Source organism: Pseudarthrobacter sp. KH_020_B (assembly GCF_057840185.1).
In genome coordinates, this window is record NZ_CM174506.1 from 3261362 (window position 1) to 3319032 (window position 57671).

Sequence of the window (57671 nt, forward strand, 5' to 3'; positions counted from 1 at the left end):
TGACCGGCCGCCGTCGTAATTTCTAGCGGACCGGGTAGTCGCGCTCAGGCTCGCCGATGTACAGCTGGCGCGGGCGGCCGATCTTGGTGTTCGGGTCGCTGATCATTTCACGCCACTGGGCTATCCAGCCCGGCAGGCGGCCGATCGCGAACAGCACGGTGAACATCTTCTCCGGGAAGCCCATGGCCTTGTAGATCAGGCCGGTGTAGAAGTCCACGTTCGGGTAGAGCTTGCGCTGGATGAAGTAGTCATCGTTCAGCGCCTTCTCTTCCAGGCGCATGGCAATGTCCAGCAGTTCGTCGTTGCCGCCGAGCTTGCTGAGGATCTCGTGGGCCGTGGCCTTGACGATCTTGGCGCGCGGATCGTAGTTCTTGTAGACGCGGTGTCCGAAGCCCATCAGGCGGACGCCGTCTTCCTTGTTCTTGACCTTCTCCATGTAGTCCTCGGGCTTGGTGCCGTCGGCCTGGATCTGGCGGAGCATCTTGAGCACTGCCTCGTTGGCGCCGCCGTGGGCGGGGCCGAACAGGGCGTTGATGCCGGCCGACACCGAGGCGAAGAGGTTGGCGTTCGAAGAACCAACCAGGCGCACGGTGGAAGTGGAACAGTTCTGCTCGTGGTCCGCGTGCAGGATCAGGAGGAGATCCAGCGCCTTGGCGATGACCGGGTCCACTTCGTACTGCTCGGCCGGAAGGCCGAAGCTCAGGCGCATGAAGTTTTCCACGAGGTTGTGGGAGTTGTCCGGGTACAGCATGGGCTGGCCAATGGACTTCTTGTGCGCGTAAGCGGCGATGACCGGCATCTTGGCCATAAGGCGGATGGTGGAGACCTCCACCTGCTCGGCGTTGAACGGGTCCAGGGAGTCCTGGTAGAAGGTGGACAGTGCCGACACAGCCGAGGACAGCACGGGCATCGGGTGCGCGTCGCGCGGGAAGCCACTGAAGAAGCCCTTGAGCTCTTCGTGCAGGAGGGTGTGGCGGCGGATCTTCTGGTCGAACTCTTCCAGTTCCGTGGGGCTGGGCAGGTTGCCGTAGATCAGCAGGTAGGAAACCTCGAGGAAGCTGGAGTGCTGCGCCAGCTGCTCGATGGGGTACCCGCGGTAACGCAGGATGCCGGCATCGCCATCGATGTAGGTGATGGCGGAGGTGGTTGCTGCGGTGTTCATGAAGCCGGGGTCAAAGGTGACTGCGCCCGTCTGCTTGAGCAGCTTGGAAACGTCGTAACCTTCGTTTCCTTCAACAACCTGGATGCGCGGGAGCTTGAGCTCGCCTCCTGCATGGTGCAGGGTTGCGCTGTTGGTCTCAGTCATGGAGTCCCCTTCATGAGGCGCTTGGGCCTCTGTCGAAAGCTTGATCCAACCGGTGAGCCGTGGCACCGTCCCTGTTCATCCAGGAATACAACGCCCGGGCTGCCTTCTTGTAGAAAGCCACCATTGATAGTTACTTAAAAAGTACCTGCCCCATGGCGGGTGTCACTAATCGGAGGCGTGGGAAACCCCCGTAAAATGCCGCGTTTGTGGTGCGAGTCACATGATTGTTACGGCGTCGTGGCCAGTCTGGCCACTGCAGCGTCAATCCGTTCATCCGTGCCCGTCAACGCGACACGCACAAACCCGTTGCCAGCTTCGCCGTAGAAGACGCCGGGGCCCACCACGATGCCCCGCTCGGCCAGCCGCGCCACGGTGTCCCAGGTACTCTCGCCGGCGGTGGACCAAAGGTACAGGCCGGCGTCGGAATCCTTGATCTCCAGCCCGAAGCCCTGCAGCGCCGGCACCAGGCGTTCCCGGCGTCCGCGGTAGAGGTCCTTCTGGGCCTGGACATGGGTGTCATCGCCAAGTGCAACCCGCATTGCTTCCTGCACCGGGTAGGGGACGATCATGCCTGCATGCTTGCGGCTGTTGACGAGGTTGGCCATGATGGCCAGGTCACCCGCCACAAACGCTGCGCGGTAACCTGCCACATTGGACTGCTTGCTCAGCGAGTACACGGCCAGGAGGCCCTCGTGGGACCCGCCGGAAACGCGCGGATCCAGGATGCTGGGCACGGGCTCGCCGCCGCGCTGCGCGTCCCAGGCGCCCCAGCCGAGTTCGGCGTAGCACTCGTCCGAGGCCACCACGGCGCCCAGTTCGCGAGCCTGCGCCACGATAGTTTTGAGGGAATCAACATCCCTAACACTTCCGGTGGGGTTGCCCGGGGAGTTCACCCAGATCAGCCGCACGCGGGAGCGGGTGGCCTCGTCCAGCTCGTCAAGGTGGTCGGTCGCAACAGAGGTGACGCCGGCGAAAGTAGCCCCGATGTCATAGGTGGGGTAGGCAACCTTGGGACGGACGACGACGTCGCCCGGCTTCAGCCCGAGCAGCAGGGGCAGCCACGCCACCAGTTCCTTGGAACCCACGGTGGGCATAACGTTCCTAGGGTCCAGACCGGGGACGCCGCGGCGGCGCTCAAACCACGCCGCAATGGCTTCCCGCAGCTGAACCGTGCCGTGGACCGTTGGGTACCCGGGGGCATCCGCGGCGGCCCTGAGGGCATCCTGGATCAGTACGGGAGTGGGGTCGACCGGTGTGCCGATCGAAAGGTTCACGGCCCCGCCAGGGTGTTCGGAGGCTTTGGCCAGGTATGGTGCCATAGCCTCCCACGGATAGTCGGGCAGGCTCAGGCCAAAGCTGTTCACGGCTGCGGTCAAGGCGATGTCCGGCTCAGTGGTCTTGGTTCTGCGGCGGCAGGGCGGCGATCATCGGGTGGTCCTTGCCCGTGTTGCCCACCTTGGCGGCGCCACCGGGCGAGCCCAGGTCATCGAAGAATTCGACGTTGGCCTTGTAGTAGTCTGCCCACTCTTCGGGGGTGTCGTCCTCGTAGTAGATGGCCTCCACCGGGCAGACCGGCTCGCAGGCACCACAGTCGACACACTCATCCGGGTGGATGTACAAGGAACGCTCACCCTCATAGATGCAGTCAACGGGGCATTCCTCAATACATGCCTTGTCCTTGACATCTACACACGGCTGCGCGATTACGTACGTCACGTCCCTTGCCTCTCCATGATATTTCCCGGCGGTGGCCGGCACTTGAATCCGGCACCGGCCGGACTGTTGACTTCTGAGCCTATTATCTCCCAGCCCGTCCACGCGAACCTAGCGGGCCGCCTTAGTATGAACTGGTGAGTCCCGCCCAGCCTACGCCCCGAGAATTTCTGTCCACCGCGCCGCCCGGAACACGGGTTGTGGTCCGTTACAGGATCGACGGCGGCCTGACCGACGCCCTGGGGCATCTGGTGGCCACTGACGACGGCGGCTGCACAGTCCGCACGCGGCAGGCCGACGTCGTGATCCCCTTGGACCTGGTGGTGGCTGCCAAGGAAGTGCCACCGGCGCCGGAGCGGCGCCCCGCCCGCGTCCGCAACTGACCCTTTCCTGGCACACAAAGAAACTGCCGGTACGGCGGCGGGAATCCCGCCTGCCGTACCGGCAGCTTCAGTTACGTGCTGGTTCGCCTAGGACTTGGCGCGTGCGCGGTTGGCCTTGGCGCGTTCGTTCGTGTCCAGGATGAGCTTGCGGATGCGGATGGACTCCGGGGTCACCTCGACACACTCGTCCTCGCGGGCGAATTCGAGGGACTCTTCGAGGGTCAGGTCGCGCGGCGGCGTGAGGTTCTCGAAGGTGTCCGAGGAAGCCGCACGCATGTTGGTGAGCTTCTTTTCCTTGGTGATGTTGACGTCCATGTCGTCTGCGCGGGAGTTCTCGCCGACGATCATGCCCTCGTAAACCTCAGAGGTGGGCCGGACGAAGAACGAGCCACGCTCCTGCAGGTTGATCATGGCGAACGGCGTCACAACACCGGCGCGGTCCGCGATCATCGAACCGTTGGTGCGGTACTCGATCGGGCCGGCCCACGGCTCGTAGCCCTCGGAGATGGAGGCCGCGATGCCGGCGCCACGCGTGTCCGTGAGGAACTTGGTGCGGAAGCCGATCAGGCCACGGGCCGGAACGATGAACTCCATGCGGCACCAGCCGGTGCCGTGGTTGGCCATGTTGGTCATGCGGCCCTTGCGGGCGGCCATCAGCTGGGTAACGGAGCCCAGGTACTCTTCCGGCACGTCGATGGTCATGTGTTCCATCGGCTCGTGGATCTTGCCGTCGACGGTCTTGGTGACAACCTGCGGCTTGCCCACGGTCAGTTCGAAGCCTTCACGGCGCATCTGCTCAACCAGGATGGCCAGCGCGAGCTCGCCACGGCCCTGGACTTCCCAGGCGTCGGGACGCTCGGTGGGCAGAACCTTGATGGAGACGTTACCGATCAGTTCCTTATCCAGGCGGTCCTTCACCTGGCGGGCGGTGACCTTGGCGCCCTTGACCTTGCCGGCCAGCGGCGAGGTGTTGATACCGATGGTCATGGAGATTGCGGGATCGTCCACGGTGATCAGAGGCAGCGGCTGCGGGTTCTCGACATCGGTCAGGGTCTCACCAATGGTGATTTCCTCGATGCCGGCGACGGCGACGATTTCGCCTGGTCCGGCAGACTCGGCCGGAACGCGGTCCAGTGCCTTGGTGGCCAGCAGTTCGGTGATCTTGACGTTCTTGAGCTCGCCATTGGCGCGGGCCCAGGCAACAGTCTGGCCCTTGCGCAGGGTGCCGTTGTAGATGCGCAGCAGGGCAAGACGGCCCAGGAACGGGGAGGCGTCCAGGTTGGTCACATGCGCCTGCAGAACGCCGTTCGGGTTGTACGTCGGGGCCGGGATGTGCTCGATGATGGTCTTGAACAGCGGCTCAAGGTCCTCGTTGTCCGGAGCGGATCCGTCGGCGGGCTGGTCCAGGGAAGCGCGGCCTACCTTCGCAGCTGCGTAGACAACCGGAACTTCGAGGATCTTGTCCAGGTCCAGGTCCGGAACTTCGTCGGCGAGGTCCGAAGCGAGGCCCAGGAGGAGGTCCATGGACTCGTGGACAACTTCATCGATGCGGGCGTCGGGGCGGTCCGTCTTGTTGACGAGGAGGATGACCGGCAGGTGCGCGGCCAGGGCCTTGCGCAGCACGAAGCGGGTCTGGGGCAGAGGGCCCTCAGAGGCATCAACGAGGAGGACAACGCCGTCCACCATGGACAGGCCGCGCTCTACCTCGCCACCGAAGTCGGCGTGGCCGGGGGTGTCGATGACGTTGATGGTGATGGTTTCACCGTTGGAGGACGGTCCGTTGTAGGCCACGGTGGTGTTCTTGGCCAGGATGGTGATGCCCTTTTCGCGTTCCAGGTCACCGGAGTCCATGACGCGGTCTTCGAGGTGGTTGTGTTCGGCAAAGGAGTTGGTCTGCTTGAGCATGGCGTCGACCAGAGTGGTCTTGCCGTGGTCAACGTGGGCCACGATCGCGACGTTGCGGAGGTCACTGCGTGATGCAGTGGCTACCGCAGTGTTGGTGGTGGTTTCAGACATGCGTGATTGCTCGATTCAGTGGGTCAGCTGTTAGTATCGCAACATTTCCAACCGGAACGCACGACGGATTCGCCCAATAACACAGGGCTCCTTCCTTCAGTCTAAACGCTGAGCCTATTGTTGGCCTAAAAATCTCGGATCGGCCCAGTCCGGGCGGTGGGTAATTCCGGCGCGCCACGGCCCATAGAGTGACCAAGCTCACTGGATTTTTGTGACTTGATGCCCCATCATTGCTGTGATAACCACAGCAAGCCCGGAGAATCCCTGATGCGAAAAGCCTCGGTTCTGACCCGCTTTGTCGCATTTGGAATCGCCTTCGGCGCTATCCTGACCGGCTGCGGACAGACCCCAGAAGCAACATCGCTTTCCGGTGTGCCCTCCCCGGGACAGGCGGCCGCGGCCGGCGCATACCAGGCCCGGGGCGGGGATCCGCTCACCCTGCCTGCCGGTTCCGTGTACCGCAACCCGGCCAGCGGGCGTGACGAGGTAGTGGTGCCGGACATGCGCCACACTGCCCTCCTGATCGGCGATTCCCAATCCGAGCCCACAGACGGCTGGCCGCGACTTGGCCTTGCCGCCGTTGGCTACAAGGTCCACTTCTGCGGGCTCGGCGGAACGGGATTCGTGGCGTCCAACGGCACGACGGGCAACTACATCGACGCCTTGCAGCGCGGCGACTGGAAACTGCCGTACGGGACGCCCGCGCTGATCGTCATCCAGGGCGGCGGCAACGACGCCGCGCGCGGTGCCACCGATGCCCAGATCGTGGCCAACGCCGACCGGCTGATCGGCGCACTCCAGGACCGCTACCCCGGCGCCAGGATGGCCATGATCGGCACCCTGGCCCGCGGCGCCAACTACGGCGGCGGGCGCAGGACGCAGGTGGACGCGCTCCTCGGGACCGTAGCGGAAAGGCACGGCATACCTTTTGTGGGCGTGGGCGACTGGCTGTCGAAACATAATCTCGCGAAGAACCTGGCAGATGCCGTCCATATGGATGCCGCAGGCCACCGGTCACTGGGCGGGCTGCTCGGAGCCCGGCTTCGTTTGTTGGGGCTCGAAGGCCCACCGCTGGACGGCACAGATCCGGTTGCAGGTGCCACAGCCGCCCCGGCGGATTGAACAGACTCTTAGCTGACGACAGACCTTTGGCGCGCTGTACAGACCCTAAAAATATGATGGAGCCGGTGCCCTGAAGGCACCGGCTCCATCCTTAACCCGGGTAACTGCGGCCGGATCAGGCCACTTCGGGCGGAAGCATCAGGTTCGCGCCGGGAATGGCGTTGAGAAGTGCCTTCGTGTATTCCTGCTGGGGCGACTCGAAGACATCGTCCGTTGAACCGGTCTCCACCAGCTTCCCCTTTTCCATCACACAGACATGGTCGGCGATCTGCCGCACCACCGCCAGGTCATGCGTGATAAAGAGATAAGTCAGACCGAGATTTGCCTGCAGGTCCGCGAGCAGGTTGAGCACCTGGGCCTGTACCAGCACGTCCAGCGCGGACACGGCTTCGTCGCAGATGATCACCTCGGGATCCAGTGCCAGGGCACGTGCGATGGCGACGCGTTGGCGCTGGCCGCCGGAGAGCTCGTTCGGGAACCGCTGCATGGCGGACTGCGGCAGGGCTACCTGGTCCAGCAATTCCCGGACCTTCTTCTCGCGGCTGGCCGCATCCCCAATCTTGTGGACGCGCAACGGCTCCTCGATAGTGCGGAAGATGTTGTACATCGGGTCCAAGGAGCCGTAAGGATCCTGGAAGATGGGCTGCACCCGCCGCCTGAATTTGAAGAGTTCCGACGATTTCAGCAGCGAGGTGTCGACGCCGTCGAAAAGGATCTTCCCATCGGTGGGAGTTTCGAGCTGCAGCACCATCTTGGCCACGGTGGACTTGCCCGAGCCGGACTCCCCCACAATGGCTGTGGTGGTACCCCGCTTGACGTCGAAGCTCACCCCGTCAACAGCCGCGAAGTCCGTCGTTTTCCCCAGGCCCTGGCGGAGCTTGTAGACCTTGCGCAGGTCCTGGATCTGCAGGACGTTGTCCGCGGCTGCTGCCTCCGCCGCAGGAGCCAGCAGGTCTGACGCTTCGAGACCCTGCTCTTTCGCGACCTGGATCCGTCGGCTCGCCAGTGACGGCGCGGACTCAACCAACCGCTTGGTGTACGGGTGCTGCGGATTCTGGAGCAAAGCCAGCGAAGGACCAGCCTCCACCACCTGCCCGCGGTACATCACCACAACCTTGTCCGCCCGTTCTGCCGCCAGCCCCAGGTCATGGGTGATCAGCAGGACGGCTGTACCCAGGTCCGTGGTCATGGTGTCCAGGTGATCCAGGATCTGGCGCTGGACCGTGACGTCCAGTGCCGACGTCGGCTCATCCGCGATCAGCAGGCGCGGCTGGCAGGACAGTCCGATGGCAATGAGGGCGCGCTGGCGCATACCGCCGGAGAACTCATGCGGATACTGCTTGGCCCGCCGGTGGGCATCCGGCAGTCCCGCCTCGGACAGTACCTGGGCGATGTCATCCGGGCCGCTGGGCTGGCCGTTGGCGCGGAGGGTTTCCTTGACCTGGTAGCCGATCTTCCAGACCGGGTTCAGGTTGGACATGGGGTCCTGCGGGACCATGCCGATGGTATTGCCCCGCAGTTCGATCATCCGCTGCTCCGTGGCGTGGGCGATGTCCTCGCCGTCGAGCAGGATCTGTCCGGCGGAAACGCGGCCGTTGTTGGGGAGGAGGCCGATGGCAGCGAGTGCCGTCGTCGACTTGCCCGAACCCGATTCCCCCACGATTGCCACGGTTTCGCCCGGCATGATGGTGAGGTGCGCGTTGCGGACTGCCTGGACTTCACCGCTGCCGGTGGTGAACGTGATGGCCAGGTCGCGGATTTCCAGCAGTGGCTTCAATCCCGCAGACCCGGCCTCATCGATGTGGATTTCTGGAGTAGTCATCACTTTCTCTCTCATCGCTGCCGGCTCTTGGGATCGAGGGCGTCACGGACCGCGTCGCCGAGCATAATGAAGCTCAGCACGGTAATGGACAGCGCCGCCGCCGGATAGAGCATGATTTCCGGCCTGGTTCGAATGGAAGCCTGCGCACCGGCGATGTCGTTGCCCCAGGACATGATGCTCTGCGGCAGGCCGATGCCCAGGAAGGACAAGGTGGCTTCCGCCACGATGAAGACGCCAAGTTCCAGGGTGGCCAGGACGATAATCGGTGCCAGGGCGTTTGGGAGGACGTGGCGGACCAGGGCGCCAAACTTTGAAACACCCAGTGAGCGGGCGGCCGTCACAAAGTCGGCATTGCGCACTTCAATGACCGCGCCGCGGGTGATGCGTGCCATCTGCGGCCATGCCAGGAGCGAGATGACAAACACGACGCTCCAAACGCCCTTGTTTTCACGGAAAAAGGGCAGCTGGGTGATCACGAGTGCGCCGAGGATCAACGGCAGGGCGAAGAAGATGTCGCCCAGGCGTGCAAGGACGGAATCGATCCAGCCGCCGTAGTAGCCCGCAAGGGCGCCGACGGTCACACCGATAATCAGGACACAGAGGACGGAAAGCAGACCCACTGAGAGCGAAGCCTGGGTTCCGTGGACGACGCGGGAATAGATGTCGCAGCCCTGGAAGGTGAAGCCGAAGGGATGCCCGTCTGTGGGGCCGCCTTCCGAATTAGCCAGTACGCAGCCGTCGTTCGGAGCGACGGACGCAAAAAGGCCCGGGAACAGCGCCACGACAGCCAGTGCCAGGATCAGCAGCGCCGAAATAATGAACAGCGGACGACGGCGAAGCTTGCGCCAGGCGTCCGACCACAGACTCAGCGGTGCCTGGTCGGTCTTGACGGTGTCGGTTGCCAGCAACGGAGTTTCGTCGATGGGCGCCACAAAGTGGCTGTTATTACTGGTCATAACGGATCCTCGGGTCAAGCCAGGCATACAGGAGATCAACGAGCAGGTTGGCCACCACGAAGACCAGCACCAGGACGCTGACGATGGAGACGATGGTGGGGCCTTCGCTGCGCAGGACGGCCTGGTAGAGCTTGTTGCCGACGCCGGGGACGTTGAAGATGCCCTCCGTGACGATCGCACCGCCCATCAGCCCGCCAAGGTTGGCGCCCAGGTACGTCACCACCGGGATCAACGAGTTACGCAGGATGTGCGCGACGACCACCCGCGGCCGTGACAGGCCCTTGGCGGTGGCAGTTCGCACGTAGTCGGCATTCATGTTTTCGCTGACAGAGGCGCGGGTCAGGCGGAGTACATAGGCGAAGGACACCAGGCCCAGGACCACTGCCGGAAGAAGCAGGCTGCCCCAATCGGCGTTGGCGCCGACAGTGGGTTTTGCCCAGCCGAGTTGCACGCCAAAGACGAGTTGGAAAACGAAACCCAGAACAAATGTGGGGACCGCGATGACAACCAGCGAAACCACCAGGACGGTGGAGTCAAACCAGCCGCCGCGGCGGAGGCCAGCGAAGACGCCGAAGGCTACGCCGAAGATTGCCTGGATTGCCAGTGCTTCTAAGGCGAGCATTGCCGTTACGGGGAAGACCCGCGCCAGGCTTGCCGCGATGGGCTGGCCGGTGAAGTCGTTACCGAGGTTGAAGGTGAAGAGGTTCTGCAGGAAGAGCCCGTACTGGACCCAGAAAGGTTCGTCAAGGTGGTACTGGCTGCGCAGGGTATCAATGACTGCCTGCGGGGGCTGGCGGTCTCCGAAGAGCGCCGCAATGGGATCGCCGGGAAGGGCGAAGACCATGTAGTAAACCAAAAGCGTGGTGCCGATGAAGACGGGGATCACTTGGAGGAGTCGTCGCAGAATAAAGCTGACCACCGGATCACCAGCCTTCCGGATGCGAAGAGAGGTGTTTCATTTGTGCCTTCCTGCCGAGCAGGACAATGGGGGCCCGGCTTTTGACCGGACCCCCATACGCCTGGCGGCAAGTTAGATCCTGGAGACTACTTGGCCGTGATGTTGTAGTAGAGGATTCCGCCGTTCCAGCCGGTCTCGGCCTTCACAACGTTTTCGCTCCAAACAATCGGCTTTGCCTGGTCCCAGAGCGGCAGTCCGGGCAGGTCCTCAAAGAGGATCTCCTGGGCCTGGTTGAACTTGCCGTTCGCCTCATCAGTGGTCTTGGCGGCAAGGCCCTCCTGGAGCAGCTTGTCGAACTCAGGGTTCGAGTACTTCTCGTAGTTGGAGGATGCGCCCGTTGCCCAGACCGGTCCGAGGAAGTTGTAGAGCGACGGGTAGTCACCCTGCCAGCCGGCGCGGCTCAGGCCCGGGAGGGACTGGGACTTGCGAAGGTTCAGCACTTCAGCGAACTTGGCGAACGGCTGGATTTCGGCCTGGATGCCGAGGTTGTTCTTGAAGCCGTTGGCCACGGCGTCGATCCATTCCTTGTTGCCACCATCGGTGTTGGAGGCAATCTGCAGCGGCTTGGAGTTGTCGTACGGCTGGATCTTCTCAGCCTGGGCCCACAGGTCCTTGGCCTTTGCGGCATCAAACTTCAGGACTTCGCTGCCCTTGAGGCCTTCCTTGAATCCGTCGATCACCGGCGGCGCGTACGCCTTGGCCGGGGTGCGGGTTCCGTTGAAGACCACCTTGGCGATCTCTTCGCGGTTGATGGCGTGGGACAGTGCCTGGCGGCGCAGCTTTCCGGCTTCACCCTGGAAGTTCGGGTTGTAACCCGGGATGTTCAGGGTGGAGTTGGTGGCCACCGGCTTGGTGGCGTTCCTGTCCTGGAAGTCTGAGACGTAGGTCTTCAGTGCGTTGGACGGCAGTACATCCGAGATGTCCAGGTTGTTGGCCTGAAGATCGGTGTATGCGGGGCCCGGATCGGTGTAGAACTTGAAGGTCACGCCGCCGTTCTTCGATTCGCGCGGACCGCTGTAGTCCGCGTTCTTCACGAGGGAGATCGACTGGTCATGTACCCAGGAGCCGGTCTTCTCGAACTTGTACGGACCGTTGCCTACCGGGTTTTCGCCATACGTCTTGGGATCTGCGAGGGCAGCGGACGGCAGCGGGAAGAACGCCGAGTAACCGAGGCGCAGCGACCAGTCAGCTTCCGGCTGAGCCAGCTTTACCGTGAGTGTCGAATCGTCTGTTGCCGTCAGACCTGACATCGTCTCGGCGGTGGGCGCCGGAGTGGTGGTGGTCTTTCCGTCGGCCGACTTTTCCGTGGTCACGGCAGAGACATCTGCATAGCCGTCGATGGACTCGAAGAAGAATCCGTTGTTCTGGAGGTTCTTGGAGTTCGCTGCGAAGTTCCAGGAATCAACGAACGTCTTGGCGGTGATCGCTTCGCCATTGGTGAACTTCTGGCCCTGCTTGACCTTGATGGTCCAGTTCTGGGCGTCAGAGGACTCAATGGACTCGGCAAGGGCGTTGACCGGCTTGCCGTCGGCGTCGTAACTGCGAAGACCTTCGAAGAGCAGCTCGACAACGCGGCCGCCGTAAACTTCGTTAGTGTTGGCCGGCAGCAGGGGATTCTGGGGTTCGTTGCTGTAAGCGGTGATGACCTTGTTGGGATCACCGGCGGCCTGGGTGGTGGCACCGTCAGTGCTGCCGCCTCCAGCGCCGCAGCCGGTCAGGGCAAGAGCGGCGATGGCCACGATGCCGAGTGCTTTGGAAGTGCGCGTGAAACGCATTCCGCCTCCTATGAGTTGTGGGAGATGTTCAGGGGAAATCTATTGCTCCCCGGCAGGCCAGTCACAGGTTCTCACTGTGACGTGGCCTACATATACGAGTAGCCTAACCGCACAAAGTCCGAATACTGGTACTCCGTTGCCAAACCGTAACCAGTTAACCGCCAATAACTAGCCGGTACCTGGAAGTTGCGCAAGTCACATGCTACTCGCTGGTAGGGGATGCTGCGAATCGAGGACGGGGGCGGGCTCCGCCAACGGCGACAAGCCCCCGGGATGGCCTATTTCAGGCGCCACTCCCACACATTCCACCAGACGCCCAAAGGGCCTGAGCTGGGCTTGATACCCGTCACGCGGCTGCTGAAAGCGACGGTTCCCGTGGTCTGGTACAGCGGCAGGCCGTAGGCACTTTCCCACACGCGTTTGTCGATGTCGGCCAACAGGTCGTCCTGCTTTGCCAGGTCCGTAGTGCCGGCCAGTTGCTCCATGGCTTTGTCCGCGTCGCCGTCGGAAAATCCGTTGAAGTTGCTGCCGCCACCGGTTTTGAAGATCTGCGGGACGCGGCTGACGCCGACCCCGGGTCCGATGGAGCCGAGGATGGCGGCGTCGTAGCTGCCGCCGCCGAGCGCTTTCGCCCAGTCCGAGCTGCCGAGGCCCGCGTCTTCAACGGTGAATCCGGCGAGGCGGGCGGAGTCTCGGATCAGGGAAAAGGCCCGCACGCGGTTGGGGTTGTCCTTGTTGTACAGGATGCGGACCCTAGGAGCAGCATCCCGCAACTGCGACTTCGCGCCTTGGATGTCCAGGTTGGAGTATTCGGCCGAACCGTTGTTCTTCACTGTGTCCGGATACTTCGGATGGGGTGGCAGGAAGACGTGCGAGTCCAGGGGTTTCGCGTCGGAGACGAATCCGCCCACCACGTCATCCACAATCTCCTGCCGCGGAACGGTCTTCAGGAACGCTTCCCGGACGTCCTTGTTGGCGAACGGTCCCGAAAAGTTGAGATCGAGGTGGTCGTAGCCGGACTGGCTGTAGCGCTGGACGGTGTTGCCCTGCTCCACCAGTCCGTCGAAGAGGCTTTCGGTACCGGCAGAGGGCTGCGGGGCGATGATGTCCGCCTGGCCGTTCCTGAGCGCGGCGATGGCGGTAGAGGCGGCACCGGTGAACCGCACGGTGATGTCATCCAGGTAGGGCTCCGGCCCCCAGACATAGTCCCTGTTCCGGACCAGCCGGATCGAGGCGTCCGGAACGATGTCCCTGACGATGTAGGGGCCACTCGAAAGATACATGGCCGGGTCATCAGGAAGCGTCTTGGTGTCGAAGCCTGAGTTCCAGAAATCGCTGACCCGCTTCAGCGGGGCGTTGACCGCAGGCTGTTCCGTGTCGCCGCGGGGCGAGTCCCGGATCAGATCAACAAGATCGCCTTCGTCATTGAAGCCGCTTTTGGCGGCGACAACATGGGCTGGGAGACCGACATCGAACGCTACTTCCCAATCAGCGTACGGCGAGGCGTATTCCAGGGTGATGGAACGCCCGTCACTGCCGATCTCGGGGAGCGCGGTGGCTGCCAGGCCGCTCTTGTCAGCTGCAGCCGAAAAGTAGGTGGTGCCGGTCCCCGCCTGGGGTTCAGCGTCGTCGAAGTAGCCCGAGCCGGCGGCCCAGGACAGGAGGAGGTCGCCGGCGTCGATGGCTTCGCCGTCGGACCATTTCACACCCTCATTGACGGTGTACTTCACCTTCAGCGGCTTGTCGGAGATCTTCTCGTACCGGCCGAATTTCTCGTTCCGGACCACCTTTTCGGTGTCATCCACGTAGTAGAACCCGGAATGGGTGATGTGGCCGATCTTGGTGTTGATGTCCGTGTTTCCGTCGGCGCTGAACGGGTTGAAGGACGTAAAGGCATTCACCTCGGCCACGGTGGCGCTGCCGCCGCGGGTCGTCTCACCAACCACCACCGGAGGCGTTCCCCCCGAAGCGGAGCATCCCGAGACAACCAGCGCCGCAGCGACGGCCCCGGTGATGACCTGAATCAGACGCCTCAGGGGCATGCCGTCTCCTTTGTTTTCCTTGAATTCTAGCGGTTCAGGGTGTGATCCAATGTCGGCATACCATGATGATCAGCCGTACACCGATCCCTGGAGGAAGCCCACGCCCCACTCTTCACGACCGTTACGCAAGCTTGGATTCCTCACTATTGGCCTGTTCGATCCGGCGGATCCAGCCGCAGGGCACGAATCGACGTTGCAGGTCATCGAACTGGGCGAGCGGCTTGGATTCGACAGCGCCTGGCTGCGCCACCGCCATCTGCAGTTCGGAATCTCCTCCCCCATTGCCATCATGGCCGCGGACAGCCAACGCACCTCCCGGATCGAGCTTGGAACCGCCGTGACCCCGATGGGCTGGGAAAACCCATTGCGCCTGGCCGAGGACCTGGCCACCGTGGATCTGCTCGCCGGCGGACGCATCAATCCGGGCCTGAGCGTGGGTGAACCAATGCACTACGACACGGTGAAACAAGATTTGTACCCGGATTCCGCCGAGCTGGAGGACTTCAGCTACGCCCGCGTGGATCGGCTTGCCCGTTTGATCGCAGGGGAACCGGTCCGGGAATTTTCCGGCAAGCAGGGTGTCGTCGAGGAATTCTCCAACCGCGTCGAGCCGCACTCTTCCCGGCTGCGTGAACGACTTTGGTATGGAGCGGCAAGCAGGAAATCGGCCATCTGGGCAGGCGCAAACGGATTCAACCTGCTCTCCAGCAGTGTGATTTTCCCCGAGGCTGAGCAAGAACCGTCATTCGCCGACATCCAGCAATCACAGATCCGTGCCTACCGTGAAGCAGCCGCGACATCGTCCCAAGCGCGCGGACCAGCCCGGGTCTCGCAAGGACTGGTGGTGATTCCGACCGATTCGGCTTCAGCGAAACAGCGGGAAAAGTACCAACGTTACGTCGACGAACGCACTCCCCGCACCCGCGCGCCGCAAGGGCCAAAGCGGATGCTGTTCGCCCAGGATCTCATCGGCACCAGCGATCAGACTGCCGAACAGCTCTACGCACACGCGGGCTTCCAGGAGGTCGACGAAGTGGCATTCGCGCTGCCCTTCAGCTTCGATCACGAGGACTACATCCAGATCCTCACCGACATCGCCACCAAATTGGGTCCCGCCCTGGGGTGGGCCCCGGCGGGGTAAGGGTTGCCCGTCTGCCCGCGGCCGCTGCTGGCTGTTGAACGCAGGCTGAGACAAAGTACCCCACCGGGAACCTGCACAGGTCCCTGGTGGGGTTCTTTGGAATCACGCTGTTCTTCACGCTGAAGCGGAACTCCACCACGCCGCCGTCTACCATGACGTAGACGAGCACCTTTGATGCGCTGAACAATGACGCCGCGGTCTGGGTTCCTATGTGCAGTCTCAGCGCGTTCTATGCCACGGACCAGGAAACGGAACTGCTCCGGACAGGACTGATCAGCTGATCATTGCCGGGGTGTCTGCATTGTCTTGCGGATCTGGTGTGGTCATTGCGGGCATCATCCGATCATGTAGACCATGCCGCGTCCCTCAGCAGCGAGGTTCGCCGTAAAGGTCCGCGCCTGCCGAAGGTAGCTCACGACATAGTCGAACTCACCATCAAAGTCCCGACCGAAGCAATGCGATTCCCGCAGCCGCAACTCCACGTCCTCGTCGGACACATCTTCCAGGTCCCTTGCGACAGCCAAAACCTCCGGTGGGATCAATGTCCGCACCCAAGGCTCCCAACCCATGTCATTCATGACCACTGCGCCCTCGAATATCCGATGGGCACAACGGGCGATCAGGTCTGGTTCCGCTGGTGCAGTGAGGCACTGCAAATGCCGCCATGCTTTGTCGAGGTACAGCATGTCCCGATTAGGCACCGCTTGCACAAACGTCGGGGTGCTGATCGTGGCACCCTGTTCGAATCCCCATGCATCGGCGAGCGGATCATCGGCGAGAACGCTGAGAGGATCGGCAAGCGCTTGATCGGTCAGGTTGCCGTCGAATGCGTACGCGTAGTATCTGATTCCCATTCGCCAAGCATCGCCGGACTGCGGGCTGCACGTAACCGCCACATTCGGGTATGTGGATAACTCGCCCGCCTTGATGCTGAAATACTTCATCAAGTATTTAATGGGATCAGCGCTTGAATTGCGGACGACTTGCAGCGAGCAACTGTGCACATTCGGCGCCAAGTAGTCCGCCATGTTTCGGTCTCGGCGGTAGTTTTGGCGGCTCGTGTTCTCGAATGTCGCCAGGGTGCGACTGGGCACCCGTGGATCGAGACCCCCAGCCGGAACGCCCCCACGTTCGCGAATCTTCGCCGTGTACTCGGCGACTTCGTTGTGATCAGCGACGACGGAGGGCGACCTCCGCCTTGTGCGCCAAGAACTCTTCGCTCGCAAAGTAGCGCTTCTTACGGATGTGCCGAATCGATCCAGGCAGCTTTATGGCCACCAAAACGACTAACGCGATCGGCAGCACTATGTACCAGTACGCCACCGTGAGTGCCAAGTCACACGTTGAAGCGGAACTCCACCACATCGCCGTCAGCCATCACGTACTCTTTGCCTTCTATGCGTACCTTGCCACGGGACTTGGCTTCAGCCATGGATCCGGCATCGATGAGGTCATGGAAGGAAACCACTTCTGCCTTGATAAAGCCGCGCTGGAAGTCGCTGTGGATGACGCCAGCTGCCTGCGGCGCGGTGTCGCCCTGGTGGATGGTCCAGGCTCGTGTTTCCTTCGGGCCGGCCGTGAGGTAGGTCTGGAGGCCCAGGGTGTGGAAGCCGACGCGTGCCAGCTGGTCGAGGCCGGACTCGTCCTGGCCGTTCATTTCCAGCATTTCGCGCGCTTCCTCCTCGTCCAGCTCAACGAGGTCGGATTCGAGCTTCGCATCCAGGAAGATGGCGTCCGCCGGGGCCACCATGGCCCGCAGCTCGTCCTGCTTCTCCGGGCTGCCCAGGATGCCTTCGTCGGCGTTGAAGACGTAGATGAACGGCTTCGCGGTCAGGAGGCTGAGCTCCTTGAGGTGCTCCATCTCCAGCTTGTCGCTCTTGATCGAGGAGAAGATCGTGTCGCCGCGTTCCAGGACCGCCTGCGCGGCCTTGATGGCTGCCAGCTCGGCGGCTTCCCGCTTCTTGATCTTGACTTCTTTTTCGATCCGGGGAATGGCATTTTCGATGGTCTGAAGGTCAGCCAGGATCAGCTCGGTGTTGATGGTTTCCATATCCGAGCTGGGATCCACTTTGCCGTCGACGTGGATGACGTCGGGATCATCAAACACCCGGACAACCTGGGCGATGGCCTCGGCTTCACGGATGTTGGCAAGGAACTTGTTGCCCAGGCCTTCGCCTTCCGATGCGCCCTTCACGATGCCTGCGATGTCCACGAAGGACACCGGGGCGGGAAGTAGGCGCTGCGAGCCAAAGATGTCAGCCAGCTGCTGGAGCCGGGGATCCGGCAGGTTCACGACGCCGACATTGGGTTCGATGGTAGCGAACGGATAGTTCGCAGCCAGCACCTGGTTCCGGGTCAGTGCGTTGAAAAGAGTTGATTTGCCGACGTTGGGCAGTCCGACGATGCCAATAGTAAGAGCCACGAGCATTGATTCTACCGGTTGCCGGACACGTGTGCCCCAAGCGGTCCCCGCGGTGTCGACACCGTGGTGGACGGGTGGTCGAATATGTCGCTTCCGTAAATTGTCACAGGGTCATGCCACAGTGAGGATATGGATGTTTTAGCCCTGATTCTTGCCCTGTTGATGCTGCTGGTGGGTGCCGTCGCGGGCGCCGCCACCACCTACTTTTCCTTGCGCCGGCACAGTCGTGCCCTGGAGGAAGACTTCGACGCCGTCTCGTCGCGCCTTTCCGAGGTCAGCGCCCAGTTCGCCGCCGCGGACGCGGAACGCCGCCTCCTCTCCCTGCAGAACCGGGAGCTCGGCGAGTCCCGCAGCCAGGACGGGAGCGTCCTCCGGGCACTCGCCCCGGTGGCGGAAAAGCTGACCGCGGTGCAGCAGCAGGTGGCCTTGCTGGAACGCGACCGCCTGGAACAATATGGCCAGCTCGCGCAACAACTGCAGGAGGCCAGGCTGTCTGACGCGCAGCTGATCCGCTCCACGCATGCCCTCGAGTCGGCCCTGCGCTCCAATAGTGCGCGTGGACAGTGGGGAGAAGTTCAACTGCGCCGTGTGGTTGAAGCATCGGGCATGCTCAAGCACGTGGATTTCCTGGAGCAGGTGCACAGTGCCGGGACCGATTCAGCGGTCCGTCCCGACCTCGTGGTCCAGCTTCCGGGCCAGAAGCAGCTGGTAGTGGACGCCAAGGTGCCGTTGTCCTCCTACCTGGAGGCCCAGGAGCTGGGTGCGCGCCAGGATTCGGGCACAAGTGGAAACCCCGGCAGTCAGCAATCCCTGCTGGCCGCCCACGCCAAGGCGCTGCGGGCCCACGTGGACGCACTCAGCAACAAGAAGTATTGGGACATCCCCGGGAACTCCCCCGAGCTGGTTATCTGCTTCCTGCCGGCCGAATCCATCCTGGCCGCCGCTTTGACGGCCGATGCGACGCTGCTGGACCACGCGCTCTCGAGGAATGTGGTGCTCGCCTCGCCCAGCACGCTGCTCGCAGTGCTGAAATCAGTGGCCTTTACGTGGCGCCAGGACGTGCTGACGGACAGTGCGCGCGAACTGTTCGACCTCGCACGACAGCTGTATGAACGCATGGGAACGCTTGGCGACAATGTGGGCAAGCTGGGTTCGTCTCTGAAGTCTTCGGTGGACCGCTATAACGCCCTGATCGGCACACTGGAAGCGCGGATCCTGCCCACCGCACGGAAGCTCAATGCCATGGATGAATCCGGGCTGCTCACGCCGCCGGCACTCGAGGCCACGCCGCGTTCGCTGGCGGCCCCGGAGTTTCAGCAGGACGAGGCCGCCGCCTGACGCGAGGCCAGGCGGCGGGAGGTGTCAGTTGCGGGACCGGCGTCCGCCGAGCGCCCGGCTGACGTCTCCGGCTTCCTTCAAGGTTGCGCGGAGCTCCTTGGGCAACGAGAACAGCAGGTCTTCTTCGGCCGTGACCACTTCCTCCACGGAGCCGTAACCGTAGTCGGCCAGCAGGCGCAGGACGTCCGTGACCAGGATCTCCGGAACGGAAGCCCCTGACGTGACGCCGACAGTTGCCACGCCTTCAAACCAGGCTTCGTCCACTTCGTTGGCGAAGTCCACGCGGTAGGAGGCTTTGGCACCGTACTCCAGGGCGACTTCCACGAGCCGGACCGAGTTCGAGGAGTTTGCTGATCCCACGACAATGACCAGGTCAGCCTGGGGCGAAATCTTCTTGATGGCCACCTGCCGGTTGGTGGTGGCGTAGCAGATGTCGTCGCTGGGCGGATCCTGCAGCGTGGGGAACCGGTCCTTCAGGAGGCGGACCGTTTCCATGGTCTCGTCCACGCTGAGGGTGGTCTGGGACAGCCAGATGACCTTTTCCGGATCCCTGACGGTTACCTTGTCCACTTCATGGGGACCGTTAATGATCTGGATGTGTTCCGGGGCTTCGCCGGCGGTGCCCTCAACTTCCTCGTGGCCGTCGTGGCCGATCAGCAGGATGTCGAAGTCGTCCTTGGCGAACCTCACGGCTTCTTTATGAACCTTCGTCACCAACGGGCAGGTGGCGTCAATCGTTCGCAGCCCGCGGTCTTCGGCTGACTGGACGACGGCCGGGGATACCCCATGGGCCGAAAAGATCACCAGGGCCCCTTCCGGGACCTCGTCCGTCTCATCCACGAAGATGGCGCCCTGTGCCTCCAGCGAGCTCACCACGTGGACGTTGTGCACGATCTGCTTCCGGACGTAGACCGGCGGACCGTAGTGCTCCAGGGCCTTCTCGACGGCGATCACGGCCCGGTCAACACCGGCGCAATAGCCGCGCGGCGCGGCCAGGAGCACCTTCTTGCGGCCGGCAACCGGAGCCGCGGCGGCTACCTCCTCCGGCGAACGCCGCCTGCGCGGGACAGTTGGCATCGAGAGGGGCACAGCTGAGGAAGTCATCTCTCCATGCTACCGGGTTGGGGACCGCCGCCCCCGCGAGGCGATCCGGATCACAACGGCCGCAGCGACAAGCACACCGCCGGTGATCGCGGCACCACCGACCCAGGATTGGAAGCTGCTGGAAGCGGCAGCCACAAACGCATCCTTGAACATGTCCGCAAGCCCGTTGCCGCTCGCCGTCCCCGCGACGGCCTCCCTCGCGAGTTGCGAGCCGGCAGCCCACAGGCCCGCCAGTGCCAGCGCCCCTAGTCCCACCGCGAAGACCACTGTCCAGCGACGGCGGGCGGAAACCAGGGCAAGCGCAAAGGCGATACCCGCTCCGATGGCAAGGGAGTAGCCAAGAGGCGCGTAGGCGGACACCCTCTCGACCAGCTGGCGCTGCTCCGGCTCTCCAACGTTGACCAGCGTCTGCTCGGGCGCGGTCAGCGGCTGTCCAATGGTGCGGGCGAGATCCTCCGTCGCCAGCGCCACCAGGGGTGCCACATCCAACGTGAGCGACGACGGGGCGTCCGGTTCGGCAGGAACCGACGGGGGTGCGGCGAAGCTGAGCCGGTGGCTCTTCCGCAGTGTCTCCTCCCAGGCCGCCGGGTAGCCCGGCAGCGCGGTGAGGGAACCGGCGGCCGCCTCAAGCACCGGCCTGACCAGATCGGCCAGGGCATCCGGGATGGCCCCCGTATCGATGGTGCCCACAGCGGCGGCGGCGAGCCGCTGCTGGAATTCTGCGTCCTGCCCCAGCGGAGCAGCCAGCGCTACAAAGCCATCCTCCTGGACCACATTGCGGTCAAGCCAGATGGCGGGGACGGCGAGGGCGGACAGCAAAAAGCCCAGGACGACGGCGACGGCTGAAACAAAGGTGCGCAAAAACAGGTCCTCACGGGTTGGCGGCGGCAAAGCCATCATAGGGCCGGTGGCTGGACAAAAAATGTCAGTCTCGGGTGATACAGCTTATGGATAAGGTTGAATGGCATCCGCCAGCCCACTGACAGCAGCCAGTTGACTGACGGCCGCCATTCAAACACGAACCGACATCTGCCGAACAAAGGACCGCCATGCCGCCACCCACAGCTTCCCGGGGCAGCGGTTATGTCTGAACAGGCCGCCCTGCCAGGCACAGCTGCCACCACGCTGCCTGCCACGGCCGCTGAGACCAGCCCGGACAATCCATGGCCGCTGCAGTTGCTGTCCCAGAAACTCAAAGCCCACATCGACCGCACACCGTCGGCGTGGGTGGAGGGCCAGGTCATCGAGATGAACCGCCGCGGGGGCAACGCGTACCTCACCCTCCGGGACGTGGATGCGGAGATTTCCCTGCCAGCGTCGGTCTGGACCAAGATTCTGGACCGCCAGAACATGCCCCTGGAGCGAGGCTCCCGGGTGGTGGCCCTGCTCAAGCCGGAGTTCTGGCTGAAGACCGGCCGGCTCAACATGCAGGTCCGTGACATCAGGCCTGTGGGCCTTGGCGATCTGCTGGCGCGGATCGAACGGCTGCGCCAAGCCCTCGCCGCCGAGGGGCTGTTTGCCGGTTCACGGAAGAAGCCGCTGCCACTGCTCCCCCACCGCATCGGCCTGATCACCGGACGGGACTCCGACGCTAAGAAAGACGTCGTCCAGAACGCGGCACTGCGCTGGCCCGCCGTCGAATTCGAGATCCGCGAGGTGGCGGTCCAGGGCAACACCGCAGTCTCGCAGATCATCCGCGCCCTGCAGGAGTTGGACGACCGCCCTGACGTGGATGTCATTGTCATCGCCCGGGGCGGCGGAGCCTTGGAGGACCTGCTGCCGTTCAACAGCGAGGAACTGATCCGTGCCGTCGCGGCCACGGTCACCCCGGTGGTCAGCGCCATCGGACATGAGGCAGACCGCCCCCTTCTCGACGACGTGGCGGACCTCCGCGCGTCCACACCCACTGATGCTGCCAAGCGGATCGTGCCTGACGTTGCCGAGGAACTGGCCGGCGTGCGCCAGGCACGCGAGCACCTGCGCAGGAGCATCGGCAGGCTCGTGGACAGGGAGTCGGACCGGTTGTCCGCACTCCATTCCCGGCCGGTTCTGGCCACCCCCGAAGCAATGGTCACCGGACGCGCGGAGGAAATCGAACGCCTCCTGAGGAGATCATCGGCCGCCGTCAGTTCAACGGTGGTGCGGGCGGCCGACCAACTGGTTCACCTGCAGGCCCAGGTCCGTGCCCTGTCACCGCAGAAGACGCTGGACCGCGGCTACGCCGTCGTCGAACTGGCCAACGGCCGGCCGGCCCGTGCCACTGAAGCTGCCGGCCACGCTGTGGTCCGCGACCCATCGGAGGCGCCGTCGGGAACCGCGTTGTCCGTACGCGTGGCCCACGGCCTGTTCGGCGCCACATCCACTGGGGAACTTCAACAAGGAGACGCACATGCCCGAGACAAAGCCTGACCCTGAAATCGAAGCACTGAGCTATGAGGAAGCCCGCGAACAGCTGGTGCAGGTGGTGGGGAAGCTCGAGGCCGGCGGCGCAAGCCTCGAGGAGTCCCTGGCGCTCTGGGAACGCGGCGAAGCACTGGCAAAGCGCTGCGAGGAGTGGCTGGAGGGCGCCCGCAAGCGGCTCGCTGCCGCCCGCGACCAGCCGCTCTGACCAGCCAATGACCAAAGGCTCCCATGTAGGTAGCAGTAAGTGTCGTTTTGAATGCTCAAAACGACACTTACTGCTACTCAGTTGTTGAACAGCGGCGCAGACCAGCCCTGCAAGGCGGCCGCCTAGGACCGTTCGACGAGCTGGCTTTCCACGCCGAGGTCGAACTCCACCTTTGGCCACTCCAGCCGCAGGTCAGTCAGGGCGCCGAGCACCAGCTGCTGGACGGCGATCCTGGCGAACCACTTCTTGTTGGCCGGTACCACGTGCCACGGAGCAACCTCGCTGTTGGTGTTCTCGAAGGATGCCTGGTACGCCGCCATGTAGTCGTCCCAAAAGGCCCGTTCGGTAAGATCGCCGCGGCTGTACTTCCAGCACTTAACCGGGTCATCCAGGCGCGCCAGAAGCCGGGCTTTCTGCTCATCCTTGCTGATGTTGAGCATCACCTTGACGATCTTGGTCCCGGAGTCCGCGAGCCTGGCCTCGAATTCGTTGATGGCCACGTACCGGCGTTTCAGTTCCTCAGGAGATGCCCACCCGTGGACCCGGTGGATGAGGACGTCCTCGTAGTGGGAGCGGTCAAAAACGCCCACCATGCCGGCGGCCGGGACTTCCTTCTCGATGCGCCAGAGGAAGTCGTAGGACTTTTCCTCCTCCGTGGGGGCCTTGAACGCCTTGAGTTGGACACCTTGGGGATCCATGGCGCCCATAACGTGCTTGACGATCCCGCCTTTGCCGGCCGTATCCATCGCCTGCAGGATCAGGAGAATCCGCTTGGACCCGCCAAACCGGGATTCGGCAAACAACTGCTCCTGCAGGCCAGTCAGCTTCCCGTCCAGGTCCGCCAAAAGTGCCTCGCCGTCGGCCTTCTTTCCGGGGTAGCCGGGGGTGGAATCCGGATCCACATCCGCAAGGGCAAAGCCCTCCCCCACTTTCAGCGCTTGAGACGGGTGCTGCTCGAACTCAACCAAACCGGCCATGGCGTTCCTTTGTCCGCAGTTACCGCCCCAAAAGGCGCGTCACCACAGGCTAGTTCCCTTGGTACCGGCTAAGGAAGTCCCCCATTCGTCCGATCGCTTCTTCAATGTCCTTGACGTTCGGCAGCGTGACCATGCGGAAGTGGTCGGGCCGGACCCAGTTGAACGCCCGGCCGTGTGACACCAGGATCTTCTGCTCCTTCAGCAGGTCCAGGACAAATTTCTCGTCGTCACGGATGTGGAAGACTTCCGGATCCAGGCGCGGGAACAGGTACAGCGCGCCACGGGCCTGCTGTGTGCTTACACCGGGGATGGCGTTGAGCATGTCGTAGGCCTTGTTCCGCTGTTCCAGCAGCCTGCCGCCGGGCAGGATGAGGTCGTTGATGCTCTGGTAGCCGCCGAGGGCGGTCTGGATGGCATGCTGGGCGGGTACATTGGCACAGAGGCGCATGTTGGCCAGGAGGCTGATGCCCTCCAGGTAGTCCGAGGCATCCTTCTTCGGGCCGGAGATGGCCATCCAGCCGGCACGGTAGCCGCAGACGCGGTAGGCCTTGGACAGCCCACTGAACGTGAGGCAAAGGACGTCGTCGCCCGTCAGCGCGGCCATGTTGATGTGCACGGCGTCTTCGTACAGGATCTTTTCGTAGATTTCATCGGCGAAAAGGATCAGTCCGTGCTTTTCAGCCAGGGCCACGATCTTCTTCAGCGTCTCTTCCGGATAGACAGCGCCCGTGGGGTTGTTGGGGTTGATCACCACAATGCCCTTGGTGCGGGGCGTGATCTTGGCTTCAAGATCCTCAAGGTCCGGCTGCCAGCCTGATTCCTCATCGCAGAGGTAGTGCACGGGCTTCCCGCTCGCCAGGGCAACGGAAGCGGTCCACAGCGGGTAGTCCGGTGTGGGAATCAGCACCTCGTCGCCGTCGTCAAGCAGCGCCATGAGGGACATGGTGATCAGTTCGCTGACGCCGTTGCCCAGGTAGATGTCATCCACATGGATGTTCTGGATTCCGCGGGTCTGGTAGTACTGGGAGACGGCGGTCCGGGCGGAGAAGATGCCCCGGGAGTCGCTGTAACCCTGGGCATGGGGCAGGTGGCGGATCATGTCCACGAGGATCGCGTCCGGGGCTTCAAATCCAAACGGCGCCGGGTTTCCGATGTTCAGTTTGAGGATCCGGTGACCCTCCGCCTCCATCTGCTGGGCGGCCTGAAGAATCGGTCCACGGATGTCGTAAAGGACGTTGTGAAGCTTGGTGGACTGCTTGAATTCTGCCATCCATCAAATATGCCATATGGCGGATGTACTTCCGTTGAGACCTCGCACACACGGACGACGGCGGCTGCCGGCCCGTGCGGGTCCGGCAGCCGCCGTCGTGATTTCCGTTGTGGAGACAGGCGTTACTTGACGATGCCCTTGTCCTTGAGCCAGGTAGCCGCTGCGTCTTTGGCATTTTGCTTCTGGCTGCCGCTGACTGCGCGGTTGAGGTTGACCAGGTCCTCAGTGGTCAGGATCTTCGATACGGCATTCAGTGCGTCCTTGGCCTTGTCGGTCATTTTTGCCTTGTTGTAGAGCGGCAGGACCTGCTGGGCCTTGAAGTTGTTCTTGGGATCCTCCAGCACCACCAGGTCGTTGTCCGCGATGGACGGTGTGGTGGTGTAGATGTCAGCCACCTGGACGTCGTCGGTCAGCAGTGCCTGCAGGGTCAGGTTGCCGCCGCCGTCGCTGAAGGGCTTCAGTGCCTTGAGTTCGCAGCCGTAGTTCTTTTTGAGTCCCGGGAAGCCATAGGCTCGGGTTTCGAACGTTGCCGGCGCCGCCATGGTCAGGTCCTTGCAGACCTTGGCGAGGTCCTCAATGGACTTCAGCTGGTACTTCTCGGCGGTGGCCTTGGTGACCACCATGGCGTCCTTGGACTCGGCCTTGGATGCCTCCAGGACTGCCAGTCCTTCGGGGAGCTTCCCCGGCAGGGCTTTGTAGATGTCGTCGGCCGAGACCTCCGCAGCTTCAGGATCCACATGCGAGAGCAGGTTGCCGGAGTAGTCCGGGACAAGGTCGACAGAGCCGTCCTGGACCGCTTTGAAGTAGATTTCGCGGGCGCCGATGTTGGGCTTGGTGGTTGCCGTGACCCCTGCAGCAGTCAGTGCGCCGGCATAGATCTCAGCCACGATCTGGCTCTCCGGGAAGTCAGCCGAGCCGACGATCAGCGACCCGCCCGCGCCACCGGTTCCCGGGCTGGTGGTGGGGGTAGCCAGCGGATCGCTGCCGCCGCAGGCCGTCAGCGCGACGGCCAGGCCGACGCCGGCAGCCATGCCAGCCAGTCCCCGTCGGGTAAGGATTGTCCTGGTGTTGTCTTTCATGGGGTACCTCCTTGAAGAGCAGCTGGCGCAGGCGCGGCAGCTGGGAGATCAGCGGTGGCCTGCTGGCCACCGTGCAGATCGGTTTTGAGGCCGGGCGAAAGAAGGACTCTTTGCACCGCGGCCAGGATGAGGTCAACAACGATGGCCAGCCCTGCGATGAGCAGCGAACCGGCAAGCATCCGCGGGAAGTCCTGCAGGACCAGGCCATCAAAAAGGTAGCGGCCCAGCCCACCCAACGGCAGGTACGCAACCACGGAAACCGTGGCAATGACCTGCAGGACGGCAGTTCGGACGCCGCCGAACATAACCTGCAGCCCGTTGGGCAGCTCAACCCGGAACAGGATCTGAAGCTCCGTCATGCCCATGGCCCGGGCAGCATCCACCACGGTCCTGTCCACACTTGAAATACCGGCGTATGTTCCCGCGAGCAGCGGCGGCACCGTCAGGATGACCAGTGCCCACACCGGGGGCATCAGGCTGCTCCCCGCCAGGAGGGCGAAGAGGACCAGCAGGCCCAGCGTAGGCAGGGCCCGCAGCGCCCCCGCCACAGCTACGGCCACCACGCGCCCGCGGCCCGTGTGCCCGATGTAGAGCCCTGCGGGCACCGCGATGGCTGCCGCAATCACCAGGACCAGCCCGCTGTATTGGAGGTGCTCCAGGAGCCGGACGGGGATGCCGGAACTGCCGGTCCAGTGCAGGGGATCGGCAATCCAGGCCAGGGTGTCCACAAAAATGTTGCTCATGGCGCGGCCCCCGTGTGGATGTTGGCATCGGCCAGATAGCCTGCGGCGGAAGCCGCCGAGGGGCCGGACGCTTTGGCGGCGCGGGTCCACGGCGTCAGCATCCGTTCAAGGAACACCAGCACGGCATCCATCAGCAGTGCGAGCACCAGGATGGCAATGATCCCCACTACCACTTCCGTGACGAAGTTCCGTTGCAGTCCGTCGGTGAACAGCATGCCCAGATTCCCCACGCCCAGGAGTGCTGCGACGCTCACCAGGGAGATGTTGCTGACGGAGACCACCCGCAGCCCGGCAAACATCACCGGAAGGGACAGCGGCAGGTCGATCTGGACAAAGCGGAGCCATGGCTTGTACCCCATGGCGATCGCAGCCTGCCGGAGATCCTCCTCCACTGAGTCAAAGGCATCCAGGGCGGCCCGGACCAGCAGCGCCACCGCGTAGATGGTCAGGGCAACAATGACATTGAGCGGGTCCAGGATCCGGGTTCCGAGAATCGAGGGCAGGATGATAAAAAGCGCCAGCGACGGGACGGTGTACAGCAAAGAACTGGCGGTCACCACAAACGACCTGAGCGCCGGGTGGGTCCGCGCCAACTGCGCCAGCGGAATGGAAATAACCAGTCCCAGGACCATCGGAACGAGGGCAAGGACCAGATGCTGGCCAGCCAGTCCCATGACCATGCCGCTGTTTGCCAGGAACCACTCCATCAGAGTGCAGCCTGCCGTTCCTGGCGGGCGTCCTCAATAACGCCGAGGACTTCCTGTGCCCTGACGGTCCCCAGGACCTTGCCGTCACCGTCCACCGCCACACCTTGGCCGGACGGGGACGAAAGTGCCGAGTCCAGGGCCCGCCGCAGGGACTCGCCGGGGCGGAAGAGTGACCCGCCGGGGATGAGCTCTGAGTCCGTCCCGGGCCTCGCCCAGCCCAGCGGGCGCCGGTCCGGATCCACGACGAGCTGCCAGTCGGTCACCGCAGCGGGATCGCCGGCGAACCGGCCGGCACTCATCACGAGCGTGGGCACCTGGTGGATGGTCACGGCGTCGGACGTGGTGAACCCGAGGTGGCGGAAGCCACGGTCCCGACCCACGAAGGACGCCACAAAATCATTGGCCGGTGCCCGGAGGATTTCCTCAGGAGTGGCGTACTGGGCCAGCCGGCCGCCGACGGCGAAGACGGCCACCTTGTCGCCGAGAATTGTTGCCTCGTCGATATCGTGCGTGACGAAAACGATGGTCTTTGCGAGGTCTTTCTGCAGCCTCAGGAGTTCCTGCTGCAGTTCCTCACGCACCACGGGGTCAACGGCACTGAACGGTTCATCCATTAGCAGGACGGGCGGATCGGCGGCGAGCGCCCGGGCCACACCGACGCGCTGTTGCTGGCCGCCGGAGAGCTGGGACGGGTACCGCTTCCCGAGAGCGGACGCCAGCCCGACGACGTCGAGCAGTTCCGTGGCGCGCTTGCGGGCCTCTGCCTTGGAAACGCCGTTGAGCCGGGGCACGGTGGCGATGTTGTCCAGCACGGAACGGTGCGGCATGAGTCCGGAGGACTGCATGACGTAGCCCATGGACCTTCTCAGCTCCGCGGCAGGAACCGAGGTCACGTCCCGCCCGTCCACGGTGATCACGCCGGACGTCGGTTCCACCATGCGGTTGATCATCCGCAGCGAGGTGGTCTTGCCGCAGCCGGACGGCCCTACAAAAACGGTGATGGAGCCCCTGTCGATGGACATGGTGAGCTGGTCCACAGCGGGCTGCCCGCCCTGATACTGCTTGGTGACGCTCTGGAACTCAATCATGGCTTGGTCCATTCTGCGGACTTACCTGTTCTGTTGGACGGCATCGGACAGTGTTCGGTCATAAGCTCACTGATATTTACGGTAACGCAATCCGTTGCCAGCGTAACCGGATCCGGAGGCAATCCGGGCAAGAGAATCCCTACTGTAACCATTCGCTGGGCCGCACGAGGATGGGTCTTTCGATCACAACGTGCGCGTGCTGCGCTTACGCCTGCCTCCGCCCACGCCTAGAGTTGGACTGTGACCAACTTGGAAGTGGCTCCGCAACAGGAACTTTGTCCGCCCGCAGGCCCTGAGGGGACGTCCGGCCCCTGCCTGCAGCTCTGGCCGGAACGGGAGGTTCCGCTGGGCGGTGTGCGCGCCATGAACGTCCGGCGCACCCTCCCGCAGCGCGGCCTGCCCACCATCGGCGCCTGGTGCTTCCTGGACAGTTTCGGCCCGGACCGCACCGCCATGTCAGTTCTCCCCCATCCACACACCGGGCTGCAGACGGTCACGTGGCCGCTTGCGGGGAACGTCCGGCACAGGGACAGCGTGGGCAGCGATGTTGTGGTCAGGCCGGGTGAGCTGAACATCATGACCGCCGGGCCCGGGGTGTCCCACTCCGAGTTCGCCGTCCTGCCGGATCCCGACGCCGGCGCGCCGCTGCCGGTGCAGCGCGGCCTGCAGCTCTGGGTAGCGTTGCCGGACGCGGAACGCCACCGCGAACCCGCGTTCGAGCAGCACCGCGAACTGCCCTCCGTGACGGGGCCGGGTTTCACTGCGACGGTGATGGTGGGCGAATTCGCGGGGGCGGTATCGCCGGCCACGATGTACTCCCCCATCGTCGGCGCAGACATCTCCTGCGAGGGCCTGGCCGTCCTGCCGCTGAACGCCCACTTTGAGCATGCCGTCCTGGTGCTCGACGGCGGGCTGACGCTGGACGGGCAGGAGGTCCCGCCCGGGCCGCTGGGCTACCTGGGCACGGGACGCCCATCGCTGGAATTCCAGGCCCTGCCCGGAACGCGGTTCCTCCTGATCGGCGGGGAGCCTTTCCAGGAGGAACTGCTGATGTGGTGGAACTTCGTGGGCCGCACGCACGACGAAGTGGAGCAGGCCCGTGAGGACTGGGAAGCCCAGGCCGCCCTGCCTGACGCTGCCGCCCGCGGGGCCCGCTACGGGCTGGTTGAGGGGCACGGCCCGGATGCTGGCGCCGAAGCCGGCCGCATCCCCGCTCCCATCATGCCGGCCGTCAGGCTGACACCGCGGAAGCGGTCAGTCGGTCCCTGACGCTTCCGCTACCAGCTTCGGGACGCCAAACACAGGGTCCTGGTCCAGGACACGGACATCGGTGACGCCGTCGGCCGCCAGATGGCTCCGGAAAGAGTCCTGCAGCGGGACCACATTCATGCCCAGTCCACTGCCGAGAATGACCGGGCCGTCGATTCCAAGCTTCCGCAGTGCCTGCGCGGCCAGCCCCGCAAGATCCTGACCGGCCTGGTCCAGGAGCTCCTGGCTAGCCACGTGGCCAGCCGCTGCCGCGTCCACCACCAGGCGCGCCTGCTGGGCCCAGAACCGGCGGCCGGTATCCGGGGAATGGAAAAGCGCAATAAGCATGTTGGGGTGGCCCACTCCGCAGGCGGCAAGCAGCGCCTCGGTCAGCTGGTCCGCCGGGAGTCCCTGGTTCATCCGGCGCAGGCTGTACCGGACCGCCTCACGGCCCAGCCAGTAGCCGCTGCCTTCATCCCCCAGCAGGTAGCCCCAGCCGCCGGCGCGGGCCTCGTCGCCGGCGGCGTTCCTTCCCCAGGCTGCGGAGCCGGTTCCTGCGATCACGGCAACACCGGTACTGGCACCGCCCGCGGCGAGCAGCAGGCGTGAATCGTGGACCACCGTGACTTTGGCTCCCGGCACATGGGGTTCGATCAGCGCAGCAAGGGCCGCGGCGTCGTCGTCGGTATCTATGCCCCCGGCCCCGGCATACACCCGGGCCACCTGGCCACCGCCGATCCGGGCGAAGAGATCCGCGAGGTTCAGTGCCGCCTGTTCGCGGCTGACGTTCTGGACGTTGGAGCTGCCTGCGGACTCGTCGGCCACGGCAACTCCGTCCTCAAACCTGACGCCGCGGGTCTTTGTACCGCCGATATCCAGGCCGATGATGACCCCCGCGAGGGGACCCGGCGCGGCCGGGGTGCCGCCCAACGGGTGGTTTCCGGAAATTGCGGTCTGGTGGTGTTCGGTGTCAGTCACGTCCCCCAGCCTACTGAAACACCGCCGGCGAATCGCTGCCGGGCCGCGGGCCGCCGTCGTGTCTCAACACCCCGTGCCCTATCCCCTCCTGGAACGGGCGGCCACCAGCCCCGCCAGCAACCGGGGACCTTCCTGCAGGACCATCTCCCGGAAGAAGCGGACAGTATCCGGCTCGGCGTCGGGGCCGGGTTTCCGCCTGCGCCAGCCCAGCCCGATTTCGCGGTACGCCAGGCCTGATTCCAAGGCAAGTTCAACCCAGCCCAGGTTGCCCGTTTCCGGGCTGACGTGGCGCCCCGGCGCACTTCCCCCCGGCGGCAGGATGCTGATACCAAGTCCCGCGGCGACCAACCCGCGCGCGGTGTGCGTGTCCTGGCTTTCGAAGGCGATCCGCGGCCGGAAGCCGGCCTCGCGGAACAGCGCATCCGTCAGTGACCGCATGCCGTAGCCCGGCTCCAGCGCCACAAAGGGGTCGCGGCGGATGTCCTGCATCCTGACGCTGTCCCGTCCGGCCAGCGGGTGGCCGTGGTGAACCACCAGGCGGAGCGGCTCGCGGTAGAGCGACGCCGAGGAGATGGTGCTGCTTGCCGCCGGAACGGGGGCGGTCAGGGCCAGGTCCGCCTGGCCCGAGGCGAGCCCCGCGAGGCAAGTGTCCCGCGCCCCCTGGCGGAGGATGAAGCCGGCCTCCGGGTGGCGGCTGCGGAAGGCACTGATGAGCAGGGGCAGGGTGGCCTCGCCGAACGTGTGCTGAAAGGACAGGGACACTTTCCCCCGCACCACGTCCGACTCGTGCCGGACCAGGTCCAGTCCGGCCTGGAATTCCGTCAGGGCCGATTCGATGTACGGCAACAGCGTGCGGGCGGCCGCTGTGAGGCGGATGCCACGTCCGTCACGGATCAGCAGTTCGGTCCCGACGACGGCGCTGGCCCGGGACAGTGCCCGGCTCACCGTGGACTGGGGTACTCCAAGGAGCTCGGCCGTTTCCGTGACGTGCTGGGTCCTGCCCAGTTCAGCGAGGATGGGGAGCAGCGGCAGGAGCTTCACCAGCTGTTTGTGGTCCCCGTGCATGGCCGCACCCCTTCAAACGTTGCATTTCTGATATCAATCGTAGTCAAAAGATGCATTGGAAGCATACATTCCCGAAGCCTACCCTTGAGCTATGCCCCAGAATGCCGCAGCGCCAGGAACCTTCAGTCCCCCGCAGGGTAGCTGGCCGGGACATCCCAAAGGATCCGCTGCCTACAACAAAATCCTGGCCGGCCTGGCCTTCGCGGGCGTGGCAACGTTCGCCCAGCTCTACTCCACCCAGGCGGTCTTGCCGCTCCTGGCAGCAGACCTGAAGGTGACCGCGGCAGAGGCCGCGCTGACCATTTCGCTGGCCACTGTTGGCCTGGCCATCACGGTCATTCCCTGGTCCTTCCTGGCGGACAGGATCGGCCGGGTCAAGGCCATGGCATGGGGCATCTCCGCCGCTACCATCCTGGGCCTGCTGGTGCCGCTCGCCCCCACTTTCGGCGCACTGCTTGCCCTGCGGCTGCTCGAGGGCATGGCACTGGGCGGGATCCCGGCCATCGCCATCGCCTACCTGAACGAGGAAGTGAACAGGGCCCACGCGGCCATGGCCGCAGGCAGCTACGTGGCCGGCACAACGCTGGGCGGGCTGGCCGGCCGGCTGGTGGCAGGCCCGGCAGGTGAGTTGTGGGGCTGGCGCACCGCCGCCCTGGCTGTGTCCCTGCTGGCAACAGTGGCCGCCGTGCTCTTCCTGGTCCTGGTCCCGAAGGCCAAGGGGTTCACCGCTGCCAAGGCTACCGGGCTGCGCGGTGCCGTGGCGACGCTCGGCGGGCATGTGCGCAATCCCCGGCTGCTGGCGCTCTACATCCAGGCCTTCCTGATGATGGGCGGGTTTGTGGCCGTCTACAACTACCTCGGCTTCCGGCTGTCCGCTGTGCCTTTCACGCTGCCTGCCACCCTCATTAGCCTGATCTTCCTGGCCTATCTTTCCGGAACGTTCTCCTCGCGCTGGGCCGGCGGGTTGACGGCCAGGTTCGGCCGGCGGAATGTGCTGCTCGCGGGCATCGTCCTGATGGTGGCCGGACTGGCGCTGACGCTGACACAGGTGCTGGCCCTGATCCTCGCCGGCCTGGTGATCTTCACCGGCGGCTTCTTCGCGGCCCACAGCATCGGTGCGGGCTGGACCGGAAGCATCGCCACCACCGGCCGCGCCCAGGCGTCGTCGCTCTACAACCTGGCCTATTACCTGGGCTCAAGCGTTATCGGCTGGGCCGGCGGACTGGTGTTCCAGTCCCTGGGCTGGACGGCTCTTGCCGTGGCAATCATGGTCCTGGCCTGCATCACGGCGGTGACAGTCGCCGTCGTACATCCCCGGGGGATCGGCGAAACCGCACGGCCCGGCACACCAGGGCAGGCCGAAGCCGCGGGGCCGTAGAACTATCCGCCGTCAAATGACGGGTCTGTCAGGCGATTGTTCGGAGCCAAGGATGCGTTCCGGGGTGATCAGCAGGAATCCGGCGTCTAGGATGAACTGACGGACATTCAAGGAGATTCCATGAGCAGCAACCCAAAAAACATCCGGCCGGCCAGCCACTTTGAGCCGCTGGATGCCATTGATGAACGGCTTCTTGCCGCTTTGGTGGACGATGCACGGATCTCCAACAAGCAGTTGGCTGAACTCGTGGGCATTGCCCCGTCCACCGCGCTCATGCGGACCCGCGCATTATCCGAACGCGGCATCGTCCAGGGATTTGAGGCGAAGCTCAGCCTCTCGGCCATCGGCAGGTCCGTCCAGGCACTCGTGGCCGTCCGGTTGCGGGCCCACGACAGGGACCAGATCGACCGCTTTACAGCCCGCGTTCCGCACCTGCCCGCGGTCCTCTCCACGTTCCACACGTCAGGCTCCGTGGACTACCTGCTGCACATCGCCGTCGCCAGCACCGAGGACCTGCGGGACTGGGTCCTGGACAATCTCGCCACCGACCCCGTGGTGGGCCACACCGAGACCACCCTCGTCTTTGAGCACATCCAGGGGAACCACGGCCCGCTGCCGGACTAGGCTGTCCGCTGCAGCGCTGTCCGCAGCGTGCCGGCGGACAGCGCCATAGCCGCGGCGCTGCACAGCGCCACAAAGCCCGCGACCGCCGTCGGCAGCCCGAACGCCGCTGTGGCCCAGCCCAGCCCAATGACGGGCACGGCGCTGCCCAGGTACGTGATGACATAAACGGTGCTGATGACCTGGGCGTGCTGTGACGCTTCCACCTTGGCGGCCACATCATTGAAGACCGTGCGGAACGCGACGCCCTGGCCCAGCCCCGCGGAGACGCTGGCTGCGGCCAGAAGCAGCGGACTGCTCCAGGCGGCCGCCGCGGCGAGGAGCAGCACCGAGGCGCCCAGGACCGCCAGCCCCGCGGGCACCACAAAGCGGCCCCGCACGGACAGCACCTGGCTCAGCGCTGAGGCGGCGAGCGTCATCCCGGCCAGGGCGCCGATCAACGGCCGTGAATCGGCCTGAATGATCGGGGCGAAATAGGCCGGTGCCAGCGACAGGCAAAATCCAAAGACGGAGAAACTGAGGAACCCGACGGCGGCCGCAAGCCAGAAAGCGCCCCTCGCCCCGGCGGCCACCGCGGGCCGGCGGGGAGCCAGGACCAGGACGGGCCGCCGGCCGACCGGAGGCTTGATGGCCGGCCGGGCCCGAAGCAGGTAGAGCGGCACCAGCATTCCCGCCAGGACGAGCGAGTGAACGTAGTAGGGGGCGGTGGTGGGCCCGGGCAGCAGCGAGAGCAGGCCGCCGATGACCGGACCGGCCGCCACGCCCCCCGCCGTGGCCAGCAGGGTGAAACGGGTGGCCCACTCCGGGCGGGACGGGAGCAGTTCCCGCAGCGCGGCGGCACTGGCACCCGTGGCCAGGGCAACGGCCACACCCTGAAGGGCGCGTCCGGCAGAGAGCGCCACCAGGTTTTCGGCCTGCGAGAAGACCCAGCTGCCCGCCAGGCCGGCGAGTACAGCCAGGATAAGCGCCGCCCGCCGGCCGATGTGGTCCGACCAATGGCCGGCCAGCATCAGCGTTGCCACCAGGGCAAGGACATAGCTGGCAAAGGCCGCCGTGACCCCGAGCGCCGAGAGGCCAAGGTTTGCCTGGAGCAGCGGGTACAGGGGCGTGGCCAGGTTCGCACCGACGAGCAAGGTGAAGATGACCGCACCGGCCATCACCAGCCGTGCGGTGGTGGATGCATCCCAGCCCCGGCGCCCGGCGGTGGCCGGACGCATGCGGAGTTCATTGAAGACTGTCATTGGCGCTGCCTTGGCGTCGACCGGGGCGGGAAGTCCTTGTGGGAAGCCGCCCCGAGTGGAAACTGATACCTAAAGAATGCTTCAGTGGTGACTGTTTGGGCGTTTGTTCGTGGAAAAATTGATCAAAATACGCAATTCCTTGTAGCTCCAATAAGTGAAAGTGATAGTTTGCCTAGCCTTGATCCCACTGATCTGAAGATCCTGCTGGAACTCATCCGCGATCCCCGCATCCAGATCGGCGAGTTGGCCGAGGCGCTGGGGATTGCGCGCAACACCGCACAGTCGCGTGTCCGGCGCCTGCTCCGCGCCGGGGTGCTGCACGACGGCGGCCGCGAGATTGACCTAGAGGCCGTGGGGTACGACGTCGTCGCCTTCGTCACGATCGAAGTGACGCACCGGGAACTGGACGGAGTTGTGGGCGCCCTCCGGCTGCTCCCCCAGGTCCTGGAGGTCCATGAGATCTCCGGGCGGGGCGATGTCTGGTGCCGCGTGGTGGCCACTGATACGCACAACCTGCAGACGGCCCTCCGCCAGATCCTCCGCATCAAGGGCGTCATCCGGACCGAAACCGTCCTGGCTCTCCACACCCACATTCCGTACCGGACCGAACCCCTCATCAGCCGCCTCGCGCAGGCCGTGCCCGGCAATCCAACACGGCCCAGGCAATTGTCCGGGCGCGGCGGCGGGTCCCCTGCAGACAGTTAGGATTCGAGCATGGATTGGCTTTCACATGTTTCACAGATCAACTGGCTGGCCGTGGCACTGGCCTTCATCTCGAGCATGGCTATCGGCTTTGTCTGGTACCTGCCGGCCGTGCTGGGAAAGCGGTGGATGGCCGCCATCGGAAAGACTGAAGAGGACCTCAAGAACATCGGCGGCGGCGCGGGGATCTGGGTTCCCATGATGGTGGCGGCCGCCCTGACCGCCGTCCTGCTGGCCGTCCTGATCAGCAAACTGGGCCTTGACAACGCAGCGGCGGGCGGCGGGTTCGCCCTGGTGCTCGCCCTGGTGTTCCGCGCCGGCGGGCACGTCATCCATAACGGGTTCGCTGGCCGGCCGTGGGCCGTCACGCTGATCGATTCCGGCCACGATCTGCTCGCCATGACGGTGGCCGGGGCGATCATCGGGGCCATGGCCTGACGTGACCATCATCGACAATGCCGTCTACGTGGACGGTGTCCGGACTGCGGAACCGGTGAGCCTGGAACAGACATTCGAGACCCTCGCCGACCACGGGGGCATGGCCTGGATCGGGCTGTACCGGCCCACCGCAGCAGAAATGGCCGCCGTCGCCAGCGAGTTCGGGCTTCATGCCCTGGCGGTGGAGGACGCCATCTCGGCGCACCAGCGGCCCAAGTTGGAGCGCTATGAAGAGCACCTCTTTACCGTGCTCCGCCCGGCGCGGTATCTGGACGCCACCGAGACCGTGGAGTTCGGCGAGCTGCACATCTTCACGGGCCGGAACTTCGTTGTCACCATCCGCCATGCCGAGATGGCCGGCGTTGCCCGGGTCAGGCGCCGCCTGGAGGGCCGCCCGGATCTGCTCCGGCACGGCCCGGAAGCCGTCCTCTACGCCCTGCTGGACCTGGTGGTGGACGACTATGCGCCGGTGGTGGCCGGTTTGGAAAACGACATCGACGAGATCGAGGACCAGCTCTTCAGCGGAGACACCACTGTTTCCCGCCGCATCTACGAACTCGCCCGCGAAGTCATCCAGTTCCAGCGCGCCATCCATCCGCTGCCGGACATGATGCAGCAGCTCAAAAGGGGCTTTGAAAAGTACGGCGTGGATTCTGAACTGCAGCACAGCCTGCGGGATGTGGAGGACCACGTGGAGCGGGTGATCTCCCGTGCGGATTCGTTCCGTGACCTGCTGCAGAACGCCCTCACACTGGACGGGACCCTGACCGCCAACCGGCAGAACGAGGCCAGCGCCCAACAGAACGAACAGGTTAAAAAAATCTCCTCGTGGGCGGCGATCTTCTTTGCGCCCTCGATCGTGGCAGGGGTCTACGGAATGAACTTCGACCACATGCCCGAGCTCCACTGGGTCATTGGCTACCCGATGGCCATCGCGCTGATGGCCGGCACTGCAGGCCTGATGTACGCCATCTTCAAGCGGAAAGGCTGGCTGTAGGGCTTCAGGCGACGTGGAGTTCTACACTCCCGTGGCCTGAGTCCGCGGCGCCGAACACCAGCCGGCGGTTGGCGATCTTGTCCGTGAAGAAGCGGTCGTGGCTGACCACCACCACCGCGCCCGGGAAATGCAGCAGGGCGCGCTCCATGACCTGCGTGCTGGAGAGGTCCAGGTGGTTGGTGGGCTCATCCAGCAGCAGGACCGAAGCACCCGAGAGCAGGCATTGGGCCATGGCCACCCGGGCACGCTGGCCGCCTGAAAGGTTGCCGATCTTTTGCTTGAGGTCAGCTTCGGAGAACTGGAACATCGACAAGAACCTGTTCACCGACTTCTTCGTCGCTGTCAGGGCCAGGCTGTCAGGCATCGCGTTGACCGCATGGGTGACCGTGTCGTCGTCGTCCAGTTCTTCCAGCACCTGGTTGTAGGAGACCATCCCGGCACCCTTGGCCCAGGCCACGCTGCCGGAATCGGCAGGCTCTTCGCCCGTGAGGGCCCGGAGCAACGTGGTCTTTCCGCTGCCGTTGGACCCGATGACGGCGATCCGGTTGCCGCGCCCGATCTCGAAACTGAGGCCGCTGAACAGTGTCCTGCCGCCGTAGGCCTTACTTAGGGAATCCACCCGGCACAGGACATCCTTGACGTACAGGCCGCCGTAGATCTCCGTGATGATCTGGTCCACGGGCCGGGGCGCCCGGGACTTCTTGATCCTGGCCAGCTGGTTTGCCAGCCCCTTACCGGCCGCCTTGGCCGCTTCCCGCCGGTCGGAGATGCCTTCGGCCTCGAAGGCCAGCAGCTCGGACTCATGGACGAACTGGCTCTCCAGGCTCTTGAGCTTGAACTGCTTGGCCACCACGTATTCGGCGAAGTTGCCCGGGTATTCGTGGAGGTGGAAGTTCTCCACTTCGATGATCCGGGTGACCACGGAGTCCAGGAACTTCCGGTCGTGCGAGACGATGATCGCGGCGCCTTTGAAGGTCCGGAACCAGCCTTCCAGCCATTCGACGCCGGCCACATCAAGGTAGTTGGTGGGTTCATCAAGCAGGAGGACGTCCGGTGCTTCCAGCAGGATCTTTGCCAGGGCGGCCCGGTTCCGCCAGCCGCCGGAGAGCTCGTCGATGGCGCACGTGCGGTGGTGGTCGCTGAAGCCGAGGGTGGTGAGTACCTTGTCGATGCTGCGCTGGTAGTCCCAGCCATCGAGCCGGTCCATCGCCTCAAAGAGTTCGGACTGGCGGCGGATCAATTCATCCAGCCGCGCTGCGTCCGAGGAGTCGGCGGCGATGGCCGCATCGATGCCGGCGAGCTCGGCTTCGATCTCTTTCACGTGGGCGAACAGCCCGTCCAGGACCTCTGCGATAGTGGATTCGCCGTTCAACTCCGAGAACTGGGAGAAGTAGGCGGCCTTGGTTCCGAGCTCGACGGCGACGGTCCCTGTATCGGGAGCCACCTGGCCTTGGATCAGTTTCAGGATGGTGGACTTGCCCGAGCCGTTCTTGCCGATCAGGCCGACCCGGTCCCCTGCTTCAAGCTTGAAAAAGGCTTCGCGGAGAACCTGGGTTTTCTCAAAGCTCACGTTGACGTCGTTCAGCCGGATCAAACTCATTGATGGTGTCCAATCCAGTGTTCGTAACGCTTGGAAGCGGTGGGGGGGTCCTGCAAGTCTATTCGAAACAAGCTGGTAGGCCGGGACAGGGGCCAACACCGGCTACACAGCCCGGAGTTGGCCAGCCTCTTCCCGACGGCCCCCTAGGCTTGACCTATGCCGCCGACTCCGACACCGATGCCGCTCGATGTTTTCGTCCACACCGCCCCTGCCGAGTGGTGGCAGATCGTGGCCGCACTGGGCCCGCTGGCGGTGCTGCTCGGTGCGATCATCGCCTGGTTTACTCTGCGGCAGCGTTCGACATCCGACAGGATGCTGCTGCAACAGAAGACTGACGCCGACAGTAGAGCCGAATGGTGGAGGCGGACGCAGTGGGCTTTGGATCAGGCACTTTCCCCCGATAAGAACACGAAGGCGCTCGGGCTGGCGACCCTGGCGGTTCTGACCCGCAGTGAGCTTGCCAGGAAAGAGGAGCTCGAGTTGCTCGACATCGCGTGGCAGGCTGTCAACGGGACCTCCGACAGTGACAACGATGAGGAGCCCGCCGACGACCCAGGCATCATGGACTCAGCTGACAACGTCGGCGACAATGGAACCACCAGCGACGACAGCGAGGAGGGTAGACAATGAGCAGCACACCGGAACAGAAGAAGGCCCGTGCTGTCCGCCCCGTTCCCGCTAAGAACTCTGCCGCAGCGGACCACCGGGTCCAGGTGGCCGCCGCCAAACTGCGGGTAGCCCTCGATGAGCGTCTGGGCCGTCCGACGCCGCAGAAGACCAAGGCCCTCGCGAAAGAGAACTTCTAAGGCACGGCAACCAGGCAACGCCGGGAGTCGATCCTGGAGAAGCCGTCGTTCCGCTCGGCTGCCGTGAAGCGACGCGCGATCATCCCGTTGTCACATCAGCCCCAAAGTGTTACCAAAGTCTTTTACTCGAGCATCTCCGTGCAGCACAAAAACCCTGAAATCTGTGGAGCTAAGGAGATTCGAACTCCTGACCTCTTCGATGCGAACGAAGCGCTCTACCAACTGAGCTATAGCCCCGGAACAGTCCGCGTCCCCGGGAGGAACGGCAGTACCGGTGACCTTAGGCTACAAATTTTCGTCCCGCATTGCGAATTGACACTCCGCTCCCGGGCTGCTGCGCGGCTCGAGCGGCGGCGACCGCCGTGGTGAGGTGTCAGGCGCGGCGGCGCTGCAGGACGTCGTCGAGGTTGCTCAGGGCGCTCTGCGCCTTGGTGAGGGGCTTGGCGGCAGGCGCAGCAGGCGTGGCTGCCGGGACGCCCTGTTTCAGGGAAGGCTTACCGACGGCTTTGGGCGCCTCCGGCAGATCAAGCGGCTGGGGAGCCGGACGCTCGGCTTTTGCGGCCTCAACGTACACCGGTTTGGGTACATCCACCGGTTCCCAAGTGGTGTCGGCCGGCTTCAGCGACGCGGCAGCACTGGCATCTCCGGCGGCTACGGCGACGGCCAGCGCGGCTTCCCGGAGCTCCATAGCGGTCAGGGGCTTCGGCTTGGGTTTGGGCTGGTGGGCCTCGGCGTCAAAGAGCCGGCTTTCCGGCTGGGCTGCGGGACGCGCTGCGGTGTCCGGAGCGGCAGATCCCTGTCGCCGCACCGGGGCACTCATTGCGGAGCGGAACGCGGCGTTCACTTTGGCTTTGCGGTCACGCACAGCAAGGAAGCGCAGCACGAACACGGCTGCAATGGTGGTGCCAAGGCCGGCGACCGGCAGCAGCGCGCTTCCGATTCCGAACGGCAGAAGAGCGCCTGAGACAAACGCGGTCAGCAGCGCCAGAACACCCACGAGGGCGAGCCCTGTCCGGCCATAGCGGATCCGGAAGGCGCCGCCCGTCGTCGCACGTCCGGACGTTTCCGTTGCGGTTTCGGGGCTCTTCCTGATCTCCATGGCTTTCTCCTGCTGGGCGGTGATGTTCAGTACCATCCCGGCTCTCGGTTCCGATGATTCAATGGCTGGTACTTCCGCCAGGAAGTCGCCGGCGGCCTGGGCCTGGTGCCGGCGGTTCCGCAGAACGTAGGGCGCCACCCACACGATCCAGAGCACAACGGCAACCACAAGGATCACTGAGCTGCTTAGGGGGAAGTCCACAATCAAAACCGTATGAGCATTAGGGCAGCCGCCCCCGCATTAGCCACGGTGTGTCGCCGGCAACGTGGCAATTCATTGGATTTATGACCTTGGAAGTACGCAAGCCAGGTTCATGCGCGGAGCGTCAGGTCCGGGAGGCAAGCCACGGCGTGAGCAGCCCCTCCGGAACCTCATCAGCGGTCAGCGCGAAGGACCGGTGGTCCGCCCACTCCCCGTTGATGTGCAGAAAGCGTGGACGGTAGCCTTCGTCGCGGAATCCCAGCTTCTCAACCACGCGCAGGCTGGGGCCATTCTCGGGCCGGATGTTGATCTCCATCCGGTGCAGGCCGAGGGCCTGGAAACAATGGTCCGTGGCCATGGCCACTGCCGTGGGTGCGATGCCATGACCGGCGCGCGCCTGGTCAACCCAGTACCCCAGCGTGGCCATCATGGCCGAACCCCACACAATCGAGGACACAGTCAGCTGGCCAACGATGACCGGGGCAGCCAACATGGGCGTCCGCTCAGTGATCAGGAACGGCAGGGCCGTCCCTTGGGCGGCCTGTATTTTCAGGGACCGCACCATCTGCCGGTAGTCGGGCAGCGCACCGCCGGGTGCCGGGTTGGATGCTTCCCAAGGCGCAAGCCACTCGCTGTTGCGCCCCCGGACCTGGGTCCACTCCTTCTTGTCCCGGTAACGGATGGGGCGCAGGATCAGGTCGCCGCATTCGAGGGTCACGGGCCAGATGGGTCCGGGGCGCACGGCAGCTATTTAGCGAGGCCGGCTGTGAAGCCCGGCAGCCACTCCCTCAGGCCGGGACCGAGGTCGTCGCTGTCGATGGCGAGCTGGACGCAGGCCTTGAGGTAGCTCAGCTTGTCACCGGTGTCGTAGCGGCGGCCGCGGAAGACCACTCCGTAAACTCCGTAGCCGTCACCTTCGCCGGCCGCCAGCTCCTGCAGGGCGTCGGTCAGCTGGATTTCCCCGCCCCGGCCCGGGCCGGTGTGCTCGAGCACGTCAAAAACCGTGGGGTGGAGGACGTAGCGGCCGATGACGGCCAGGTTTGAGGGTGCCTCGTCCACGCTGGGCTTTTCGACGAGCTTGTTGATCCTGACGTAGCCTTCACCGTCGATCTCCTGCACGTCGGCGCAACCGTAGGCACTGATCTGGGAGGGTTCCACCTCGATCAGGGCCACCACGGATCCGCCGGTCTTGGACTGGACTTCGATCATGGTGCTGAGGAGTTCGTCCCGGGCATCGATCAGGTCATCGCCCAGGAGGACGGCAAACGGTTCGTTGCCGACGTGCTGCTTGGCACGCAGTACGGCGTGGCCCAGGCCGTTGGGATCACCCTGGCGGACGTAGTGGATGTCACCGAGGTTGCTGGCTGCCTGGATGGACTCAAGTTTGGCCAGATCGCCCTTGGCTTCCAGGGTGTCCTCCAGCGAAGGAACCCTATCGAAGTGGTCCTCCAGGGCACGCTTGTTGCGTCCCGTGATCATCAGGATGTCGTTAAGGCCAACGTTGACAGCTTCTTCAACCACGTACTGGATGGCCGGCTTGTCCACCACCGGGAGCATTTCCTTGGGCATGGCTTTTGTGGCGGGCAGGAACCTGGTGCCGAGGCCGGCAGCGGGAATAACGGCCTTGCGTACTGTCTGCTGAGTGGTAGTCACTGGACTAATCTAACGGAGGGGCTGACCATTCAGTAATTTTTGGTGTCGCCTGGGCCAGCGCGGCGCAGACGCTGCAACGGCCACCCTGAACGGCAAAGAAGGAGCGGCATGTCTCAAGTCAGCAGTGAAGCCAAGGCGGACATCCGCGCACGCCATCGTGCGCGCCGCGCCGCGACGGACGTCACCCAGCGCGACGCGGCGGGCGCCGCCCTGGCGGTCCACGGCGCCGCGTGGGCCGAGCAGCTGACCGGCGGGACGCCATCGACCTTTTGCGCCTACCTGGGGGTAGTACCCGAGCCGCCCACGCTTCCCCTGATCAGCGAGCTTCACCGGCGTGGCCACACCGTCCTGCTCCCTGTCTGCGAGCCCGGCCGCAGGCTGAGTTGGACGTACTGGACCCCCTGCGTCGAGTTTGTCCGCAGCCGCTATGCACCGGTGCTGGAACCTGCCGGACCACGCCTTGACCTCGGCATCATGGCCTCAGTTGCTGCACTCTTCATCCCGGCCACGGCCGTGGACAGGGACGGCAACCGCATTGGCCAGGGCGGCGGCTACTACGACGTCCTGCTGGGCTCCCTGGCCGGGGACGGCCTTGAGATCCCGTTTGCGGCCGTCGTCTTCGATTCCGAACTGCTCCCGGCGGGAAGCATTCCCGCCGAAGACTTTGACCGGAGGGTTCCGGCTGTCCTGACGCCGTCAGGCTTGATCCGACTGCCTGACCCGGACTGACGGAGGGCTACTTTCCCGGGGTGATAGAATTGGCACTCAGGCCCTGCGACTGCTAATGGACGATTTCCGCTCATGACGGCACAGGACCTCTCGTTTGCCCCAGAGGAGGATCAGCAGTGCCCACTTACGCCTACGCCTGCAAGGATTGCGGCCACGCCTTCGACGTTTTCCAGTCGTTCACTGACAGCACCCTGTCGTCATGCCCGGAGTGCCAGGGCGCCTTGCGCAAGAAGTTCAACAGCGTGGGTGTGGTCTTCAAGGGCTCCGGTTTCTACCGGACCGACTCCCGGGACGCCAAGGGAAGCACCGTTTCGGCTGCCCCCTCCGTCCCCGCCGCCGCACCGGCGCCTGCCACGGCCGCTGCCGCCAGCTGACCTCCGGCCTAAAAAGACGTACGACGCCGGCAACGCGGTTGTCCACATAGGCACCTTTGCTGCTGTCGGACTTGGTTGCCGGTACGTAGCGTGGGTCCCATGCCCGCAACCCTCTTTCGTTCCAGCCGCGGCTCCGCCCCGCCGGGACGCCCGGTCCGCCGTCCGCTCCCATCAGCACGCACCCGGGGCGCGCGCGGCCACAGGCTGTTGTCCTGGCTGGGCCGGAACCGGCGCCTTGCGATAGCGCTCCTGCTCTGCCTTGCTGCCGGGATCACTGTCCATCAGCTCACTCCCCCGCCCGCCGATACGGTCTCGGTGTTGGCGGCTGCGCGGGATCTCCCCGCAGGCACGGCCTTATCAGCCACAGACCTCACGGCAACGAAGATCCCGCCGGGCATGCTGACCGCCGGGTCCCTGTCCGACACCAGTGAAGCCGCGGGAAAACAACTGGCAGCCCCTCTGCGGAGGGGCCAACTGGTGACGGATTCCCTGCTGCTGGGACCGGGCCTCCTGACCGGAACGCCTCCGGGCTCCGCAGCCGTGCCCTTGAGGATGGCCGACCCTTCCTCCATCCAGCTGGTATCGCCCGGGCAACTGGTCAACGTGGTGCTGACCGGGGCGAACGGCTACGACCAGCAATCCCCGTCAGAAGTACTGGCTTCATCCGTTCCCGTCCTCTGGACGTCAGGACAGGGCGGCAAGACGGGTCAGTGGTTAGGCACCGCCGAGACCGACGGGCTGATCGTCGTGGCGGCAGCCCCGGAGCAGGCCGCCCGGCTGGCGGGGGCCTCCACACAGGGCAAGCTGTTTTTCGTCCTAGTGGGACCTGAGGGCGGGGCCGGGTGACGCCGTGGCAGCCTGGAGGTCAGCCCCAGTGCGGCGGTTTGTTTTCCTTCAGCCAGGCGTCGTGATCGTTATCGGGGCCATCGCCCCAGCGCTTCGGGTCATCCTCGGCAGCCTTGTTGGGCAGGATGCCTTCAGTCCCTGGCAGCTGGCGGTCCGGTACAGCGGCCTTGCCGTTTGCTGCGCCATCCGCCTGGCCGTTACCGTGCGTAGCTGCCTGATCGGCGTTCCGTGGCGTCACAACAACCGCCTCCTCACTGGCCAGGCTTCCGGCCTGGTCGTCGTACCTGTCATTTTCTGCGTTCCCCAGCGCCAGCGCGTCCATGTCCTCGTCAAAGAATCCGCCCGAGGCCGTGCCCCGTCCGGGCGGCAGAACATTTTCAAGGCCCAGGTAACCCGCGATCCGATCCGCGCAGGCGGACGGGTCCGTGAAGACTTCGATGGTCCACAGCGGCATGTACCGCCAGCCCATCCGTTCCAGCAGCTGCGGACGGAGCCGGCTCCGCTCACGGACACTCATGGTGCGGTACTGCTCGGTGCCATCCGATTCGATGGCCACCGGCCGCGGTATTTCGGCGTCGTCCTGACCCATGGTGCTGAGCGGGTCTGCAGCGGCCACCACGTCAATCACGCCGTCGTACTGGTGCCAGACGCGGGCGCCGCGGGCACGCAGCCTGTCGCCAAGATCGGCCACGAGCGGATCGGCTCCCAGCGCCTGCTCACTGGCGGCCGCACGCGAGGCGGGCGTTCCGAGGTCGGTTTTTCCCGCAATCTCGCGGTTGAGGAGCTCATAGAAGTCCACCGCGCCGTAGGACAACCGCGTGAGATCGAGGTCTTCGGGCTGGAAACACGTCAGGACGTGGAGCGAACGCCGGGCACGGGTCATGGCCAAGGCGAATTTTTCCCGCCCGCCCTCAGCGGACAGGGGTCCGAAGTTGTGCAGCGCCCGGCCATGCGGGGTGCGCCCGAACCCGGGCGAGAAGATCACGTGGTCACGGACCAGGCCCTGTGCCCGCTCAAGGTCAACCACCCGGAACGACTCGGATCCTGCGCTGAAGAAGCTGGCCAGCCCCGGGTGGTTCGGGAGCTGAAGACGGATGGACTCACCGATCCTGGCAGCATGGCGCAGGCTGGCGGTGACCACTGCCAGCGATGTGCGCGGCCGCGTCCGGGCGTGCTCGAAGACCAGCTGCACCACGCGGTTAACCTCGGCCACCACGGATTCGACGCCTTCGTGGTCGGCACTGGGCAGGCCCGTGCCGTCGGGCAGGTACTCAACGAGGAGGGCCCTGTCCAGTCCCGTGGCTGACTGTCCCTCGGGGAGCCTGCGGAGGGCGCCGTCGTAAGAGTTCTTGCTCAGCTGCAGGACCAGATCCTCGTCAACCGCGCGGTACACAAAATTCAACCGCCAGACAGGCAGGATGGCAGACAGCGCCGAGTACGCGCTTTCGACGCGCTGGTGGGCCGCTTCACCGGCGGCCAGCCGCTCGACACCCACGGTGAAAGTCCGGGGGCTGGCAATCTTGGCATCGCCGAAAGCTATGACCTGCCTGGCCCGGGCGATGGCCGGCAGGACGGCCTGCACCGATGTCGCCTCAGCGTCCAGGATGACTACGGCGTCGAAGTGCTGTTCGGCCGGCAGGAGCCCGGTCATGAGGTACGGGCTGACCGACCAGACGGGCACCAGCATGGGGACCAGTTCGGGGGCCTGTGCCGTCAGCGCGGCGAGGGTAACGCGGCCGTCCTTGAGCAGGCTCCTGAGCAGCTGGGCCTGGCGAGGGTGTTCCGCAAGCGCGGCCCGCCACCGTTCGGACAGGTCCCAGCGCAGGCGCGCCGCGCCGCTGGCAATATGGGCGTTGTCCGCGAGCCGGTACTCGGCTTCAAGCTGCCGGAGCGCGTCCCCGTCGGACATAGCCAGGTAATCGTCGCCGCTGATCATCGCTTCCAGCGCGGACTGCCACCAGGCTAGCTCGAGCTCGGCTGCGACGGACTCCGCGGGAACCTCCCGGTCCGCAAGATCGGCGAGGAGCTCCCCCAGGCCGTGCTCGCGCATGTTTTCCACGAGCAGCGTGCGCTCGGGCAGCGTTTTCAGCGTGTGCGTGTCGGCCACGAGCCGCTCCAGCCGCTCCATGAGTACCTCATAGCGGGCCGCGGCCAGCGAGCCGCCGGCTTGGGTGTGCCGGAGGGCCTCCCCCAGCTGGGTCAGCTCCCGGTCCAGCGACCGGTACATCACGTTCATTTCGGCAAGGCCCGAGGGGACGGCCGGGTGGCGCTGCGAGGTGGCGTACCCGGACCAGAGGGCCCGCTGGTCCTGCACGAGCACCAGCGAGCTGTGGAGATCGGTGATGTGGACGCCCGGACGGACGTATTCTTTCGCGACGCGGCGCAGGCGCGAACGCTGCATGGACGCCATGTCGACGTTCCGCTCCCGGCGCCAGGCGGAGGACGCCGTCGCGGAGATGAGGTCGTTGACCGGCCTGTCGAAGATGTCCGGGGTGAACTTATCCAGGCTTTCGCGGACAGCCATGAGCAGTTCAAGCTGCTCCCCCCACTCCGAGAAGGACGTGCCAAGCCGGATCTCGGCATGCTCCGCCACGCTGTTCATCCGGTCGCGCAGGACCGGCAGGTTCTTAGCCACTGACCGGGCGAGCTCCTGGGCTTCCTCGGTTTCCTTCCGGGTGAGCAGCCGGGCGCCGTGCCACGGGCTGGTGGTGGACGCGCGGCTGAAGCTGCCAAGCTCGGCGGCGCGGCGAAGCCTGCCGGCGAGCTCGTTGCGGTCGCGGATGCTGTCCAGCACACTGCGCTTGAGCCGCACAGTGGTGGCGGGGGCGGGGTGGATGGACGTCAGCTCGGCCAGTGACTGCATGGCCTGGTACGGCGAGCAGCCCCAGCGCTGGCGCACGTTGTGCAGGGACGCCACATGGTCCATCAGCGCGTGCCGGTGCTCGGTGAGGGTTTTGTGGAGGTTCCCCAGCTGCGGTTCGAGGGATTTTTCGTTCCGTACGATGGCCCGCACCAGCTGGGCCTTGAGCTGCTGTGGTGTTGAGGTGCCGGAGAGCTGGAACAGGATGGATTCAAGCCCAAGCGATTCCAGTTGTGCCGATACTTCGTTCAGGCTGGCCCGGCGGTCCCCCACCACCAGGACTGACTTCCCCGCGTCCACCAGGGCACCGATGGTGTTGATGGCCGTCTGGGTCTGTCCCGTGCCCGGCGGGCTGCTGACCACCAGGGAGTCCCCTGCGCGGGCGGCATCAATGACGTACTGCTGGTCAGGATCGGCGTCGAGGAGGAGGAGTTCGTCGTCCGGGTGGCGGGCGTCCACATCCGGGAAGCGGGAGGGGTCCGGCGCGGGTACGTCAATCACTTCACCGCCGCCGGCTTTGGCCAGGGCGGCGACCAGCGGGTTGCCTTCATTGATCCAGGGATCGTCCAGGTTGCCCGAGAGGTCCGCAAAAGTGGACACCAGCAGGTTGTGCTGGGCTTCGGCGCCGTGGATGGGCCGGATCAGAGTTGCGAGCTTGTCCAGGACAGGCTGGGGATCGAAGCGTGCGGTGCTGTACGCGAGGCGCGTCACGGCGTTAACGTCAAAAACAATGCCGTGGATGGTCTTCAGGTGCCGGACCAGGGCCGGGTTGATGTTGGCCTGCTCGGTGAGCTGCAGCTCGTAGTCGTCCTCCCCGGGGCGGACCGTCAGCGAGATCGCCGTGAGCATCACCGGCGCGGAAACCCGCTGGGGCTTGCCGCCAACGGCGGAGGTCCACACCACGGTGCCCGCGGAAAGGTAACCGGCATCAATGCCACGGTCATTTCCGAGTTCGAAGATTTTCGAGCGGATGTTCCGCGACGCCCGGGCCGCGACGACGTACTGCTGGTGGTCGCGGATGAGCGTGGACAACCGAGTGCGGCGGCCGGCCATGAGCTGGGCCAGGCCGGACGGGTGCGCATTGGTCAGGTCAATGAAACCTTCGGGGGTCTTGGTGAAACGCAGCATGGTGTCTGCCCCGGTGACGGGTTTAAGCCCGGACAGCCATTTTCCAAGCTCCTCAGAACCCTCCGGGTGGCCTTGACCAACTGACACTACTGCCTTCTTTTCTGCGTTTGCACGTGACGCCCTGGACCATACCGGCATACTTTCGAGCGTAGCCGCAAAGAAGCCGGGATGAGAGACCGCAACACTGGATCAGGCCAAATTGCGGTGGATTTCAACAGAGGATAGCAATGGCCGGCCTCCGCTGACGGAGACCGGCCACTCACACTGCTATTCCCACTCGATGGTTCCCGGCGGCTTGCTGGTCACGTCCAGCACCACGCGGTTAACGCCTTCCACCTCGTTGGTGATCCGGTTCGAAATCCGGGCCAGGAGATCATACGGCAGGCGGGACCAGTCCGCCGTCATGGCGTCCTCGGACGAAACGGGACGGAGCACGATCGGGTGGCCGTACGTGCGGCCGTCACCCATGACACCCACACTGCGGACGTCGGCCAGGAGGACCACGGGCATCTGCCAAACCTCGTTGTCCAACCCGGCTGCGGTCAGCTCGGCTCGCGCAATGGCGTCTGCCTTGCGGAGCAGGTCCAGGCGCTCCTGGGTGATGTCGCCGACGATGCGGATTCCCAGGCCGGGGCCGGGGAACGGCTGGCGGCCGACGATTTCCTGCGGCAGGCCCAGCTGGGCACCCACGGCGCGGACCTCGTCCTTGAACAGTGCCCGGAGCGGTTCCACCAGTTCGAACTGCAGGTCCTCGGGAAGGCCACCGACATTGTGGTGGCTCTTGATGTTCGCCGCACCTTCGCCGCCGCCGGATTCGACGACGTCCGGGTACAGCGTGCCCTGGACCAGGAACTTGATCTTCTCGCCATGGGCCGCGGCCTCGGCGATGATGGCCAGCTCAGCCTCTTCGAAGGCGCGGATGAACTCGCGGCCGATGATCTTGCGCTTGGTTTCGGGATCGCTGACGCCGGCCAGGGCCGACAGGAAGCGTTCCTGCTCGTTGGCTACATACAGCTTGACGCCGGTGGCAGCCACAAAGTCGCGTTCCACCTGCTCGGCTTCGCCTTCGCGCAGCAGGCCGTGGTCAACGAACACACAGGTCAGCTGGTCGCCGACGGCCCGCTGGACGAGCGCCGCCGCAACGGCGGAGTCAACGCCGCCGGAGAGCCCGCAGATAACCCGGGCGTCGCCGATCTGCTTGCGGATCCGGTCCACCTGCTCCTCGAGGATGTTCCCCGTGGTCCAGTTGGGCTCCAGCTTGGCGCCCTTGAACAGGAAGTTTTCCAGCACCTGCTGGCCGTAGGCCGAGTGCTTGACCTCGGGGTGCCACTGCACGCCGTAGAGGGCCTTCTCTTCGTTGGCGAAGGCAGCCACCTCGGCGCCGGCCGTCGTCGCCAGCACTTCGAAGCCTTCGGGGGCCTCGTGCACGGAGTCGCCGTGGCTCATCCAGGTGTTCTGGTCCTGCGGCATCCCTTCGAGGACGGAGCGGCCCTCGCCGAGGATGGTGGTCTGGGTGGAGCCGTACTCGCGCAGGCCGGTCTTGTCGACCTTGCCGCCCAGGGCGTTGGCCATGGCCTGGAAGCCGTAGCAGATGCCGAAGACCGGGATTCCGGCCTCAAAGAGGTCGGCGCCGACGGAGGGTGCCCCGTCGGCGTAAACGCTGGAGGGGCCACCGGAAAGGATGATGGCGGCGGGGTCCTTGGCCAGGAGCTGCTCGGTGGTGAAGGTATGCGGAACCACTTCCGAATACACATTCGCTTCCCGGACGCGGCGGGCAATCAGCTGCGCGTACTGGGCACCGTAGTCAACAACCAGCACCGGCTTCTGGGAAGTCTGGGATGCAGTGGGAGTAGTCACTGTACTAGCCTACTTTGCGCGGTTGCCCCGCCGCACGTTCAGGACCGTGGGTGTGACGCAGTGAACGTCCGACGGCGGGACTCCCCCACCGCTGCAGCGTTCAGTAGCGCTGCGCGGCCTGCGGGTTCGACGCCAGTTCGGCTTCCACCTCGGCGTGGTACTTCTTCTCCACCAGGAAGGACAGGAACGGTACCACGCCGCCCAGGGCGAGAAGGATGAGCTTCATGAACGGCCACCGCATCAGCGTCCACAGGCGGAAGTTGGAGATCAGGTACACCACGTACATCCAGCCGTGGACGATCAGCACGGCGACGGAGATGTTCGCGCCGCCCAGCACGCCCTTGGGTTCGGCGTCGGCGAAACCGAAGCCGAAAGGCTGGCCTGTGACGGCGTTGGTGCCGCCGGCAAACAGGTACTGGCCAAAGGCGTAACGTGCAATGAGTTCGGCGCAGAGCAGCAGCAGCATGGCGCCCGTGAGGTATGCCAGCACCTTGTAGAACTTCAGGGCGGAACGGATCTGCCGCTCGGTTCCGCCGAAGCGGCGTTTCTTGCTCTTGCCCTGCGCAGAATCCTGCTGGACGGCCGGTTTCGGTTCGATCATGGCTTTACCTTTTGTTGGGGCTGTTCAGAAGTGGCTGGGGTGGGCGGTGTATCCAGGTGAGGATCGTCGTCGAGTTCCTCTTCGAGGTCCCGCCGGTAATCGTCCTTGACCAGCCGCCACCAGATAAACAGGGCGAAGCCGGCGAACACCACCCATTCGAGCGAGTAGAAGAGATTGAGCCAGTTGACCTGCTGCGCGGGCGGCTGGGGCCCGATTTCCAGGGGTTTCAGGGCTCCGTCAACGGCCGCCGCGGATAGGTCGGACCCGGCCGCCAGTTCGGAGGCTGCGGCCACGAATCCCGGGTACATGCTGATTTCCCAGTAGTTGATCAGTTCGGCAACCGACACGGCGGAGGCGCGCCCGGCTTCCGGTGCGGTGGACGGCATCGGCGATTCTGACGGCAGCAGCCGTCCGGTCAGGTTCACAACGCCCGACGGCGGTGCGTCGGCGTCGTCGGGATCCGCCACCCAGCCGCGGGCTACTGGAATCCAGGTCTGGGGGGAAGCAGCGACGCCGGTGAGCGCGGGTGCGCCGGTCACGGCGAAGGCGGAAACCACCCAGTAACCGTTCTCGCCATTCTTCAGGCGCCCAGGCACCAGGACCTGTTTTGCAGGGTCATAGGTGCCGTCGGCGGAGACCATCTGGTCTGACACTGAACCGGGGAAGAAGGCTCCGGGCTCAAGCGTCTCTGTCAGCATCTTGACGTCCTCTGTGGCAGGACTGACCGGAACTTCTGGCTGGACTGACCGCCCGAACTGCCACTGGCTGAGCAGGACAAACACCCCGGAGACGGCGATCGCGAAGACCAGGCCTGCGATCCATCGGGGTTTAAGGGCTGTTTTCCACACGTGTTAACCGTACTTCGTTCCTCTGTAGAACAACTAAACGACCAGGTACGTCCCGGCCTGCCCCACTCAATGGTCGAAGAACACCAGGCTGGAGTTGATGAGTTCGGCGATGACTTCGGCATCGTAGGCCCGCCGCAGCGACTCCCGGAAGGACTCCTTGGACAGGGACCGGGCCAGGGTGGCCAGCACTTCCAGGTGATCGGAAAACGAGCTTGCCGGGGTGGCGATCAGCAGAATGACGGTGGCCGGACCATCGGCGGCACCGAAGTCCAGGGAGTGGCCGTACTTGGTGATTCCCACGGCGATGGAGGTCCGCGAGACGAATTCGCTGCGGGCGTGCGGGAGGCCGATCCCGCCGGGCAGGCCGGTGGCGAGCTGGTGTTCGCGGGCATTGACGTGCTCCAGGAACCGCGGCAGGTCAGTGACCCTCCCTGCGGCGAAGAGGCGTTCTGCGAGTTGCGCCGCGGCGTCCGACTTGTCCGTTGCCTCCAACTCCAGAATCACCATTTCGGAGGTGGTGAGATCGGCATCGTACCGGTCAAGTGGTTCCGCCAAGGCGTGTCCCTTCAGTCAGGAGAATTGCTGGTGTGCGGTGCCGCCTCAGCGCAAAGGGACGATGTCCTCCACGCCCAGCCGTGCAGCGTCGGCGGATTCGTCGTCCGGCTGCTGCTGGCTCAGCCGTTCAGCTTCAACGCGTGCTATGTAGTGCTTTATTTCGCTTTCGCGCTGGACATCGCTCCAGCCAAGGACTTCGCCCATAAGTTTAGCGACAACCGGCACCGCCGACACGCCACGGTCCCAGGCCTCGATGGAGATGCGCGTCCGCCGGGTCAGGACGTCGTGCACATGCCGGGCGCCCTCGTGGGTTGCGGCATAGACGGCCTCGGCCTGCAGGTAGTCGTCAGCCCCGGGCAACGGCTCCGCCAATTCAGGATTCCGGGCGATGATGTCCAGCACCTCCGGGGTCATGGACCCGTAACGGTTGAGCAGGTGCTCCACCCGGGCCACGTGCACACCCGACTCTTCAGCGGTCCGGCTCCTGCGGTTCCAGGCCGCCTTGAAGCCGCTGGCGCCCAACAGCGGGATGGTTTCGGTGCAGCTCGCGGGGACCCGCTCATCCATGGTGCGGGTGGCCTCGTCCACCGCGTCCTTGGCCATGACCCGATAAGTGGTCCATTTGCCGCCGGCCACCACCACCAGGCCGGGTACCGGGTGGGCCACGATGTGTTCTCGGGACAGTTTCGCCGTGGAATCGTTCTCCCCTGCCAGGAGCGGGCGCAGGCCTGCGTAGACGCCTTCAACATCCTCCCTGGTCAGCGGGCGCTTCAGGACCCGGTTGACGTGCTCGAGGATGTAGTCGATGTCCTTGCTGGAGGCCGCCGGGTGGGCCTTGTCGAGGTTCCAGTCGGTGTCCGTGGTCCCGATGATCCAGTGCCGGCCCCACGGAATAACGAACAGCACGGACTTTTCGGTGCGCAGGATCAGCCCCACCGTGGACTGGAACCGGTCGCGGGGCACTACGAGGTGTATGCCCTTGGACGCCCGGACCTTCAGCTGCCCGCGGTCGGTGACCATGGCCTGGGTTTCATCGGTCCACACCCCGGTGGCGTTGATGACCTGCTTGGCTTTGATGTTGAATTGCGAACCGTCTTCGTGGTTGACCACCTTGGCACCCACCACGCGTTCGCCTTCACGCAGGAAATCCACCACCGCCATCTGGTTCACCGCGTGGGCGCCGTAGTGCACTGCCGTCCGGACGAGGTTTGCCACGTACTTGGCGTCATCCACCTGGCCGTCGTAATAGCGGATGGAGCCCACAAAGGCGTCTTTTTTCAGGCTCGGGGCGGCCCTGAGGGTGCCCCGCCTGGTGAGGTGTTTGTGGAACGGCACGCCGCGGCTGTGCCCGCCGGTAATGGACATGGCGTCGTAGAGGGCGATCCCGGCGCCCACATAAGGCCTTTCCAGGAACGGTTTGGTCAGCGGATACAGGAACGGCACAGGCCGGGCCAGGTGCGGGGCCAGGACCGAAAGAATCAGGCCACGCTCGTGCAGGGCTTCCTTAACCAGCCCGAAATCCAGCATCTCCAGGTAGCGGAGGCCGCCGTGGATCAGCTTGGACGACCGGGACGAGGTGCCGGCGGCCCAGTCGCTGGCCTCCACGATCCCCACGGTGAGGCCGCGGGTCACTGCATCCAGCGCCGCACCGGCGCCCACAATGCCGCCGCCGACAATCAGGATGTCCAGTTCGTTGCCGGGTTCCGAGGTGGCCCTGAGCCTTGCGATCGATGCTTCCCTGGCCGCGGGCCCCAGGACCCCGCCTTCGTTTGGAACAGTGTTCACGGAACGCCTCCCTTGCCGCTGCTGCCGGTGGTAAAACCACACTACTTCCTTGCCGCACAGTTGGGCAGGGCAGGTCCAGGGAGGGAGGCGCTCCGGATGACGTCAGCGGCGTCGGCCGCCTGTCAGTAGAAGCTGTCAGTAGAGGCTGTCAGTGACCCGTGTACGGAGAAACCACGACGTCGACGCGCTGGAATTCCTTCAGGTCCGAATAGCCGGTGGTCGCCATTGAACGGCGGAGTGCGCCGATCAGGTTGGACGTGCCGTTGGTGTGGTGGCCGGGCCCGAAGAGCACCTCTTCGAGCGGTCCGACGGTGCCGACGTTGGCGCGGTCGCCGCGGGGCAGTTCCAGGTGGTGGGCCTCCTGGCCCCAGTGCCAGCCCTTGCCGGGTGCCTCTTCGGCCCGGGCGAGGGCGCTGCCCAGCATCACGGCGTCGGCGCCCATGGCAATTGCCTTGACGATGTCACCCGAGGTGCCCATGCCGCCGTCGGCAATTACGTGGACGTACCGTCCGCCGGACTCATCCATGTAGTCGCGGCGGGCGGCCGCGACGTCGGAGATGGCGGAGGCCATGGGCGAGTGGATGCCCAGGGCGCGCCGCGTGGTGGCGGTGGCGCCGCCGCCGAAGCCCACCAGGACGCCGGCGGCGCCGGTGCGCATCAGGTGGAGGGCGGGCGTGTAGCCGGCCGCGCCGCCCACAATCACGGGGACGTCCAGTTCGTAGATGAACTGCTTGAGGTTCAGCGGTTCGTGGTCTTTCGAAACATGTTCGGCTGAGACGGTGGTTCCGCGGATCACAAAGATGTCGACGCCGGCGGCCACCACGGTCTTGTAGTGTTCCTGCGTGCGCTGCGGGGTCAGGGAGCCTGCCACCGTCACGCCGGCGGCGCGGATCTCCGCGAGGCGGGACGTGATCAGTTCCGGCTGGATGGGAGCGCGGTACAGCTCCTGCATCCGGCCGGTCACCGCGGGGCTGTTGATCTCGTCCTGGAGGGCACCGATCTCGTCAAGGATGGGTTGCGGGTCCTCGTAGCGGGTCCAGAGGCCCTCAAGGTCCAGCACGCCGAGTCCGCCGAGGCGGCCCAAGGCGATGGCCGTCTCCGGGGACATGGCCGAATCCATCGGGGCGGCAATCACGGGCATGTCGAACTTGTAGGCATCGATCTGCCAGGAAACGGAAACGTCCTTGGGGTCGCGGGTACGACGGTTGGGGACAATCGCAATGTCATCCAGGGAGTAGGCACGACGCCCACGCTTGCCACGGCCGATCTCGATCTCATAAGTCACTGCTCTAGGTTATCCTCCAGCGGTGTCAACTGCGATTCGAACATCCTGAAGTAGCGGCCGCGCAGCGCCACCAACTCCTTATGCGTACCCTCTTCCACAATCTGCCCGTCCTCGAGCATGTAGACGATGTCGGCCTTCTCAATGGTGGCAAGCCGGTGGCTGATGGCAATGATGGTGCTGCTGCGGTCGGCGAAAAGCCGGGTGAAGATCCGGTGCTCGGCCAGCGCGTCAATGGCCGACGTCGGCTCGTCCATCACCATGAAGGTGGCGTTGCGGTAGAAATTCCGGGCCATCGCAAGGCGCTGCCACTGGCCCCCGGAGAGCCCGCTGCCTTTACGCCCGCGCGGGTCCTCCATCCAGTTGCTGACGTGATTGTCCAGGCCGTTGGGCAGCTTGTTGATGAACTCCAACGCCTCGGCGTCGGACGCCGCCCGGCGGATCCGGTCATCGTTTCGGGGCGAATCGACGTCGCCAAAGCGGATGTTGTCGGCGGCCGTGGCGAACTCGTACTTCAGGAATTCCTGGCTCAGCACCGCCAGGTGGCGGTGCCAGGACTTCACGTCGACGGCGGCGAGGTCGACGCCGTCGAGCATTACCTGCCCGGAGTCCGGGGCGTAGAGTCCGGCCAGGATCCTGATGAGGGTGGACTTTCCTGCCCCGTTCTCCCCCACGATGGCGATGTGCTGGCCTTCCCGGATGGTCATGCTGATCCCGCGGATCACTTCGATGTCGCTGCCGGTGTAGGTGAAGCGGATGTCCCGGAGTTCCACGGTTTTGGGTGCCTGCAGCAGCGGCGGTGCGTGGTGGGAGTGGACCGGCAGCGCCATGAACACTTCGTAGTCCTTGAGGTTCGCCAGATCCTCGTCGATGGAACTCAGGGAGGACACCAGGCTGTTGGCGGTGGACAGGGCGCGGCTGACGATCTGCTGGACATAGAGGAACTGGCCAACGGGCTGTGCTCGGGCGATGATCTGGCCCACCACCCAGATCAGGGAGACGACCTCGGCGCCGTACTGCAGGGCGTCGGCGGCGAGCTGCTTGGGAATGTAGCGCTTCTGGAAGTCCAGGCGGCGCCGCTCGTCCGCGTCCCGCAGCCGGGACCGGAAATCCATCAGGTAGCCCACGATCCCGTACAGCCGCATCTCGGCGATGTGCTGTGGCCGGAGCAGGTTGGTCTCGATCATCCGCCGCTGCCGGCGGGAGTCCACCTGCGTGTTCCAGTGCGCGATCTGCTCGCGCGAGAGCTTGAACTGCAGGTAGACGCTGGGCACGATCGCCACCAGGACAATCACCGCAATCCACCAGCTGACCAGCAGCAGCGCGCCCACGGCCAGGATCACGGAGACCAGTTGCGTGAAGATGGCCGCGATCCGGTCCAGCACGCGGGCATAGGAATCGGAGAACCGTTTGGCCCGGTCGTAGAGGTCCACGGTTTCTTTGTCGTCGTACCGCCAGAACTCCAGGGCCAGGAAGCGCTCGTACATCTGGTCACCCACGATGGCGCCCACCTTGAAGCTCATGAGCTGCTGGATGTAGCGGTCCACGCTGCTGAAGCCGCCCCAGAAGAGCCCCAGGGCAGCCGTGATGATGACATACACAATGGCCTGTTGCCCTGCCGCGGAATCACCGGAGTAGGCGGCCGCCAGCGCCGTGGTGGTCAGCGCTGCGAAGTACGTGGTCACCAACGGCAGCGTCGCCGAAATGAGCGAACCAACCACTTTCATTACGACGGCGGCCGGCGACGCCCGGAAGCTGACCCGCAGCACCTGGGCCACAGCCCGGGCGTAAGGCCGCAGGGCCAACCGCCGCTGAGGGTCCCTTTTTGGGTTCAGTTCGCCGGGATGCCGTGGTTGGGACATGAATTCAGCCTAATCCCGCGCGGTGATTGAGCTTGTCGAAATCCGGGTTTCGACAGGCTCAACCACCGGTCAGCGCGAACCGTAGTTCGGGGCCTCCACGGTCATCTGGATGTCGTGCGGGTGCGATTCCTTGAGGCCGGCCGGCGTGATGCGGACGAACTTGCCGCGGACCTTGAGCTCCGGGATGGTGGGCGCACCGGTGTAGAACATGGTCTGGCGGAGGCCGCCCACCAGCTGGTACGCCACCGAAGCGAGCGGGCCGCGGTAGGCGACACGGCCTTCGATGCCCTCGGGGATGAGCTTGTCATCACCGGAGACGTCTGCCTGGAAGTAACGGTCCTTGGAGT

General features: G+C 64.7%; 52 protein-coding genes and 1 tRNA gene (1 of these 53 cut by a window edge). 17 read left to right on the top strand and 36 right to left on the bottom strand.

From position 1 onward, the window contains the following. Positions 1–22 precede the first annotated feature (22 nt). The 3 genes from AC3IT0_RS15025 to fdxA form a co-directional block, all read right to left on the bottom strand. Positions 23–1306 carry a citrate synthase gene (locus AC3IT0_RS15025; protein ID WP_489320539.1) on the bottom strand — a complete coding sequence of 428 codons (1284 nt, stop codon included), beginning with the start codon at positions 1304–1306 and terminating at the stop codon, positions 23–25. A gap of 227 nt (positions 1307–1533) precedes the next feature. Continuing rightward, positions 1534–2682 carry a succinyldiaminopimelate transaminase gene (gene dapC, locus AC3IT0_RS15030; RefSeq protein ID WP_489320540.1) on the bottom strand — a complete coding sequence of 383 codons (1149 nt, stop codon included), beginning with the start codon at positions 2680–2682 and terminating at the stop codon, positions 1534–1536. Positions 2683–2695: 13 nt separating this feature from the next. Next, the gene (fdxA, locus tag AC3IT0_RS15035; RefSeq protein ID WP_026265673.1) at positions 2696–3022 is read right to left on the bottom strand and encodes a ferredoxin; all 327 of its coding nucleotides are present in this window, start codon (positions 3020–3022) and stop codon (positions 2696–2698) included. Between the two features lie 134 nt (positions 3023–3156). Between fdxA and AC3IT0_RS15040 the strand changes: the two genes are divergently transcribed. Continuing rightward, positions 3157–3402, top strand: coding sequence for a putative acetyltransferase (locus AC3IT0_RS15040; RefSeq protein ID WP_489320541.1), 246 nt, complete (start codon positions 3157–3159; stop codon positions 3400–3402). A gap of 87 nt (positions 3403–3489) precedes the next feature. Here the strand turns inward: AC3IT0_RS15040 and typA are convergent, their stop codons facing one another. Further along, complete coding sequence (gene typA / locus AC3IT0_RS15045; protein WP_489320542.1) at positions 3490–5418, bottom strand: translational GTPase TypA; 1929 nt, start codon at positions 5416–5418, stop codon at positions 3490–3492. Between the two features lie 267 nt (positions 5419–5685). On the opposite strand from typA, the gene AC3IT0_RS15050 reads away from it, so the two are divergent. After that, positions 5686–6540 carry an SGNH/GDSL hydrolase family protein gene (locus tag AC3IT0_RS15050; RefSeq protein WP_489320543.1) on the top strand — a complete coding sequence of 285 codons (855 nt, stop codon included), beginning with the start codon at positions 5686–5688 and terminating at the stop codon, positions 6538–6540. Between the two features lie 115 nt (positions 6541–6655). Here the strand turns inward: AC3IT0_RS15050 and AC3IT0_RS15055 are convergent, their stop codons facing one another. The 5 genes from AC3IT0_RS15055 to AC3IT0_RS15075 all read right to left on the bottom strand — a co-directional run bounded on the left by AC3IT0_RS15055 (position 6656) and on the right by AC3IT0_RS15075 (position 14093). Then, positions 6656–8362, bottom strand: a complete 1707-nt coding sequence (locus tag AC3IT0_RS15055; protein ID WP_489320544.1) for a dipeptide ABC transporter ATP-binding protein — start codon at positions 8360–8362, stop codon at positions 6656–6658. Between the two features lie 11 nt (positions 8363–8373). Then, the gene (locus AC3IT0_RS15060; RefSeq protein ID WP_489320545.1) at positions 8374–9318 is read right to left on the bottom strand and encodes an ABC transporter permease; all 945 of its coding nucleotides are present in this window, start codon (positions 9316–9318) and stop codon (positions 8374–8376) included. Then, on the bottom strand, positions 9308–10237 hold the full coding sequence (locus AC3IT0_RS15065; protein WP_489320546.1) for an ABC transporter permease: 930 nt from the start codon (positions 10235–10237) through the stop codon (positions 9308–9310). The genes AC3IT0_RS15060 and AC3IT0_RS15065 overlap by 11 nt, the downstream gene beginning before the upstream one ends. 125 nt (positions 10238–10362) lie before the next feature. Then, positions 10363–12051 carry a peptide ABC transporter substrate-binding protein gene (locus AC3IT0_RS15070; protein WP_489320547.1) on the bottom strand — a complete coding sequence of 563 codons (1689 nt, stop codon included), beginning with the start codon at positions 12049–12051 and terminating at the stop codon, positions 10363–10365. Positions 12052–12329: 278 nt separating this feature from the next. Beyond that, positions 12330–14093, bottom strand: coding sequence for an ABC transporter family substrate-binding protein (locus AC3IT0_RS15075; protein WP_489320548.1), 1764 nt, complete (start codon positions 14091–14093; stop codon positions 12330–12332). A gap of 49 nt (positions 14094–14142) precedes the next feature. On the opposite strand from AC3IT0_RS15075, the gene AC3IT0_RS15080 reads away from it, so the two are divergent. Then, a complete protein-coding gene (locus AC3IT0_RS15080) occupies positions 14143–15234 on the top strand; it encodes an LLM class flavin-dependent oxidoreductase (RefSeq protein ID WP_489323811.1) in 1092 nt (363 codons plus the stop codon). A gap of 335 nt (positions 15235–15569) precedes the next feature. Here the strand turns inward: AC3IT0_RS15080 and AC3IT0_RS15085 are convergent, their stop codons facing one another. Then, the gene (locus tag AC3IT0_RS15085) at positions 15570–16178 is read right to left on the bottom strand and encodes a hypothetical protein (RefSeq protein ID WP_489320549.1); all 609 of its coding nucleotides are present in this window, start codon (positions 16176–16178) and stop codon (positions 15570–15572) included. A gap of 392 nt (positions 16179–16570) precedes the next feature. Next, positions 16571–17656, bottom strand: a complete 1086-nt coding sequence (gene ychF / locus AC3IT0_RS15090; protein ID WP_489320550.1) for a redox-regulated ATPase YchF — start codon at positions 17654–17656, stop codon at positions 16571–16573. Between the two features lie 129 nt (positions 17657–17785). Between ychF and AC3IT0_RS15095 the strand changes: the two genes are divergently transcribed. Beyond that, positions 17786–18994, top strand: a complete 1209-nt coding sequence (locus AC3IT0_RS15095) for a DNA recombination protein RmuC (protein WP_489320551.1) — start codon at positions 17786–17788, stop codon at positions 18992–18994. Between the two features lie 24 nt (positions 18995–19018). Here AC3IT0_RS15095 and AC3IT0_RS15100 read toward each other — a convergent pair whose 3' ends face one another. Both AC3IT0_RS15100 and AC3IT0_RS15105 read right to left on the bottom strand, forming a co-directional pair. After that, positions 19019–20098: a 4-hydroxy-3-methylbut-2-enyl diphosphate reductase gene (locus tag AC3IT0_RS15100; protein ID WP_489320552.1), complete on the bottom strand. Its 1080-nt coding sequence runs from the start codon at positions 20096–20098 to the stop codon at positions 19019–19021. A 9-nt stretch (positions 20099–20107) separates the two neighbouring features. Then, on the bottom strand, positions 20108–20959 hold the full coding sequence (locus AC3IT0_RS15105) for a hypothetical protein (protein ID WP_489320553.1): 852 nt from the start codon (positions 20957–20959) through the stop codon (positions 20108–20110). Between the two features lie 222 nt (positions 20960–21181). Between AC3IT0_RS15105 and xseA the strand changes: the two genes are divergently transcribed. Then, on the top strand, positions 21182–22507 hold the full coding sequence (gene xseA / locus AC3IT0_RS15110; protein ID WP_489320554.1) for an exodeoxyribonuclease VII large subunit: 1326 nt from the start codon (positions 21182–21184) through the stop codon (positions 22505–22507). Next, on the top strand, positions 22488–22706 hold the full coding sequence (locus AC3IT0_RS15115) for an exodeoxyribonuclease VII small subunit (RefSeq protein ID WP_056344066.1): 219 nt from the start codon (positions 22488–22490) through the stop codon (positions 22704–22706). The genes xseA and AC3IT0_RS15115 overlap by 20 nt, the downstream gene beginning before the upstream one ends. Positions 22707–22828: 122 nt before the next feature. On the opposite strand, the gene AC3IT0_RS15120 is transcribed toward AC3IT0_RS15115, so the two are convergent. The 6 genes from AC3IT0_RS15120 to AC3IT0_RS15145 form a co-directional block, all read right to left on the bottom strand. Next, complete coding sequence (locus AC3IT0_RS15120) at positions 22829–23683, bottom strand: polyphosphate kinase 2 family protein (protein ID WP_489320555.1); 855 nt, start codon at positions 23681–23683, stop codon at positions 22829–22831. A 49-nt stretch (positions 23684–23732) separates the two neighbouring features. Further along, positions 23733–24953 carry a pyridoxal phosphate-dependent aminotransferase gene (locus tag AC3IT0_RS15125; protein WP_489320556.1) on the bottom strand — a complete coding sequence of 407 codons (1221 nt, stop codon included), beginning with the start codon at positions 24951–24953 and terminating at the stop codon, positions 23733–23735. Positions 24954–25075: 122 nt separating this feature from the next. Beyond that, positions 25076–26032: an ABC transporter substrate-binding protein gene (locus AC3IT0_RS15130; RefSeq protein ID WP_489320557.1), complete on the bottom strand. Its 957-nt coding sequence runs from the start codon at positions 26030–26032 to the stop codon at positions 25076–25078. Further along, positions 26029–26775 carry an ABC transporter permease gene (locus tag AC3IT0_RS15135; protein WP_489320558.1) on the bottom strand — a complete coding sequence of 249 codons (747 nt, stop codon included), beginning with the start codon at positions 26773–26775 and terminating at the stop codon, positions 26029–26031. The genes AC3IT0_RS15130 and AC3IT0_RS15135 overlap by 4 nt, the downstream gene beginning before the upstream one ends. Further along, positions 26772–27482, bottom strand: a complete 711-nt coding sequence (locus AC3IT0_RS15140; RefSeq protein ID WP_489320559.1) for an ABC transporter permease — start codon at positions 27480–27482, stop codon at positions 26772–26774. The genes AC3IT0_RS15135 and AC3IT0_RS15140 overlap by 4 nt, the downstream gene beginning before the upstream one ends. Further along, the gene (locus AC3IT0_RS15145; RefSeq protein WP_489320560.1) at positions 27482–28582 is read right to left on the bottom strand and encodes an ABC transporter ATP-binding protein; all 1101 of its coding nucleotides are present in this window, start codon (positions 28580–28582) and stop codon (positions 27482–27484) included. The genes AC3IT0_RS15140 and AC3IT0_RS15145 overlap by 1 nt, the downstream gene beginning before the upstream one ends. A gap of 228 nt (positions 28583–28810) precedes the next feature. Here AC3IT0_RS15145 and AC3IT0_RS15150 point away from each other — a divergent pair, with 228 nt between their 5' ends. After that, complete coding sequence (locus tag AC3IT0_RS15150) at positions 28811–29839, top strand: pirin family protein (protein ID WP_489320561.1); 1029 nt, start codon at positions 28811–28813, stop codon at positions 29837–29839. Here the strand turns inward: AC3IT0_RS15150 and AC3IT0_RS15155 are convergent. Together AC3IT0_RS15155 and AC3IT0_RS15160 are read right to left on the bottom strand one after the other, a co-directional pair. Further along, a complete protein-coding gene (locus AC3IT0_RS15155) occupies positions 29825–30766 on the bottom strand; it encodes an N-acetylglucosamine kinase (protein ID WP_489323812.1) in 942 nt (313 codons plus the stop codon). The genes AC3IT0_RS15150 and AC3IT0_RS15155 overlap by 15 nt on opposite strands. A 108-nt stretch (positions 30767–30874) precedes the next feature. Beyond that, the gene (locus AC3IT0_RS15160) at positions 30875–31861 is read right to left on the bottom strand and encodes a LysR family transcriptional regulator (RefSeq protein WP_489320562.1); all 987 of its coding nucleotides are present in this window, start codon (positions 31859–31861) and stop codon (positions 30875–30877) included. A gap of 91 nt (positions 31862–31952) precedes the next feature. On the opposite strand from AC3IT0_RS15160, the gene AC3IT0_RS15165 reads away from it, so the two are divergent. Together AC3IT0_RS15165 and AC3IT0_RS15170 are read left to right on the top strand one after the other, a co-directional pair. Beyond that, positions 31953–33239 (top strand): MFS transporter, encoded by a 1287-nt coding sequence (locus AC3IT0_RS15165; RefSeq protein ID WP_489320563.1) that lies wholly within the window; start codon positions 31953–31955, stop codon positions 33237–33239. A gap of 120 nt (positions 33240–33359) precedes the next feature. Beyond that, positions 33360–33863, top strand: a complete 504-nt coding sequence (locus AC3IT0_RS15170; protein WP_111908434.1) for an Lrp/AsnC family transcriptional regulator — start codon at positions 33360–33362, stop codon at positions 33861–33863. On the opposite strand, the gene AC3IT0_RS15175 is transcribed toward AC3IT0_RS15170, so the two are convergent. Next, positions 33860–35101 carry an MFS transporter gene (locus AC3IT0_RS15175; RefSeq protein ID WP_489320564.1) on the bottom strand — a complete coding sequence of 414 codons (1242 nt, stop codon included), beginning with the start codon at positions 35099–35101 and terminating at the stop codon, positions 33860–33862. The two genes, AC3IT0_RS15170 and AC3IT0_RS15175, sit on opposite strands and share 4 nt — an antisense overlap. Before the next feature lie 168 nt (positions 35102–35269). Between AC3IT0_RS15175 and AC3IT0_RS15180 the strand changes: the two genes are divergently transcribed. From AC3IT0_RS15180 to corA, 3 genes are read left to right on the top strand one after another with little or no spacing between them, the layout of a single operon-like run. Continuing rightward, positions 35270–35806: an Lrp/AsnC family transcriptional regulator gene (locus AC3IT0_RS15180; protein WP_489320565.1), complete on the top strand. Its 537-nt coding sequence runs from the start codon at positions 35270–35272 to the stop codon at positions 35804–35806. A gap of 9 nt (positions 35807–35815) precedes the next feature. After that, positions 35816–36241, top strand: coding sequence for a DUF1761 domain-containing protein (locus AC3IT0_RS15185; RefSeq protein WP_489320566.1), 426 nt, complete (start codon positions 35816–35818; stop codon positions 36239–36241). A 1-nt stretch (position 36242) separates the two neighbouring features. Continuing rightward, a complete protein-coding gene (gene corA / locus AC3IT0_RS15190; protein WP_489320567.1) occupies positions 36243–37238 on the top strand; it encodes a magnesium/cobalt transporter CorA in 996 nt (331 codons plus the stop codon). Positions 37239–37242: 4 nt separating this feature from the next. Here the strand turns inward: corA and AC3IT0_RS15195 are convergent, their stop codons facing one another. Further along, on the bottom strand, positions 37243–38838 hold the full coding sequence (locus tag AC3IT0_RS15195) for an ABC-F family ATP-binding cassette domain-containing protein (RefSeq protein WP_489320568.1): 1596 nt from the start codon (positions 38836–38838) through the stop codon (positions 37243–37245). 156 nt (positions 38839–38994) lie between these two features. Between AC3IT0_RS15195 and AC3IT0_RS15200 the strand changes: the two genes are divergently transcribed. Both AC3IT0_RS15200 and AC3IT0_RS15205 read left to right on the top strand, forming a co-directional pair. Then, the gene (locus tag AC3IT0_RS15200) at positions 38995–39468 is read left to right on the top strand and encodes a hypothetical protein (protein WP_489320569.1); all 474 of its coding nucleotides are present in this window, start codon (positions 38995–38997) and stop codon (positions 39466–39468) included. After that, complete coding sequence (locus tag AC3IT0_RS15205; protein WP_489320570.1) at positions 39465–39644, top strand: hypothetical protein; 180 nt, start codon at positions 39465–39467, stop codon at positions 39642–39644. Before AC3IT0_RS15200 ends, AC3IT0_RS15205 begins: the two co-directional genes overlap by 4 nt. A 164-nt stretch (positions 39645–39808) precedes the next feature. Here AC3IT0_RS15205 and AC3IT0_RS15210 read toward each other — a convergent pair. The 4 genes from AC3IT0_RS15210 to galU form a co-directional block, all read right to left on the bottom strand. Then, a tRNA-Ala gene (locus AC3IT0_RS15210) sits at positions 39809–39881 on the bottom strand. A 136-nt stretch (positions 39882–40017) separates the two neighbouring features. Further along, positions 40018–40920, bottom strand: coding sequence for a hypothetical protein (locus AC3IT0_RS15215; protein WP_489323813.1), 903 nt, complete (start codon positions 40918–40920; stop codon positions 40018–40020). Between the two features lie 148 nt (positions 40921–41068). Then, complete coding sequence (locus tag AC3IT0_RS15220) at positions 41069–41686, bottom strand: GNAT family N-acetyltransferase (protein ID WP_489320571.1); 618 nt, start codon at positions 41684–41686, stop codon at positions 41069–41071. Positions 41687–41691: 5 nt separating this feature from the next. Next, on the bottom strand, positions 41692–42597 hold the full coding sequence (gene galU, locus AC3IT0_RS15225) for a UTP--glucose-1-phosphate uridylyltransferase GalU (RefSeq protein WP_489320572.1): 906 nt from the start codon (positions 42595–42597) through the stop codon (positions 41692–41694). Positions 42598–42705: 108 nt separating this feature from the next. On the opposite strand from galU, the gene AC3IT0_RS15230 reads away from it, so the two are divergent. From AC3IT0_RS15230 to cpaB, 3 genes are all read left to right on the top strand, one after another. Continuing rightward, positions 42706–43326: a 5-formyltetrahydrofolate cyclo-ligase gene (locus AC3IT0_RS15230; protein ID WP_489320573.1), complete on the top strand. Its 621-nt coding sequence runs from the start codon at positions 42706–42708 to the stop codon at positions 43324–43326. A gap of 116 nt (positions 43327–43442) precedes the next feature. Beyond that, positions 43443–43700 (top strand): FmdB family zinc ribbon protein, encoded by a 258-nt coding sequence (locus AC3IT0_RS15235; protein ID WP_489320574.1) that lies wholly within the window; start codon positions 43443–43445, stop codon positions 43698–43700. Between the two features lie 99 nt (positions 43701–43799). Next, entirely contained in the window at positions 43800–44546 is a 747-nt protein-coding gene (gene cpaB, locus AC3IT0_RS15240) for a Flp pilus assembly protein CpaB (RefSeq protein WP_489320575.1), read from the top strand. Between the two features lie 19 nt (positions 44547–44565). Here cpaB and AC3IT0_RS15245 read toward each other — a convergent pair whose 3' ends face one another. The 9 genes from AC3IT0_RS15245 to guaB form a co-directional block, all read right to left on the bottom strand. Beyond that, positions 44566–48672, bottom strand: a complete 4107-nt coding sequence (locus AC3IT0_RS15245; RefSeq protein ID WP_489320576.1) for an AAA family ATPase — start codon at positions 48670–48672, stop codon at positions 44566–44568. Between the two features lie 129 nt (positions 48673–48801). Next, positions 48802–50391: a glutamine-hydrolyzing GMP synthase gene (gene guaA, locus AC3IT0_RS15250; RefSeq protein ID WP_489320577.1), complete on the bottom strand. Its 1590-nt coding sequence runs from the start codon at positions 50389–50391 to the stop codon at positions 48802–48804. A gap of 100 nt (positions 50392–50491) precedes the next feature. Next, positions 50492–50992, bottom strand: coding sequence for a DUF3817 domain-containing protein (locus tag AC3IT0_RS15255; protein WP_489320578.1), 501 nt, complete (start codon positions 50990–50992; stop codon positions 50492–50494). Further along, positions 50989–51840 carry an SURF1 family protein gene (locus tag AC3IT0_RS15260; protein ID WP_489320579.1) on the bottom strand — a complete coding sequence of 284 codons (852 nt, stop codon included), beginning with the start codon at positions 51838–51840 and terminating at the stop codon, positions 50989–50991. Before AC3IT0_RS15260 ends, AC3IT0_RS15255 begins: the two co-directional genes overlap by 4 nt. 66 nt (positions 51841–51906) lie before the next feature. Continuing rightward, positions 51907–52395 (bottom strand): PTS sugar transporter subunit IIA, encoded by a 489-nt coding sequence (locus tag AC3IT0_RS15265; protein ID WP_489320580.1) that lies wholly within the window; start codon positions 52393–52395, stop codon positions 51907–51909. A gap of 45 nt (positions 52396–52440) precedes the next feature. After that, positions 52441–54180, bottom strand: coding sequence for a glycerol-3-phosphate dehydrogenase/oxidase (locus tag AC3IT0_RS15270; protein ID WP_489320581.1), 1740 nt, complete (start codon positions 54178–54180; stop codon positions 52441–52443). A 148-nt stretch (positions 54181–54328) separates the two neighbouring features. Further along, positions 54329–55465 (bottom strand): GuaB3 family IMP dehydrogenase-related protein, encoded by a 1137-nt coding sequence (locus AC3IT0_RS15275; RefSeq protein ID WP_489320582.1) that lies wholly within the window; start codon positions 55463–55465, stop codon positions 54329–54331. Continuing rightward, entirely contained in the window at positions 55462–57324 is a 1863-nt protein-coding gene (locus tag AC3IT0_RS15280; protein ID WP_489320583.1) for an ABC transporter ATP-binding protein, read from the bottom strand. Before AC3IT0_RS15280 ends, AC3IT0_RS15275 begins: the two co-directional genes overlap by 4 nt. Positions 57325–57393: 69 nt before the next feature. Then, positions 57394–57671, bottom strand: partial view of an IMP dehydrogenase gene (gene guaB, locus AC3IT0_RS15285; protein ID WP_489320584.1) — the 3' end only. Its footprint extends 1234 nt past the window's final position; the window shows 278 of its 1512 coding nt (coding positions 1235–1512); its start codon lies off the right edge, out of view — the gene reads right to left on this strand; the stop codon is at positions 57394–57396.

Bases quoted from the DNA above. Each gene is read 5' to 3' on its own strand.
- AC3IT0_RS15025 (WP_489320539.1), bottom strand. From the start codon at position 1,306: ATGACTGAGACCAACAGCGCAACCCTGCACCATGCAGGAGGCGAGCTC.
- typA (WP_489320542.1), bottom strand. From the start codon at position 5,418: ATGTCTGAAACCACCACCAACACTGCGGTAGCCACTGCATCACGCAGT.
- AC3IT0_RS15050 (WP_489320543.1), top strand. From the start codon at position 5,686: ATGCGAAAAGCCTCGGTTCTGACCCGCTTTGTCGCATTTGGAATCGCC.
- AC3IT0_RS15055 (WP_489320544.1), bottom strand. From the start codon at position 8,362: ATGACTACTCCAGAAATCCACATCGATGAGGCCGGGTCTGCGGGATTG.
- AC3IT0_RS15060 (WP_489320545.1), bottom strand. From the start codon at position 9,318: ATGACCAGTAATAACAGCCACTTTGTGGCGCCCATCGACGAAACTCCG.
- AC3IT0_RS15070 (WP_489320547.1), bottom strand. From the start codon at position 12,051: ATGCGTTTCACGCGCACTTCCAAAGCACTCGGCATCGTGGCCATCGCC.
- AC3IT0_RS15075 (WP_489320548.1), bottom strand. From the start codon at position 14,093: ATGCCCCTGAGGCGTCTGATTCAGGTCATCACCGGGGCCGTCGCTGCG.
- AC3IT0_RS15080 (WP_489323811.1), top strand. From the start codon at position 14,143: ATGTCGGCATACCATGATGATCAGCCGTACACCGATCCCTGGAGGAAG.
- AC3IT0_RS15085 (WP_489320549.1), bottom strand. From the start codon at position 16,178: ATGAAGTATTTCAGCATCAAGGCGGGCGAGTTATCCACATACCCGAAT.
- AC3IT0_RS15095 (WP_489320551.1), top strand. From the start codon at position 17,786: ATGGATGTTTTAGCCCTGATTCTTGCCCTGTTGATGCTGCTGGTGGGT.
- AC3IT0_RS15100 (WP_489320552.1), bottom strand. From the start codon at position 20,098: ATGACTTCCTCAGCTGTGCCCCTCTCGATGCCAACTGTCCCGCGCAGG.
- xseA (WP_489320554.1), top strand. From the start codon at position 21,182: ATGTCTGAACAGGCCGCCCTGCCAGGCACAGCTGCCACCACGCTGCCT.
- AC3IT0_RS15115 (WP_056344066.1), top strand. From the start codon at position 22,488: ATGCCCGAGACAAAGCCTGACCCTGAAATCGAAGCACTGAGCTATGAG.
- AC3IT0_RS15120 (WP_489320555.1), bottom strand. From the start codon at position 23,683: ATGGCCGGTTTGGTTGAGTTCGAGCAGCACCCGTCTCAAGCGCTGAAA.
- AC3IT0_RS15125 (WP_489320556.1), bottom strand. From the start codon at position 24,953: ATGGCAGAATTCAAGCAGTCCACCAAGCTTCACAACGTCCTTTACGAC.
- AC3IT0_RS15130 (WP_489320557.1), bottom strand. From the start codon at position 26,032: ATGAAAGACAACACCAGGACAATCCTTACCCGACGGGGACTGGCTGGC.
- AC3IT0_RS15135 (WP_489320558.1), bottom strand. From the start codon at position 26,775: ATGAGCAACATTTTTGTGGACACCCTGGCCTGGATTGCCGATCCCCTG.
- AC3IT0_RS15140 (WP_489320559.1), bottom strand. From the start codon at position 27,482: ATGGAGTGGTTCCTGGCAAACAGCGGCATGGTCATGGGACTGGCTGGC.
- AC3IT0_RS15145 (WP_489320560.1), bottom strand. From the start codon at position 28,582: ATGGACCAAGCCATGATTGAGTTCCAGAGCGTCACCAAGCAGTATCAG.
- AC3IT0_RS15160 (WP_489320562.1), bottom strand. From the start codon at position 31,861: ATGCACGGGGACCACAAACAGCTGGTGAAGCTCCTGCCGCTGCTCCCC.
- AC3IT0_RS15165 (WP_489320563.1), top strand. From the start codon at position 31,953: ATGCCCCAGAATGCCGCAGCGCCAGGAACCTTCAGTCCCCCGCAGGGT.
- AC3IT0_RS15170 (WP_111908434.1), top strand. From the start codon at position 33,360: ATGAGCAGCAACCCAAAAAACATCCGGCCGGCCAGCCACTTTGAGCCG.
- AC3IT0_RS15175 (WP_489320564.1), bottom strand. From the start codon at position 35,101: ATGACAGTCTTCAATGAACTCCGCATGCGTCCGGCCACCGCCGGGCGC.
- AC3IT0_RS15185 (WP_489320566.1), top strand. From the start codon at position 35,816: ATGGATTGGCTTTCACATGTTTCACAGATCAACTGGCTGGCCGTGGCA.
- AC3IT0_RS15195 (WP_489320568.1), bottom strand. From the start codon at position 38,838: ATGAGTTTGATCCGGCTGAACGACGTCAACGTGAGCTTTGAGAAAACC.
- AC3IT0_RS15200 (WP_489320569.1), top strand. From the start codon at position 38,995: ATGCCGCCGACTCCGACACCGATGCCGCTCGATGTTTTCGTCCACACC.
- AC3IT0_RS15205 (WP_489320570.1), top strand. From the start codon at position 39,465: ATGAGCAGCACACCGGAACAGAAGAAGGCCCGTGCTGTCCGCCCCGTT.
- AC3IT0_RS15230 (WP_489320573.1), top strand. From the start codon at position 42,706: ATGTCTCAAGTCAGCAGTGAAGCCAAGGCGGACATCCGCGCACGCCAT.
- cpaB (WP_489320575.1), top strand. From the start codon at position 43,800: ATGCCCGCAACCCTCTTTCGTTCCAGCCGCGGCTCCGCCCCGCCGGGA.
- AC3IT0_RS15245 (WP_489320576.1), bottom strand. From the start codon at position 48,672: ATGCCGGTATGGTCCAGGGCGTCACGTGCAAACGCAGAAAAGAAGGCA.
- AC3IT0_RS15255 (WP_489320578.1), bottom strand. From the start codon at position 50,992: ATGATCGAACCGAAACCGGCCGTCCAGCAGGATTCTGCGCAGGGCAAG.
- AC3IT0_RS15280 (WP_489320583.1), bottom strand. From the start codon at position 57,324: ATGTCCCAACCACGGCATCCCGGCGAACTGAACCCAAAAAGGGACCCT.